A 51278-nucleotide genomic window follows, 5' to 3' on the forward strand; every position below is an offset into this window, starting at 1 on the left:
GGACGAGCCCGCCTTCGCCTTCGACGGCGCCGCCGACAGCACCGCGACCAGCCCGTTCTTCGGGACACGGCGACCGGGCGCGGTCATCCCGGAGTTGCCGAGGAAAGCGCGCTTGCCGACCTTGGCCTCGCCGATGCGCAGCCAGCCGCCGCCGAGTTCGTAACCGGCGATCATGGTGTCGTCGGCCAGGAAAGCCCCGTCGGCGACGGTGGTGAACTTCGGCAGCAGCAGCACCGTGGACGCCTCGACGCTCTTGCCGACCTTGGCGCCGAGCAAGCGCAGCCACAGCGGGGTGAGCAGGCTGGCGTACAGCGGGAACAGGAAGGTGCGCGCGGAGTCCATCAGCCGCTCGGTGGCCCAGGCCTGCCAGCCGACGCGGCTGCGCACCGGGTGGTAGCCCTCGGTCAGGCCGATGCTCAGCAGCCGGACCGCGATGATGGTCGTCGCGGCGTAGACGCCCAGGCTGAGCAGTGTGGCGAGGGGAAGGACGGCGAACGCGCGCACCGCGCCCTCGGCGAGCGTGCCGGTGTCGCGAACGAACCAGGCGAGGAACGCGCCACCGGCGCCGATACCGAGAATCGGCATGGCGGCCAACGCCATCGACGTGATACCGAAGATGCCGACCCAGTGCCGGGCTCGTTGAGGTGTGTGCGGCGGCCAGCGGTGCTGGGCCTTGCCGACCTTCACCGCGGGCGAACCGGCCCACTCCTGCTCCGCCTTCACCTTGCCCGCTACCGCGGAGCCCGGCGCGACCTCGGCGTTCTTGCCGATCTTCGTGCCGGGCAGCAAGATCGAGCGCGAGCCCACCACCGCGCCGGGGCCGATGGTGATCGGGCCGAGATGCACCACGTCGCCGTCGATCCAGTACCCGGACAGGTCGACCTCCGGCTCCACGCTGCAACCGTCGCCGAGTTCGAGCATGCCGGTCACCGGAGGGAGACTGTGCAGATCGACGCCCTCGCCGATCTTCGCGCCGAGCGCGCGGGCGAACGGCACCATCCACGGCGCTCCGGAGAGGTTCTCGGCGCCGCTGGCCTCGGAAAGGCGGACGGCGGCCCACAGGCGTAGATGCACCGAGCCGCCGCGCGGGTAGCGGCCGGGCCCGATGCCGCGCAGCAGCAGCCGCGCGCCGGCCACGCAGATCGCCATGCGGCCGGGCGGGGAGATGAACAGCAGGAACGCGATCAGCGTCCACCACCACGACAGCTGTGGCAGCCAGGGCAGCGAGCCGGACCAGGCGGCGATGTTGCCGACGATCGCCAGCCAGGTGAGCCACTGCAGTCCGGTGAGGGTGGTGAGCGGGATGGTGGCGAGCACCTGCGCCGCCTGCGCGGGCCGTGGGGTCGGGCGCACCGTCCGTTCCGCGACGGCGACGGCGGGCGTGGTCTGCTCCAGCAGGTCGGCCAGCGCGCCGAGGCGGGGATGATCGTAGACATCGGCGACGGCGATCTGTGGATACCGTTCGCGCAGCGCCGTGACCAGCTGCGCCGCCGCGAGCGAGCCGCCGCCGAGATCGAAGAAGTCCGCGTCGAGGTCGCCGACCTGGGCGCCGAGAATGGAATCCCATAGTCCGGCAACCCATTGCGCGGTGCCGGTCAGATCGTTGTCGTCGTCGTCCTCGGCGGCATCGGGCAGCGGCCAGGGCAGCGCGTCGCGGTCGACCTTGCCGGAGGTGCGGGTGGGCAGCTCCCCGACCACCGCGAGCCGGGGCACCAGCGGGGCCGGGAGTCGTTCGGTGAGGATGGCCCGCGCGGCCTTGGCGTCGAACTCCGGCCCCGGGCCGGTCAGGTAGCCGACCAGGATCTTGTTGCCCGCCTTGGTGGTCCGGATGGCCGCCGCGGCGCCGGTGACACCGGGGAGATGCTGTAGGGCGTTGTCGATCTCGCCGAGTTCGATGCGCCGCCCGCCCAGCTTGATCTGGTCGTCGGCGCGGCCGAGGAAGACCAGTCCGGCGCTGTCGTTGCGGACCAGGTCGCCGCTGCGGTACGCGCGCTCCCAGCCGACGGAGGCCAGCGACGCGTATTTCTCGGCGTCCTTGACCGGGTCGAGATAGCGAGCCAGACCGACGCCGCCGATCACCAATTCGCCGGATTCGCCCTCTGCCACCGGGTTACCTGCCTGATCCACCACGACCAGATCCCAGCCGTTGAGCGGGAGTCCGATGCGGATCGGCCACTGGCCGTCCAAACGCGCCGCGCACGCGACGACCGTCGCTTCGGTGGGGCCGTAGGTGTTCCACACCTCGCGCGCCGAATCGCCGTTCCCGGCGAGACGTTCGGCGAGTTCGGGTGGAACCGCCTCGCCGCCGAAGATGAGCAGGCGCACCGCCTCCAGCGCCTCGACCGGCCAGGTCGCCGCCAGCGTCGGCACGGTCGAGACCACGCTGACCTCCCGCCGCACCAGCCAGGGACCGAGATCGGCGCCGGTGCGCACCAGCTCACGCGGGGCGGGCACCAGGCAGGCACCGTTGCGCCAGGCCAGCCACATCTCCTCGCAGGACGCGTCGAAGGCGACCGACAGACCCGCGAGAACCCGGTCGCCGGGCCCGATCGGGGCGTCGGGGAGGAACAGGTCGGCTTCGGCGTCGACGAAGGCGGCGGCGTTGCGGTGCGTGACGGCAACGCCTTTCGGAGTGCCGGTGGAACCGGAGGTGAAGATGATCCAGGCGTCGTCGCCGGGGCTGGGCAGCGTCGACCAGGTTGCCTCGCGCTGCTGCTCCGCCGCGCGGATGCCCGCGGCGGTGGTCTCGATGCCATCGGCGGTCACGATCGCGGTGACCTGCGCCTCGCCGAAGACGAGGTGGGCGCGCTCGTCCGGGTCGTCGGCGTCGACCGGCACGTACGCGGCCCCGGAGTACAAGATGGCGAGGATGGTCACGTAGAGCCCGCGGGTGCCCGACGGCATGCGCACGCCGACCCGGTCGCCCGGCCGCACGCCCGCCGTGGCGAGGCGGGCCATGGTCTTCTCGATCTCGACGACCAGCTCCAGGTAGGACAGCACCACTCGGCCGTCATCGATGGCGGGAGCGTCGGGATGTGCGAGCGCCGTGGCGGTCAGGATGTCCACGAGCGTCCTGGCCTCGGGGGCGCGGTCGCCACGCGACAACGGGCGCGCCGGCGAGTCGACGTCTGTCTCGAGCATGGTGCTCTGCGCACCTCCCATCGGCCTGCCTCACACTTTCCTGTTGTTGTGTCATAGCTGGGTTACCAAAGGGCAAACGCCACGACGGCCAATCGTCCACGGTACCCGGGGTCGCTGTCGTTCGTTGTTCACCGGACGCCGCCCGGGATCGACTGGTGCGGAGAGCGTTGTTGCAGGTGAGATCGATATTTGTCGCATCGCACAGGGCAACCGCTGGTCGGCGGGGCATCCCGTTGGTTCGCCGGGAGATCGCTGGGTGCGGGGGTGTGATTCCGCTCATGGCTGCGCTCGACAGACTCCGCCACGCGGTGGCGTCGATGCCGAGTGCGCAGAGGTTCACGGCGGGCTTTCGCAGCCGGTTGCGGACGTGCCGGTGCAGCAGGCCCACGCAGAGCAGCGTCAGATCGACGCGGCTCGCGCGCTGTCGTGGGGGTGCTTGTAATGGCTCTCGCGTGGTGGTTATGTCCACGCGGTGCTCGTAAAAGCTCGGGTGGAACGTGGTTGACAGCGCCGGGGCGCTTCTGCCACTCTCGGGTCAGGTCACGAGTGCCAGCGTCAAGCCCCGGCTTGCTGGCCGGCAACCCTCCTCCGCGGTGGGGTGCTCCGGGTGACGACCCGGCCGCCGCCCAACTGGGCGCGGCAAGCGCGGACTCGACGAATCATTTCGATTGCGGGTCCCTGAGCCGACGGGATTTCACGTGATGACTACTGCTGTCGACAATGCCTGTGCCGCACTCGCCCGAGTCTCCGGTGACGAACTGCGCGTACCGCTGGTGCAGGGTGGAACGGCGACCTACGCCAACTTCGACTACGCGGCGAGCGCGCCGGCGTTGACCCAGGTGACCGACCGTGTGCAGCAGTTGCTGCCGTACTACGCGAGCGTGCATCGCGGCGCGGGCTACGCCTCCCGGATCTCCACCGAGTGCTACGAGGCCGCCCGCGGGTCGGTCTCCCGGTTCCTCGACGCCGCCGACGACCAGGTGGTGGTCTTCACCCGTAACACCACGGACTCGCTGAATCTGCTCGCCTCCTGCGTTCCCGGCGACACCGTGGTGCTCGACGTCGAGCATCACGCGAACTTCCTGCCGTGGACCAGGCGCGGTCGCCGCGTCGTAGCGGCTGCCGACACGGTCGAGGAGACCGTCGGCAGGTTGGTCGCCGAACTGTGTAGCAGGCCCGCCGCATTGCTCGCGGTGACCGGCGCGTCGAACGTGACGGGGGAGGTGCTTCCGCTGGAGCGGCTGGCCACCATCGCCCACCAGTGCGGCGCCCGGATCCTGGTGGACGCGGCACAGTTGGCGCCGCATCGGCGGATCAGCCTGCGCGACACCGGAATCGACTACGTGGCGTTCTCCGGGCACAAGCTTTACGCGCCGTTCGGCGCGGGTGTGCTGGTGGGCCGGCGGGATTGGCTCGACGCGGCGCGGCCCTATCTCGCGGGCGGCGGGGCAGTGCGCGAGGTGAGTATCGACGGGGCCGAGTGGGCGCCCGCTCCGCAGCGCCACGAAGCCGGGTCGCCGAACGTGCTCGGCGCCGCCGCGCTGGCGGCGGCCTGTGACGCGCTCTGGGCCATCGACGCCGAAACCCTTGCCGCGCACGAACACCGGCTCGCCGACCGCCTGCGCGACGGCTTGGCCGCGATTCCCGGACTTCAGCTGTTGCGCATCTGGATCGACAGCCCCGATTCCGTCGGCATCGTCGCCTTCACGCTCGATGATTTCGCCCCCGGCCACGTCGCCGCCTATCTCTCCGCCGAACACGGCATCGGCGTGCGCGACGGACGTTTCTGCGCCCACCCGCTGCTCACCCGCCTCGGCTTGGACGGCGCACTGCGCGCCAGCATCGGCCTCGGCACCACCTCCGCCGACGTGGACCGCCTGATCGATGCGCTCGCCGCACTCGTGCGAACCGGCCCCACCTGGAACTACGCCCCCACCAACGGCCTCTGGAACCCCACCCCCGAAACCCGTCCCTTCACCTCTACCGCCCCCAGCGGCGCCGCCCCCTGCCTCGTCGGCTGACGAAACGTCCGCCCGATCCGGGCGCTGCCGCCGGATACTATCGCCGTATCCGAACCCGAACCTCGAGGCGGACTTATGAGCACACTGCCGGTGTGGGCCACCGATCCGGGCGCCCTTCTTATTACGGAGGAGGGTTACACGGCGCTTCCAGAGGAAATCCAGCGGCAGATCGAGGTGGTCGACGGCCATGTCATCGTCTGCCGCAGCGGCACCTTCGAGCACAATAACGTGGCCAGGCGGCTGGCCAACGCGTTCGAGCAGGCGAGTCCGGACGAGCCGTGCACCGGCGTGGTGACCGACTTCGAAATGCATTACGTGCGCAGCCGTCCGGGAAGCCCCGGATTCTCGTTTCGCCGTCCGGACGTGGCGTTGTACCGGTGCATCGAGGGTGACCGGAAATTGACCACTGCGGATGTGCTGTTGGTGGTCGAGGTGGTCTCGCCGGGGTCCGAGTACACCGACACCGTGGACAAGTGCGCGGAGTACGCGAACGAAGCAATCCCGATCTACTTGATCGTGCATCTGGCCGCGGATCGCAAAATAAAGATCATCCAGGAATATCGTCTCGACTGGGCGAGCCGCAGTTACCGGTTGGCGGAAACCCACCAGGATGTGCTCCGGCTGACCGGTCCGTTTCCGGTCGACGTCGACTTCGCCGCCCTGGACGGCGCCTGAGATGTCCGCCGAGAGACGGTGCCGAGCTTTGGAGCGGCCGGCCCGCGCGCTCGCCGCGGTGTTGGTGCGGGTGCGGCCTCGGGTGGCGTAGTCGAACTGTGGGTCAGTCGCCCAGTGCGGTCGGGCGGTAGTAGCGCCCGTTGTAGTACAGCAGTGGCGCGGCGGCGGGTTTCTCGTCGGTGTTGTCGTGCACCCGGGTGACCAAGCCGACGACGAAGGTGTGGTCGCCGATGGGGATCAGCTGGTGCACGGTGGCGCGTAGCCAGATGGGGGTGCCGTGCAGGACCGGCTCGCCGGTGTCCAGGGTGGTCCACAAGGCGCGGTCGGTGAAGCGCTTCTCGGCGGTCCGGGAGAACCGATGCGCCAGGTGCTGCTGGTGTTCGCCGAGGAAGTGGATGACGACGGACTCGGCGTCCAGCATGGCGGACAGGCTGGAGGAGGTGTGCGCGATGTTGAACGAGACCAGCGGCGGGTCCAGGGACAGCGAAGCGAAGGAGGTCGCGGTGAAGCCGACCGGCCCCCGCGGCGAATGCAGCGTGACGACGGTGACGCCGGCGGGATAGTGGCGCATGGACGCGCGATACTGCTCCGCGGTGATGCCGCTCAGGTCATCGGGAATCCGCAGTTCCGTCTCGGGGCGTGGTGCGTCGGTCACATGACGAAACTACGCCCGGATTCCCCGCACGCGAGGTGGGTGTGGCGTTCGGCATGATTTCGCGACCCGCGCCGGAGTCAGTCCACGTCGAGCGGGAGACCGGCGGTGATCCGCAGCAATTCCGGGAACGACGTGCGGAAGATCGTGTTCGGGTGCCCGCCCGCCGCCCAGATCTCGCGATGGCGCCCCAGCGCGTTGTCCACCCAGGTAGGCAGGTTGGTCGGGTGGCCGACCGGCGCGACGCCGCCGACGGGCTGGCCGGTCACCGCACGCACCATATCGGCGGGAGCGCGGGTCAGTGTGCCTTCCAGACGCGCGCCGGTCTTCACCAGATCGACCTGGTGCTCGCCCGACACCAGCAGCAGCACCGGGTCGTCGTCGAGCAGGAACACCAGCGATTTCGTGATCGCCCCCACGTCGACGCCGAGTGCGCGCGCGGCGTCCGCCGCGGTGTGCGTCGGTTCCGGTTGGGCGACGATGAGCCCATGATGACCTCGGGAGATGAGGGTGTCCGCGACCCGGCAGGCGACCGGTGGCAATGACGACCTGCGCATCTCACCAGGGTAGAGCGATTGCGGACGGTACGCCGGACAAGTCGAATCGCGGGCTCAGTATTCCGGGTAGCCCTCGCTCGGACCGAGCATCCCGGCGATCCGTTCGCGGGTGATCCGCGCCAGCTCCGGCAGATCGCGCGACGAGACCGGTTCGTGCGCAACCGCTTCGAAGGCGCGGTCGACATCCCGCGGAGACAGCGCGAGCAGTTCCAGATCGGCCTTGGTCAGCAGGGCGTCCCGGTCCGGATACGGTCGGGCGTCGCTCAGTGTGGCGGCCCATGTGACGTTGCAGCAGCACTCGTACAGGGCGTGCACCGCGCGGGCGCGCGGCATTTCGTTGAACCGGTCCAGGCCGATTCCCCGATGCATCAGCATGGTGTCCTCCGAACCCGATGAATGAGGTTTGCTGACTCGACCATGATCCGCCGTCCGGCGAGGCGGGAACCAGTGCGCCGCCGCCATTTTGCACAGGATTTACACGCTGCGGAGTTTCACCGCGAATCCTCGCATACCGGGATCTCCCGGGCCGGGATACCGGCCGCGCGTCACCTCGATACGCTGTACAAATGACAGATTGGCAGGCTTTCACCGTCGAAACCAAGGATCACGTCGCGCAGGTGACGCTGACCGGCCCCGGCAAGGGAAATGCGATGGGTCCCGACTTCTGGCGCGAGCTGCCGGAGGTCTTCCATGCGCTGGACGCCGACCCGGAGGTGCGCGCCATCGTGCTGACCGGCTCGGGAAAGCATTTCTCCTACGGTCTGGACCTGCCCGCGATGAGCGGCACGTTCGGGCCGCTGATGGCCGAGCGCGCCCTGGCCGCGCCGCGTACCGACTTCCTCACCGACCTGCGCAAGATGCAGGCTTCGGTCACGGCGGTGGCGGACTGCCGCAAGCCGGTGATCGCCGCGGTGTCCGGCTGGTGCATCGGCGGCGGGCTGGATCTGATCGCGGCGGTCGACATCCGCTACGCCAGCGCGGACGCCAAGTTCAGCTTGCGTGAGGCCAAGGTCGCGATCGTCGCCGACATCGGTTCGCTGCACCGGCTGCCCGGCATCATCGGCGAGGGTCACCTGCGGGAGCTCGCCTACACCGCCAAGGACATCGACGCCGCGCGAGCGGAGAAGATCGGCCTGGTCAACGACGTCTTCCCGGACCAGGAAGCGGCGCTGGACGCGGCGCACGCCACCGCGCGTGAGATCGCCGCCAACCCGCCGCTGGTGGTGCAGGGCGTCAAGGACGTGCTGGATCAGCGCCGCAAGGACGAGGTCGCCGCGGGCCTGCGCTACGTCTCCGCGTGGAATGCCGCGTTCCTGCCCTCGGAGGATCTCACCGAGGCGATCAAGGCCGTCTTCGAGAAGCGTCCGCCCGAGTTCCGCGGCCGGTGACTCCCACGGCGCGCCCGCACCGCCGTGGGCGCGCCGTGCCCGCACCCAAGGGTGGGTATCGAGGGTGGGCAAGGTGATTCGCCTCAGGGTTGCGTTGCCCTCACCCTAGGGGTGGGTGTGCGAGGCGCCGATCGCCCATATCGTTTGGGACGTCGGAAATTTCGCCTCGCATTCAGGAGCAAAACCAATGCGTATCAAGTCCTTCTTCGCCGCTGGTCTGCTGGCCATCGCCGCCGTCGCCGGGGTGTCGACGGCTGCTTCGGCCTCGGCCGCGCCGGTTTACCAGGATGTCGCCTACGGCGGCACCTACGTGGGCACCTACGCCACGCTGTACGCCTGCCGTGCCGACGGCGAGTCGCCGAGCACCGGCGGCTACTACTGGGAGTGCATCGAGAACTGGGACGGCTGGGACCTTTACATCTACTACTGAGCCACCTGTCACAGAGAAGGGGCATCCGGCATCCGGGTGTCCCTTTTCGCCTTCCGAAATCCGAATTTCAGCTCACACAACAAAAGCGGGGAGTCCGTTGAGAACGGACTCCCCGCTTTTGTTGTGCCCAGCAGACTTTCAGTGCCCGCCCTGGTCCTTCAGGCGCTGAATGGACGCCTCCACTTCGGCCTCGGCTTCGGCGCGACCGACCCACTCCGAGCCCTTGACGTACTTGCCGGGCTCCAGGTCCTTGTAGCGCTCGAAGAAATGCTTGATCGCGGCCAGCTCGAACTCCGGGACGTCCTTCAGATCCTGGATGTGGTCCCAGCGCGGGTCGCCCGCGGGCACGCACAGGACCTTGTCGTCGCCGCCCGCCTCGTCGGTCATCTTGTACATCGCGACCGGACGGGCCTCCACGATCACACCCGGGAACACCGAGTCGGGCAGCAGGACCAGCGCGTCCAGCGGGTCACCGTCCTCGCCGAGGGTGTTCTCGATGAAGCCGTAGTCGGCGGGATAGACCATGGACGTGTACAGGAACCGGTCGAGCCGGACCCGGCCGGTCTCGTGATCGACCTCGTACTTGTTCCGGGAACCCTTGGGGATCTCGATCGTGACGTCGAACTCCACGCCATCTCCTTCGTGCATCGGTGCCGAGCCCGGCGACTCGGCTTCTTTCGGCGACTGCCGACTCGGCCGCTGCGGAGTGCGCCGACTCGCCAGGTTGTTCGGGGGAACGGTTGCGCAACGAGGATAGTGTGGTCGGCGCGGACATGGGTGCGGCAGGCGGCTGCTGCGGGAATCGGTCAGGAGAGCGGCGGCGACGTGTTTGGTGGCAACGAGAACATCGGTGGGCTGGCCGCCCGACGGCGCCGCAACAGATGGATCTGGATATCGACCACGCTGATCGTGCTGCTCGCCGTCGCCGTGGTGGCACTGGTCACGGTGCGGCCGTGGACCGACGAGTTCCGGCACGGCGGCCTGACCATCGTCGCCGCGCCCGCGCCGGTCGAGCCCTCCCCGCGGATCGGTCCGGCCCGGTCGACCGGTTCCGCGCCGAGTGCCGCGGGGATCGCCGCCGCGCTGGCGCCGGTGATCGGCAATCCGGACCTCGGCGCGTTCGCGGGGCAGGTGACCGACGCCGACAGCGCGATCGTGCTGTGGAGCGGTGACGCGAACCGGCCGATGATCCCGTCGTCCACCGCGAAGATCCTCCTCACGGCGGCCGCCCTGCTCACGCTGCCCGCCGAGCACCGGGTGACCACGAAGGTGGTCGCCGGTGCGGCGCCGAACGAGCTGGTGCTGGTCGGCGGCGGTGATCCGACGCTCACCGCGCAGCCGGACGGCAAGGGGTACTACCCGAACGGGCCGCGTCTGTCCGACCTGGTCGACCAGATCGAGACCGCGGGCCGCCCGGTGGACACGATCGTCGTCGACACCTCCGCCTTCGCGGGCTCGACCATGGCGAAGGGCTGGGACCCGATCGACATACCGGAGGGTTCCATCGCCCCGATCGAGTCGGTGATGATCGACGGCGGCCGCTTGCAACCGCTCGTCGAGTATTCGCCGCGTACCGCCACGCCCGCGCTGGACGCCGGCCGGCGACTGGCCGTGGAGCTGGGGCTCGACCCGGCACGGGTCCGGGCGGGCGTCGCGCCCGCGGGCGCGGCCGAAGTCGCCTCCGTGCGGTCGGCGCCGCTGCGTGACCGGCTGCGCGACATGATGGTGTACTCCGACAACGTGCTCGCCGAGACGATCGGGCGGGAGCTCGCCACGGCCACCGGTGGCGAGGCATCCTTCGACGGCGGGGTCGCCGCGGTGCGCGAGGCGCTGAGCACGGCAGGTTTCGATCTGACCGGCCTGGATATGCACGACAGCAGCGGGCTTTCGGTCGACGACCGGATTCCCGCGCGATTGCTCGACCGGGTCGTGGCGACCGCGGCCAAGCCGACCGGCGCCACGGCGGTGCAACCGGCCGGTACCAAGGCCAAGCCCGAGAACGACCGCGTCGCCGCCACCTTGGCCCCGATGCTCGACGCTCTGCCGGTCGCCGGCGCAACGGGGTCGCTGACCGGCCGCTACGTCGCCCGCGACCGCCAGGCCGCGGGCTGGGTTCGGGCCAAGACCGGAACTCTGTCGGTGTCCAGCGCGTTGGTCGGGTATGTGCTGGACGCCGATGGGCGGGTGCTGACCTTCGCTCTGATGTCGAACGACCGACCGCCGGAGGTGAGCAGGCCCGCGTTGGACGCGATCGCAGGCACGCTGCGAAATTGTGGATGCTCGTGACGGGTGGTTGATCATGACCCAGCAAGGTTCCGACACAGCCGGATTCGGCGCCGCGGACGTGGTCGAGCGGCGCAAGGGCCGCTCGGGTCTGTCCGGCGTGGTCGATTGGCGCCTGGCCGCTAGAACCGGCTCGGCACTGGCGCCCGCGGGTCCGCGCACGTCGCGCTATTCGGCCGAACAGGTCGTCGCCGAGCTCGCCGATTCCTCCGTGCGGGCCGAGGGGCCGGTCCGTGAGGTCAGCGGCTTGCTGGACGACCGGCCGGTCCCAGCGGCAAGGATCGTCGACCGGCCGGGGTGGATCGGAGCCGCCGCCGACTCGATGGCCCAGCTCACCGGCACCGGTGGGGCGCCGGTCGAACGCAAGCTGCTGGCGGGCAAACCCGCCGGTGTGCAGGCGGGCGCGATGCTCGCCTTCCTGTCCACCGCGATCCTCGGCCAGTACGACCCGTTCACGGGACCGGACGGCACCCTGCTGCTGGTCGCGCCGAACATCGTGGCGGTCGAGCGCGCGCTCGGGGTGTCGCCGAGCGATTTCCGGCTCTGGGTCTGCCTGCACGAGGTGACCCACCGGGTGCAGTTCTCCTCGGCGCCCTGGCTCGCCGAATACATGCGCGCCAATGTCGAGATACTCGGCGAGGTCGGTGACGAGCCGGTGAGCGACATGCTGTCGCGGCTGGTCGAGGAGGTGCGCGACCGCCGCCGCGGAACGGCCTCCGACGACCCGGCCGCGCGCGGTGTGGTCGGCCTGCTGCGCGCCTCACAGGCGCCGCCGCAGCGTGCGGCGCTGGACCGCCTGCTCATGCTCGGCACTCTGCTGGAGGGGCACGCCGATCACGTCATGGACGCGGTCGGGCCTTCGGTCGTCCCGTCCGTCGAGCAGATCCGCACCGCGTTCGACCAGCGGCGCAAGCGTCCCACCAACCCGGTGCAGCGCATCCTGCGCGCCCTGCTCGGCGTGGACGCGAAGGTCGCCCAGTACGTGCGCGGCAAGAAGTTCGTGGACGAGGTGGTCGCCACGGTCGGGACGACGCGGTTCAACACGGTGTGGACCGATGCCGAGACGCTCCCGCGCACCGACGAGATCGAGCAGCCGCAGCGTTGGATCGAACGGGTGCTGGCCTGAGCTAGCAGGCTGTTTCTGCCCCGGCGGTCAACCGTCGAGCGAGGCAGGCCGGTAGGCTGCGCCCATGGGGCGTGCGCCAGGAACCACACCCGGGCGCTTCGGATCGGAGGCCGGGTCGTCCGGTTCCGTGCCGCCACTCGCGCCCGCTGCCGATCCCACACGGCGCCTGCCCGAGACCGCGGCAGTGCTCGCCGTCCGCAGGGCGGTCCGGGACTGGCTGGCCGATTTCGGACCGCGAGAGACCGAGGAGCAGGCGGTCGCGGTCGCGCTGTCCGGTGGCGCGGATTCGCTGGCTCTCACGGCCGCGGCGGTGGTGGAGACGAACGCCGTCCACGCGCTGGTGGTCGATCACCGGCTGCAACCCGGTTCCGGCGCCGTGGCGGCCGAGGCGGCGGCCCGAGCCCTCGCCCTGGGCTGCCGGTCCGCGCGGGTGCTTCCGGTCGAGGTCGGCACCGAGGGCGGTGTGGAAGCCGCGGCGCGCCGGGCGCGCTACGCCGCGCTGGACGCGGCGCGTGACGGCCTGCCGGTGCTGCTCGGGCACACGCTCGACGACCAGGCCGAAACGGTGCTGCTCGGCCTCGCGCGCGGTTCGGGTGGCCGCTCGATCCAAGGAATGGCCCCCTGCGCCGAGCCGTGGGGGCGGCCGTTGCTCGGCGTGCGACGGGCGACGACCCGGCAGGTGTGCGCCGACCTGGGCATTTCACCACACGACGACCCGCACAACGCCGCCCCGGAGTTCACCCGGGTCCGGCTGCGCACCGAGGCGTTGCCGCTGCTGGAGCAGATCCTCGGCGGCGGGGTGGCCCCGGCGCTGGCGCGCACGGCCGAGCAGTTGCGTGCGGACGGCGCGGTACTGGACGCGCTCGCCGCCGAACTGCGGCACAACGCGAGTGATGGCCCGGCGCTGGTGATCGAGACCCTCGCCACTGCGCCCGCCGCCCTGCGGAAACGGGCAATCCGGGCATGGCTGCTCGACCACGGTGCGAAAGCCCTGACCACGAAGCATTTACAGGCAGTCGACGAACTGGTGACGGCTTGGCGTGGGCAGGGCGGTGTCGCGGTCGGCGGAGGACGGCCGGATAGCAGGTTGGTCGCCGGGCGCGAACATGGCAGGCTGACACTGCGGCTGAGTGAGGATGGGCATCGGAGGCGATGACGCAGACCGAACCGGCCCGACGGGCTCACCACCACGGAAGGAATTCAGCTGACGTGTACGGGGACGACATCGCGTCGGTGCTGATCACCGAGGAGCAGATCGCCGCGAAGACCCAGGAGCTGGCCGAAATCATCGCCAAGCGGTATCCCCCCGACGCACCCGAGGGCGATCTGCTGCTGGTGGGCGTGCTCAAGGGCGCGATCTTCTTCATGACCGACCTGGCCAAGGCGCTGCCGATCCCGACCCAGATGGAGTTCATGGCCGTCTCGTCCTACGGGTCGTCGACCTCCTCCTCCGGCGTGGTGCGCATCATGAAGGACCTGGACAAGGACATCGCGGGCCGCAACGTCCTGATCGTCGAGGACATCATCGACTCCGGGCTCACGCTGTCATGGCTCAAGCGGAACCTCTCCACCCGCAACCCGGCGTCGCTCGAAGTGGTCACCCTCCTACGCAAACCCGACGCGCTACGCACGCCCGTGGAAGTCGCGCACGTCGGCTTCGACATCCCGAACGAATTCGTCGTCGGCTACGGCCTCGACTACGCGGAGCGCTACCGCGACCTGCCCTACATCGGCACCCTGGATCCCAAGGTCTACGGCGGCTGACCGTCAGCCGGGCAGGATGCCGAAAATCGTTGCGGGGGAACCTGAACCACCGCGGTAGAGCGGTCCGCCCACCAGTACCCACGCGCCCGTCGCGGGCAGCGCGGCCAGGTTCGCCAAGCACTCCAGGCTGATCCGGTGCTCGCCGTAGAGCAGCTTCGACACCGCGTACGTCTCGTCGGTACCCAGGTCAGGGCCGAACGTATCGATGCCGAGCGCGCCTCGGCGGCCGAGCCTGCCGGTGCGCAACAGCCACCGCACCGTTTCCACCGCGAAACCCGGTTGGCGACCGGACGATTCGCCCGTGCCGACGAACTCCGGCGTACCCCACTTGGCGTCCCAGCCGGTCCAGGCGATCACCGCGGCGCCGTCCGGGATCCGGCCGTGCTCCGCCTCCCATCCCCGCAGATCGCCGACCGTGACGGCGTAGTCGCGATCCTGCGCGCAGAGCTGCCGGACATCGATCCGCACCGCGGGCAGCAGCAGATCGTCCAGCTCCAGTTCGTCCGCGGCCAGCCCGTCGGCACGGAAATGGATCGGTGCGCCCCAATGGGTTCCGGTGTGTTCGCCCTGCTGGATGTAGCGCAGGTAGTAGCCGTCGTCGGCGATCGTGGCCACGAGGTCGGCGCGGAATTCGGGATCGTCCGGGTACAGCGGCGTGGTGGCCGGATCGTGAACGTGCGACAGATTCACCAACCGTCCCAGCGGGCGCGGTGTGGTCATCGGGTCCGCTGCGGAATCGCTCTGGCCAGCGCGAGCAGATCTGCTTCGAGGAGCCGGAACAGCCGGTAGGTCAGCACGAAGGCCAGGATGCCACCCACACTCAGCACACGCACCGGAACGATCACCAACTCCAGGTCGGCGGCGTTGACGAAGGTCGCGCTCGCCACGCCCAGCAGCGGAACCGACGCCGCGACACCGAGATAGAAATTTCCGCGCTTGGCCAGCGCGCGCAGTTGCTTCTCGTCGCCGGGGCCGATGCCACCGCGCACCAAGAGCTGTGGATAGATCGAGCGCACCGCGTAAACCATGATCGGGAAGAACGGATAGGCCAGCGCGATCGCCGCGCACACCACCTGCGCGGCGAAGAAATGCAAGAAGGTCCCACGCGGCAGGTCGACACCCGAGAAGGCCAGACCCAGCGGCCAGATGATGCCCGCGACCAGCCAGAAGCCGAAGGGTATCCAGACCGCCCAATCACCCATCAGCAGCGTGTCCCGGCGCGCTTTCGCGAGCGTCCGCGCGGAGTACCCCTCGCCGCGGCCGAGGCGGAACGCGATGGTGAGCGGCCGCCGGGTCATGAACAGCAGCAGCAGCGCGGCGACCGGAAACGCGACGAGATTGTTGATCAATCCGACCGCCGCGAATTTCTCCTGATCCGCCGCCGACATCCGGTCGATGATCAGGGCTTGGTTCAGCTGGATGTTGTAGAAGCTGGCCAGCACGTTGGGGACGCCGACGCACAGCGCCGCGACCGGCAGCAGCCAGCCGCGCGCTCGGTACGCGAGGCTGTTCGGCGGCGGATCGACCAGGTCGCGGGCGCGGGTGTCGAGGCACAGGTCCAGTTGTCCGGCGAGTTCCGCGCCGCTGCGCCAGCGGCGCTGCGGGTCCGCGTGCAGGCACTCCAGCAGCACGCGGCGCAGCGCGGCCGGGGTGTCGTCGGGCAGGCGGGACAGCGCCGCGGCCGGGACGCCGTCGCGGCGCACCGCGAGCATTCGCGCGTACGTCTCGGTTACCGAACCCTCCTCGGTGGGCGGAGGATCGTCGAACGGACTCGCGCCCGTCAGCATTTCCCACAGCAGCACCCCGAGGGAGTAGACGTCGCTGGCGTTGCCCGGCGCCGGCGCATCGGGATCCAGATAGTGGGCCAGCTGCTCCGGGGAGCGGTAGACGAGTGCGTCGGTCGCGCCGGGATCGCGCGGCGCGGGGATGCGGGCCGCCGCCTCGCCGAGGGCGAAGTCGGCGAGCTTCGGGATGCCCTCCGCGGTGAACAGGACGTTCGCCGGTTTGATGTCGTGATGCAGTACGCCGTGGTGCTCGGCGTAATCGAGGGCGTCGGCCAGCCGCCTGCCCACCCACGCCACGGTCTCCGGCCAGCTCAGCCGCGCGATTTCGGCGCGCACGCTGGAATCCGAGGGCCGGATCTCGCCCTTGTCCTCCATGGCGGTGTCCACCGCGCGCAGCAGCAGCGCGCCGCCGTCGGTCACCGGGCCGCGACAGCGCTGCTCGAGGACGCCGACCGCGGTGCCGCCGGGGAGGTACTGCATGTAGACCAGGCGCGGCAGGGGGGCCACCGGGGCCACTGGGGCCGGCGGTGGCCTGCCCGTCGAGGCGTCGGCGTATTCCGTCGGGTCTGTGCGGGTGGCGTCGGGATCGATGTCCGTCGGCGTCGCGTCCGGATCATCGAGTACCGCGGTGCCATTGCCGGATTCCGCCGACCGCCCGGCCTCGTGATCGGGAACCGGCGCGCCCGCGCGGTGTGGGCGGCGCGCACGGTACGGGCTGGTGACAGTGGTGTCGTCGCTGTCGTCACGGGTGCGGGCGGCGTGTGTCGCCGCTGCGACCGTCGCGTCGTCCGCGGTGGATCGTCCGCCGGTGGCGATGTCGGCTCGTTCGGTGTCGCGAAGGTGGGCCTGGGCGATGGTGGCGTCGTCGTCTGGGCGGCTCGCGGTCCGGCCGGGCGGTGGGGCCGCGACGGTGTCGTCGGGTTCGAACGGCTCGGCGATCGCGGGGCGCGGCGCGGCGATGGTCGACTCCGCGTCGGCTGTGGGGCTGCCGTTCGCGGGCGCACCGGCGACGGTCAGCGTGCGTGCGGCGTCGGCGCTGAGCACCCGCTGGTCGAAGACGCGCACGATGTGGGCGTGGTCGAGCTGGGCCATCGTGTGCGGCGCACCCGCCCGTCCCGCGGAGAACCGGACGGCGACCAGCCGCTGCATGGAGCGTTGCCTGGCCAGGAAGACCCGGCCGAGCAGGCCCGCGCCCAAGTCGGTGAGCAGGTCGAAGTCATCGATCCGCAGACCGGGCGCGAGGTCGGCGAGTGCGGCCAGGGCGTCGCTCGATTCGCCCGCCTCGTCGGCATCCTCGGCGGCGAAATCGGCGAGGCGTTCGCGGATGGCGTGGGTGAGGTCCGGATATTCGGCGAGGAAGTCCTCCGCCGGCAGCGGTCCGCGTCCGCGGCGCGCCAGGAATTCCTCGCACACCAGATCCAGGAGCTCGGGGCTGCCCGCCACCTCGGGGAATTCCTCGCGATACTCCGCGATCCGTTTGCCGAGCCCTTCGCGCTCCCAGCGCCGCCGCAGATCCACTCGGATCAGATCGACGAGTACGGCCAAGCGCACCTGCGTGCCGTCGGGCACGTAGTCGCGGATCTGTGGCGGCAACCGATCGCTGTGAAGGCTGCGTTGCCAGTCGGCGGCGAACCGGACGACGGCATCGGTGCGCGGAGAGCTCACGTGTCGGTCTCCACGGCGGCCGTTTCCACCCGTGCGGATCGGTCCTCGGGGGGCCCTTGTCCGGCGGCTTCGGGATCGACCACCCGCTCCAGCGCCCGCAGATCCGCTTCGAGCGCACGAAACAGCAGATAGGTACCCACGAACGCGAGTATGCCGCCTACGCACAGCAGCCGGACGGCGAAGATCACCGACGGGATGTCGGACGGGGGCAGGAAGGTAACTCCGGTGACCGCGAGCAGCGGCACCGAGGCGGCGACCGCGAGGTACCCGTTGCAGCGCCGGTCCAGGCCGCGCAGCCACACCGCGTCCTCGGGACTGATGTCCCCGTGCCGCAGGAAAAGCGGATAGATGCACCGCACCATGTACAAGGTCAACAGGAAGAAGGGATAGGCGACCGCGATCGCGCCGCACACCACCAGCGAGGAGAAGAAGTGCACCATGGCGCGTGCCGATATGTCTCCGGTCGACACCTGTAGCGCGAGCGGGAAGATCAGCCCGGCCAGCACCCACAGTGAGAATGCCACGGCTACGGCACGATCGCCCATCAGCAGCGCGTCCCGTCTGGCGCGCTGCAAGGTCTCCGGATCGAATCGTCGTCCTTTGCGCAGACCGCGCGGCACGGTGAGCACGTATCTGGCCATGTACAGCACCAGCGCGATACCGGCCGGGAAGAAGATCGCGTTCACGGTGCCGGTGATGATGAGGAAGGTCTGCTGGGCATTCTCGGTCATCCGGCTGATGATCAGGTGCTGGTTGTGCTGGATGTTGTACAGCGAGGCGAGCACATTGGGCAGTGCCATCGCCACCAGCGCGACCGGCACGATGTACGGGCGCAGCCGCCGCCGCCAGCTGTTCGGCGCGGGATCGACCAACTCCCGCGCACGCGCGTCCTGGCACATCTCCAGCTGCCTGGCCAGCAGCGCGCCGCTGGACCAGCGGTCGGCCCGCTCCGGTGCGAGACAGGTCAGCAGCACGCGGCGCAACGCGGCGGGGCAGTCGGGCGGGACCCGCTCCAGCGCGGCCGCGTCCACGCCGCCGCTGCGCCGCTCCAGCATGGCTTCCAGGGTGGTGTCGTCGCCGTGTCGGCCCGCCCCCGCCGTGCTGTCGTCGAACGGCTTCGCGCCGGTGAGCAGCTCCCACAGCACCACCCCGAGCGAATAGATGTCCGCGCGGGTGTCCAGGTCTGCCGCGTTGCGACCGAAGCTGGGATGACAGGCTTCCAACTGTTCCGGCGACATGTACGCCAGCGAGCCGCCGAAGTAGGCCACCGGGCTGGTGCCTTCTACGTTGCGGCTGAAGCTGATGTTGAAGTCGGCCAGTTTCGGCACGCCCTCGGCGGTGAGCAGGACGTTGGCCGGTTTCACGTCGCGGTGCAGCACACCGTGCGAGGAGGCGTAGTCCAGCGCCTCGGCCAGTCTGCGGCCCAGCCAGGCCACCGTCTCCGGCCAGCTCAGCCGCGCGAGTTCGGCGCGCACGCTGGAATCGGTCGGCCGGATCTCGCCCTTCTCCTCCATCGCCACGTCCACGGCGTCCAGCAGCAGCCGGCCGCTGCGCTCGGCGGGCGGGGTGGCGCGCACCCAGCGCAGCACGCCCAGCAGCGTGCCACCGGGGAGGAATTGCATGTAGAGCAGTCGCAGCCGGCGCGCGGCACCCTCGGCGTCGTCGAGTAGCCGCTGGTCGAAGACCCGCACGATGTAGTCGTGGTCGAGTTGAGCCAGCGTCTGCGGCTCGGTGCCGTGATCGGCGGAGATCTTCACCGCGACCAACCGTTGCAGTGAGCGTTGCCGCGCGAGGAAGACCCGGGCGAACGCGCCGCTGCCCAAACCGGTCAGCAGATCGAAATCATCGATCCGCTGCCCGATCTCGATCCGGTCGAGCGCGGTGTAACGCCCCGGTCCGGTACCGATCGTCGTGGGCACGGCGGTGGCCGTACCCATCGGATCGGCGGCGGTCGTTCTGGTCATCTCAGAATCACGAGAGGACTCGGCGGTTCGGTTCAACGCGGTGTCGGCGAAGTCGGAGCCGGGGTGCGCGAGGGCGGTCCGGGTGGAATCCTCCAGCGTCGCGCGATGCGTGCTCTGGTCGAGCTCGTCGGCGTTCAACAACTCGCGCAGTTCCTCCGCCTGCCGCGGATATTCGCGCAGGCATTCGCGTGGATCTACCCGTTCCCCACTCTGCCGGCGGATGACGAACTCCTCGTACACCAGACCGGCCGGAATATCGTCGGACCCGAGTTCGGGAAATTCGGCGCAGTAATCGGCCAAGCGCATGCGAGCGGCGCGTTCCGGCGCGGCCCCCGGACGGTGCAGCCAGCGATGACGCAAGTCGACACGGATCAGCCCCAGCAGGGCTTCGCGGCGCAAGGTCGTGGCGTCGGGCAGGAATTCGGCGATGGTCGGTGGGCGCCGGGTGGATTCCCACGCCGCGGAGAACGCCGCCACGGCGTCGGATTCGGCACGTAACAGCCCGCCACTCCTCGCACGGGTGGAAACACCCGTGTCGGGATCGAAACTTCTTTCAGAGTTCGCACTCATGTCGGACCTAGTGGCTCGGCGGACGCCGCGGAATCCGCATCGGTCTTTGGTCGGATGAGGCGAAAATTTCCCGCCACACCCGACTCCATCATCCCCCGCGCCGTATTCGAAATGATAACTTGCGGCTCGACAGTGGATCACCCGATTTCGACAACGACGCGACGGGGGATGACCAGCACATGTCTGACGAGGCCGCGGTAGTGGCGAACGGCTCGATGTCGGCGGCGAAGGCCGCGCCGCGAACAACCGTTCCGAATGCGAAGACCACCGAACCGACGCTCACCGCAGTACGAGTGACCGCGGCCGACGGACGGCCGGAGCGCCTCCGGGAGGCCGAATCCGGCTCGGAGCGCGGCCCGGCCGCGACGATCGCGGCCTGCGTGCGCGACGGCTTGCTGCATCCCGGCCAAGTGGCGGCGGACGCCGGCACGCGGATCGCGGCGGCCGACCGGAAGGACAACGCGTTCAGCGTCCTTCGCGCCGAGCAGGCCATGGCCGAGTCGGCCGGCCTGATGGAGCGCGCCGACCTCGACGTGCTGCCGATGGCCGGTGTGCCGGTCGCGGTCGAACACGGAACCCCGATCGCGGGCGAGCCCGCGCCGTGGGGTCCGGCGGCCACCACGGACCATCCGGTGGTGGCCAGGCTGCGCGCGGCGGGCGCGGTAATCCTCGGGCACGTCGCGGCCCCCGAACTCGGCCGTTGGTCGACCAGCGCGGGCACCGAGCGCGTCATCCGCAATCCGTGGAACCCCGCGCGCAACGCGGGAAGCGGGGCCGCCGCCGCGGTCGCGGCCGGGCTGGTCCCGGTGGCACACGGCTACGACGGTTTGGGCGCGGTGCGGATCGCCGCCGCGTGCTGTGGGGTCTTCGGCATCAAAGCTGGGCAGCACACGGTCCCCGACGTGGGCGCGTGGGCGGGCACGGTGGAAAACGGTGTGCTCGCCACGAGCGTGGACGACGCCGCGCTGGCGCTGTCGGTCCTGGCGGGGCGGCCGGACCTGGCCGAGGTGGACCCACCCGGCCGACTACGCATCGGCCTGGCCGTGGATCCGCCCTCTCCGCTACTGCGCGTCGACCGGCACTGGACGGCCGCCGCCCGCAGAGCGGCCTCGGTGGCCGCGGCGGCAGGCCACTCGGTGGAACCGACCGCACTACCGTACGGAAACGCCGTGTTCGCGGCGTTCCTACGCTGGTTGGCCCTCAGCGCACGCGATGTCCCCGCGCTACCGGAGCCGGACCAGCTATCCCGCAGAGCCCGCCGTCGTCTGGCCCTCGGCCGGACGGTGCATCGGTTCCGGCTCGCCCGCCCCGCCCAGATCGACCGGGTGGAAGCACGACTACTGGAGTTCTTCGAGCGCTACGACGTGGTGATCACTCCCACGCTCGCCGCCCCGCCGCCCATGGCGCGGGCCTGGCACTTCCGCGATCGACCGGCCACTCTGCTCGCCGGCGCGCGATTGGCACCTTTCACCCCGCTGTGGAACCTTGTTGGCTGGCCCGCCGCCTCCGTTCCTATGGGCATGCACCCTCGGTCGGACACGCCGGTGGCGGCCCAGTTCGCGGGACCACCCGGCAGCGAATCCACCCTGTTGCGGCTGTCCGCGCAGATGGAAGCCCGCTGTCCGTGGCAGCGCACCGCGCCCTGAACCCGCTGGTTCAGACGCTGACCGGCGACTGCTGCGCCGCGAAACCGCCATCGACGGCCCGGCCGGCGAACTCGAGGATGGTCGGCCGGTTGTCGTCGGCCCGCCAGGCCACGGCGAGTTCGCACGGCGCGAGGCCCGACACGGGGCGTGCGGTCAGACCGGGCCAGCGGTACATCGGCACGTTGTTCTCGGCGAGCAGGAGCACGCCGAGGCCGAGACTCACGGCTTCCAGCTTGTCCTCGGCGGTCGCGGCCTCGGCGCCGATCTTCGGCGCGCGGCCGCCGCGTCCGTCGTTGCCGAGCCAGAAGTCGCGCACCGCACCGGCTTCGGTGGGCAGTGCCACGAACGGCTCGTCGAGCAGATCGGCGAACGCGATGGTCTCCGAGACGGCCAGCGGGTGGTTCTCCGGAAGCAGCACCCAGCGCGGTTCGGTACGCAGTACCTGCCAGCGATAGCGGCTCTGGTCCGGCAGCGGGAGCCAGACGAGCGCCAGGTCGGCCTGACGGCCCGAGAGCCCGCTGGAGGGATCGGTCCACGAGGCCGCGTGCAACGCGAGTCGATGTCCGCTCGCGCTCTCCAGATCGCTGAGCAGGCCGCGGCCGAGCGCGGACTGGATACCGACGCGCAGCACCTCGCCCGCTTCCTGCAGCGAGACGTTGGTGACCTCCCACAGTTCCAGGATCTTGCGGGCGCCTTCGAGCAGCTCCTTGCCCGCGACGGTCAGCGCCACACTGCGCTGGTTGCGGTCGAACAGGACCACGTCGAGCTGACGTTCCAGCTGACGGATCTGACGCGACAGGGTGGGTTGTGCGATGTGCAGCCGCTGAGCGGCGTTGGTGAAGTGCAGTTCCTCAGCGACGGCGACGAAATACCGCAGGTCGCGCAAGTGCGGGTCCATAGCCCCTTGCTATCAGAATCAGTCCGGAATTTCCAGCCTTATCAGGCCGAAAAGTTCGGATACGGGTGCCGAAACAGTCGGCAGGTTTGTTAGAGACAGCATATTGCTTGTGATGGTGCTCCGCACTAGGCAGTTGGCGAATTCTCGGCACTCGCCGACGGTTTCTCGTCGATCTCCCTTACCTGGGCACTTGACCAGTAGCAATGGCACCATAGCGGGAGTGGCGATAGCGGATTGTGGACACCCCTGCGGTTGCCAACCATCGGCTGGGAATTTGCCGCTGACCGGCTACTCAGGGTTGCCGAGCTATCGAGTGATTTTCCTCACAAAATAGTTTCCGAACGCCTCGGCGCCCGCCCTGCGTGTGCTCCAGAAACGCAGCAGGGCGCCACGGCCGAGACGAAGCCCGGCCGTGGCGCCCCGGCTCGGCGCCAGCGCTCACGCGCCGCGGGCGCGCTCCTCGTATGCCTTGCGCTTGTCGGCGTCGACGTCGTCGAGGAACGCGCGGCCGGACCCGAGCGCCCGGCCGATGCCGTCCCCGAGCGCCTCCGGCAGCAATCCGACGAACTGCGAGATGAACCCCGCCACCGCGGTCACCCGGACCTTCGACTTCGGCGCGACGATCAACTTGGCGACGGCGTCGGCGATCTCCTTCGGCTCGGCGGGGCGCAGCAGTTTGGGCGGGGTGACGCCGGAACCGAGTTCGGTGTTGGTGAGCGTGGGCAGCACCGAGGAGAAGCGCACGCCGGTGCCGCGATACTCCTCCCGCAGCGTGTCGGTGAACCCGAGCACCGCGTGTTTGCTGGCGTTGTAGGTGGCCAGGCCGGGGATGTGGGTCTCACCGGCCAGCGAGGCGATATTGATGATGTGCCCGCTGCGGCGCGGCAGCATCCGGCGCAGCGCCAGCTTCGAGCCGAGGATCACGCCGTAGACGTTGATGTCCAGGATGCGCCGGGTCAGCTCCTCCGACTCGTCCACCACCTTGCCGGTCGGCATGATGCCCGCGTTGTTGATCAGCACGTCGATCGGGCCCAGCGTGCGCTCCACCTCGTCCAAGAAGCCGTCGAACGACTCCTGATCGGTGACGTCGAGCTTGCCGTAGTGCTCGAAATTCCGCGCGGTGCCCGACTCCTTGACGGTGGTCTCGTCGATGTCGCCGATCGCGATCTGCGCGCCGAGGGCTTGCAGCGCGGTCGCGGTGGCGAGCCCGATGCCGCGGGCCCCACCGGTGATGACGACGACCTTGCCGCGGATCTGCTTCGTTTCGGTCACTTGCCGTCTCCCTTGAGCTTCAACAGGGCCGGAATGTCGAGGCGGCGCAGGCCGCGCGCGCCCGCCGCGCGCATCGCGCCGAGTGCGACCAGCAGCTTCGGCATCGAATACGGGTACCAGAACAGTTCTTTCTGCTGGGTCGGCAGGATCGGCGTGGTGAGCGCCTGCTGACGGCAGTATTTACGCACGCCGTTCGCGCCGCCCCAGCGGGCGCCGACGCCGGACAGGCCCCAGCCGCCCATCGGCAGCGCGTAGCTGAACAGGTTCGCGAAGACGTCGTTGATGTTGACCGCGCCCGCGTTCAGCTGCCGCGCGATCCGCTCGCCGCGCTCCTTGTCGCCGGTCCACACCGAGGCCGAAAGCCCGTAGACGGAGTCGTTGGCCAGCCGGATCGCCTCGGACTCGTCGGCCACCTTCATCACCGGCAGGGTGGGCCCGAAGGTCTCCTCGCTGACGCAGGACATGGTGTGGTCGACGTCGACCAGCACGGTCGGCTCGAAGGCGGTGCCGAACCCGGCCCGCTTGCCGCCGGTCAGCACCTTCGCGCCGGCCGCGACGGCCTCCTCGACGTGGCGCTGCACGATGGCCACCTGGTTCTCGTTGGCCAGCGCACCCACGTCGTATTTCGACTCGCGCCCGTCCAGCCCTTGGCGCAGCGCCTTGACGTTGGCGGTCAGCTTCGCGACGAACTCGTCGTACACCGGCGCCTCGACATACACCCGCTCCACGGAGATGCAGACCTGGCCGGAGTTGAACATGCCGCCGAAGGCGATGCCGTGCGCGGCGCGATCGAGGTCGGCGTCGGCGAGCACGATGGCCGGGTCCTTGCCGCCGAGTTCGAGGCTGTAGGGCACCATCCGCTCCACGCACGCGGCGGCGATCTTCCGGCCGGTCGCGGTGGAGCCGGTGAACTGGATGTAGTCGGCGTTGCCGACCACGGCCGCTCCGGTCGCGCCCGCTCCGGTGACCACGGCCAAAACGGGCGGCGCACCGATCTTGGCCCAGCCCTTCGCCAGTTCGAGCGCCGAGAGCGGCGTCACCTCGGACGGCTTGAGGATGACGGCCGCCCCGGCGGCGAGCGCGGGGAACACGTCCATCACCGGCATGGCCAGCGGGAAGTTCCACGGCGTGATGACCCCGACCACCGGATAGGGCCGGTAAACCGTGGTCAATCGTTTGACCCGGGCCAGCGGACTATGCGGCGACGGGTGATCGTCGGCCAGGAATTTCGCCGCGCGGCGCGCGTAGTAGCCGATCAGGTCGGTGGCGAAGCCCGGGTCGATCAGCGCGTCCACCCGGGGCTTGGCGGTTTCGGACTGCAGCACGGTGGCCAGGCGGTCGGTGTTGTCGATCAGCCAGTCCTGGAACTTCAGCAGCCAGACTTTGCGGCCCTCGGGCCCGATCGCCTCCCACTCCGGCTGGTACAGCCGCAGTTCGCGCACCTTGGCCGCGACGGCCTCGGCGGTCTCGTCCGGCACCGTGCCGACGACCTCGCCGGTGCCGGGATTGCGCACCTGGATGACGGCGGGACCGTCCTTCTTCGCGGTCGTCTCGCGTGCCTGCGCCTTCTCGGTCGCGGGCGCTGGTTCCGTGTTGGTCACTGCTGTTCTCCCACTGACGTTGTGTTGAACCGCGGTCAGCTGACTGCTGTGAGTCAGGCCACTGAACTATGATCGTGACACAATCCGAAGAGACTTTCTTGGCCCATATTGTCAAGGAAGAAGGGCAAATTTGTCCCTGGGTAACAAACACTGTCGGCCTGAGGAGATGGCGATGACCGTGCGGCGCACGCCGCGCGCCGCGGACCGGCCGAGCCCGGCACCCGACGAGGTGCGCGACTGGCTGGCCGACTACGTCTACGAGACGATGCGCGCCGAGACACTGGAGCGGATCGTCACCCGGCTCGACGACGTCATCATCGCGCGAATCCCCGAACTCGCCGATCGCGATATGCGCCGCGACCTCGCGGCCAGCACCCGGGCGCACGCCAGGATCGTGCTCAGCCGCCTGCCCAGCGACGCCTTCGAGTTCTCGCTGCCGGAGGAGGCGCACGCGTTCGCGCGCAGCGTGGCCCGGCGCGGCTTCGAGCTGCGGTTGCTGCTGCGGGTCTATCACGTGGGTATGGAGGCGGTGCTGGACTACATGACCGAGGTCGTCGAGCACCGGCGGACCACGCCGGAACTCGAGCGCGTGGTGCTGCTGCGGTTGTTCGAGCGGGCCACCAAATGGATGAGCACCTCGGTCGAGTTGCTCACCGACACCTACATGGAGGAGCGCGAACAAGTCCTGCGCGCCGCCATCAACCGGCGGGCCGAGACCGTCCGCGCCCTGCTGGACGGCGACGACGTGGACGTCGAGCAGGCGTCGGTGCGGCTGGGCTACCGGCTCTCCCGGCAACACCTGGCCTTCGTGCTGTGGACCGACGAGCCGACCGGCGAGCCCGCGGACGCGGAGGCGACCGGATTGCTGGACCGGGTCGCGGCCCGGCTGGCCGCGTCGTTCGGCAGCGCACGGGTGCTCACCGTTCCGTCCGGCGCCAGCGCCATGTGGGCGTGGGCCGGTTCGGACGACGTGGAACGCGCCGCCGAACTCGCGGCGCCGGGACAGCTGGAGCGGCTGGCCGAGGCGCAGGTCGAGGCGCCGGTGCGGGTCGCGTTCGGTGTGCCCGCCGCAGGAATCGCCGGCTTCCGCCGCAGTCATCGCGAGGCGGTCGCCGCGCGGCAGGTCGCCGAGCGCGCACCTGCGGGCGGCCCGCGGGTCACCGGGTATCGAGCGGTGGAGATCGCCTACCTGGCCGGCGCGGACGAAGCGGCCATGCGCGGGCTGGTCGAGCGTGAGCTGGGCGCGCTCGCGAGCCGGGATGCGAACGCCGCGCGGCTGCGCGAGACGCTGCACGCCTATCTGCGCGGGCACCGCAGCCCGGAGGCCACGGCGAAAGCGCTCGGTGTGCACAAGAACACGGTTCGCTACCGCGTGCAGCGGATCGAACAGCTGCTGGGATATCCGATCGAAGAGCGGGGCTTGCCGCTGGAGATCGCGCTGGTGTGCGTCGACGTCTACGGCGCGGACGCCCTGCCCTGAACCGCGGCTACTCTCCCGCCACCGCCTCGCGCGCCGCGATGCGGCGCAGTGGCGGCTCGGTGGGCGGCGCCACCCTGCGGTCGGGTAACTCGGCGAGCAACGTGGTGGTCGCCTCTGCGATGGCCGCGACGGCCTTGTCGACGGCCGATTTGGTGGTCGAGCTCAGGCCGGACACGCCACCGACCTTGCGCACGTACTGCAGTGCGGCGGCATAGATTTCCTGCTCGGTTGCGGCAGGTTCCAGACCACGCAGGACGGTGATGTTTCTACACATGCGAGCACACTAGCCCCAGATCACGACATGCGTCAGGGCAAGAAGTCACCGAGGCCGAAAACTATTCGCCCAGCGGACGCGCACTCGACCCGCCGCGGCGACGAACATGCGCGGCCATCCGCGAATAGCGAGCGTCCGCCGGGACGGATGGGGAACAATCGGGGGCATGTCTGCGCGCGGTGTACCGACCTTGACGACGTTTCCGTACGCGGAGCTGGACGAGCGGGAGGAAGACCATTGGTCCGGCGCCGCGGTATCCGACGACGAACTGCGGGCGTTGGCCCTCGGCGCCTTCTACTCGGCGCGCTGGGACGCCTTCCACGACGCGCTGCTGCTCGGTCCCGAACGCGCGCATCCCCTCGGTGACCGGCGCGAGCTGGCCATCGACACGCTCACCGGAGCGTGGGGCATCACCGACGGCACCGAGGCGCGGGCCTCGATGGAGCAGTTGCTCGAGGGCATGCACGCCCCGCTCTACGCACTGGTGCACCCGCTGGTGGCGGCCTCGATCAACGCCAGCGAGCGCGATCGGTTCGGCGAGCGGGCCGACCGGCACCGGGCGTTCCTGCGGCAGGTCGGCGCGTTCCGCGGCATGGACAATCCGGAGGCGCTGGTCCGCGACTACGACATCTGGTCGCAGGCGATCAAGATCGGATTCACCGACCATCTGGCCCGGCCGCTGCCCAGCGACATCCACGCCTGGGATCTGGCCAGGGTGGTCGCGGTGGCCAGGATGGCCTACACGGCCGGCTACCTCGACGCCGACGTGGCCTGGGGCTATCTGGCGCGCGCCCTGCCGCTGGCCCAGAGCAAGTACCGCAACTGGCGTCAGTTCGGCGACGCCTACCTCACCGGCTGGACCTATTGGCAGGCCTGCGAGGACCTGGCCGAGCTGAAGAACGGCGGTGTCGATCGCCGCAAGGAACTGCTGCGGCTGTGGCTGCGCCCGACCAGCCCGTGGCGGCGGGTCGCGCTGAACTCAGCTCCCGTCGGGGAGTGAGCGCAGGATGCCGCGGCCGTAACGCTGGAACTGCGCGTCGTCGACCATGCCGAGGGAGTGCCGCTCGACCAGCAGCTCCCACTCCGAATACAGCTGGGCCACACCGGGATCCGCGGAGCCCGCGGCCCCGTCGGCGGATTCCCTGCGCACCGCGAAGTTCACCGCGCAGGTGACCCGCTCGGTGTCTGCGCGGTCGACGCCGGTGAAATGCAGCGTCCGGCTGCCGTCGTGCACCTCGATGCCGGTGGCGCCGCGCCCGGGACCGATCTCGCCGCGGCCCGCGGTGGGGGTGTCGGTGACGCGCGCCCACAAGACCACGGGGATCGGGAGTTCGTGCGCGTACCGGCTGTCGCCGATCGAGACGAACAGCAGGCGCGCCGTCGTCGCGGCGAGCACGCCGGAGCCGTTGCCCGCGGGTGGTTGCGCGATCGCGACGGCGGTCTCCAGGACGTACTCGTCCGGCGTCACGTAACGATGCAGAGCCGCTATCGCCTGTTTCGTCTCGCGGCGCGGCGACATCCTTCGGGTGGCCCGCTCCACGTCCGCGCGAACGGGACCGCCGCGGCCCCAGGTGGGCGCCGGCGGGCGCAGATCCGGCGCCGCCACGTCGATGCGCTGGGTGGCCAGGATGTGCGCGTTGAGCCGGTCGATGATCTCGATGGCCGCCGGGACGTCGTGCTCGGCGATCAGGACCGGCAACGGGGTGCGGTCCGCGGGCACGCCGGTGAGTACGGGCGTGGGATAACGCAGATAGATCTCGATGACGACCGCGTCGTCCGCGCGCCGGTTCAGCCGGACCTTGAGCAGGTCCGAGACCGGGACATCGAGGACGCGCTCGCCGTCGGACCCGGGCCGCAGGACGATCAGCCGGCCGCGGCCGTGACGCAGTATCGCTGTGGGTGTCCGTAGCTCGACTATGTCCATACCCCCTGCGCTCGTGTCTGGTGCGGCGCTCCCGGGGTTTTCGTGGTTTGCGAGCTACCGCCTACGTGCCCGTCGCTCGCGCCGCGAGGTTGTGTCGTCGCTCACGATAGGCCGAACATGCCATGATTGTTGCCACTTGGAGGAAGCCGGACCGGAGACATCGGGAACCACCGTCGATCCCCGGCCGTTTACCTCATTAGCTGCACCTGCAGTCGAACTGTGCGATGTATCGACTAGACCGTACGCGGTAACGTGGCATGTCCGCATCCGAACCCCCGCGGAACCGGACGCGCCAGACGCATCGCTAGGCAAGAACCGGAGACACCGGAAAGGACTGGCCGCCCCGGCCGACGCTCTATGAACCGCAAGACAGTGTTTCGCACCCTGGCCATAGTCTCGGGCATTTTGCTCGTGATCTATGCGTTCAGCTATTTCGGCAACGACACGCGGGGCTGGAAGAGCGTCGATACATCGGTTGCCCTGAGCCAGCTCGAGAACAAGAGCAACGTTCAGAACATTCAAATCGATGATCGTGAGCAGCAGCTGCGCATCGAACTGAAGGACGGCAACGACGCCACCGGCGGACAGAACAAGATCATCGCGAAGTATCCGGGCGGAAGCGAGACCTCCGCCCAGATCTTCGACGCGGTGAAGACCTCCGGCGCGCCCTACAACACCGTGGTCAAACAGGAGAGCTGGTTCACCCAGATCCTGCTGTTCGTGCTGCCGATGGTCATCCTGCTCGGGTTGTTCATCTTCGTGATGGCCCGCATGCAGGGCGGCGGCCGCGGCGGCATGATGGGCTTCGGCAAATCGAAGGCCAAGCAGCTGTCCAAGGACATGCCCAAGACCACGTTCTCCGACGTGGCCGGAGCCGACGAAGCGGTCGAGGAACTCTACGAGATCAAGGACTTCCTGCAGAACCCGGTTCGCTACCAGGCTCTCGGCGCCAAGATCCCCAAGGGCGTCCTGCTCTACGGCCCGCCCGGCACCGGTAAGACCCTGCTGGCCCGTGCCGTCGCCGGTGAGGCGGGCGTGCCGTTCTTCACCATTTCCGGCTCGGACTTCGTGGAGATGTTCGTCGGTGTCGGCGCCTCCCGGGTGCGCGACCTGTTCGAGCAGGCCAAGCAGAACAGCCCCTGCATCATCTTCGTCGACGAGATCGACGCGGTCGGCCGCCAGCGCGGCGCCGGCCTCGGCGGCGGTCACGACGAGCGCGAGCAGACCCTCAACCAGTTGCTGGTCGAGATGGACGGCTTCGGCGACCGCACCGGCATCATTCTGATCGCCGCGACCAACCGCCCCGACATCCTCGATCCGGCGCTGCTGCGTCCGGGCCGGTTCGACCGGCAGATCCCGGTCGGCAATCCGGACCTCGCCGGTCGCCGCGCGATCCTGCGGGTGCACTCGCAGGGTAAGCCGATCTCTCCGGACGCCGACCTGGACGGCTTGGCCAAGCGCACCGTCGGCATGTCCGGCGCCGACCTGGCCAACGTGATCAACGAGGCCGCGCTGCTCACCGCCCGCGAGCACGGCGCGGTGATCACCGGCGAATCGCTGGAGGAGTCGGTAGACCGCGTGATCGGCGGCCCGCGCCGCAAGAGCCGGATCATCAGCGAGCACGAGAAGAAGATCACCGCCTACCACGAGGGCGGCCACACCCTGGCCGCCTGGGCGATGCCGGACATCGAGCCGGTGTACAAGGTCACCATCCTGGCGCGCGGACGTACCGGCGGGCACGCCATGACGGTGCCCGAGGACGACAAGGGCCTGATGACCCGCTCGGAGATGATCGCCCGCCTGGTCATGGCGATGGGCGGCCGCGCGGCCGAGGAACTGGTGTTCCACGAGCCGACCACCGGCGCGTCCTCCGATATCGACCAGGCCACCAAGATCGCCCGCGCGATGGTCACCGAGTACGGCATGAGTTCCCGGCTCGGCGCGGTCCGCTACGGCCAGGAGCAGGGCGACCCGTTCCTCGGCCGCTCGATGGGCATGGGTTCGGAGTACTCGCACGAGGTGGCGGGCGCGATCGACGTGGAGGTGCGCAACCTGATCGAGGCAGCGCACACCGAGGCGTGGGCCATCCTCAACGACTACCGCGACGTGCTCGACGACCTGGCCACCGCGCTGCTGGAGCGGGAGACGTTGCACCGCAAGGATCTCGAGCAGATTCTCGCGTCGGTGCAGAAGCGCCCGCGGATCACCGCGTTCAACGATTTCGGCGACCGCGTCCCCTCGGACAAGCCGCCGGTGAAGACCCCGGGCGAGCTGGCCGCCGAGCGCGGCGAGTCGTGGCCGCCGGAACCGGCGGTGGCCGCGTCCGCGCAGCGTGACCCGCAGGCCTCCAACGGCTACCCGCCGCACGAAAGCGGTTACGGAGCTCCGCCGCAGTACGCCCGCCCGTCGGCACCCGGCTACCCGCTGCCGCAGGCGCCCGCCCCGGCCTATCCGCGCCAGGGCACCCACGGTTCGCGGCCGGACTACGGCGCTCCCGCGGGATGGTCGGCTCCCGGCTGGCCGCCCCGGGACGAGCCGCAGCAGCAGGGTCAGCCCGGCTGGGGTGACTCGCAGCAGCCGCGGCACGGCTACCAGCAGTGGGGTCCGCAGGGGACCGCGGAAGGCGGCTACGACCGGGACGGTTACGGTGACCGCGGCGGCTACGACGAGCCGCGCCGCGCCACCCCGAACGGCGAGGGCGACAACGGTGATTGGGATGGACCGAACGGTCGTCACTGAACAGTGACGATTAGGCTCGACCATCGTGGGGTGCCGAGAAATTGCCGGCGCCCTGGGAGTTTGGAGGTGTCCTCGATTGTCGGCCAACGATCACGGCGGTGGCTACACCCTCGCCGAAGCGGATAGTGCTGAACACGATGGTTTCGACATCGGCCTGGCGGAGCCTGGACCGGTCGCCCTGGAGAGCGGTAGATCGTTCGACCAGGCACGGGCCGAAGCGGCGGTGCGGGAATTGCTGCTCGCCGTCGGTGAGGACCCGGATCGGCCGGGGCTGCGGGAGACGCCCGCCCGGGTCGCACGCGCCTATCGGGAAACCTTCGCGGGGCTCTACGTGGAACCGGATTCGGTGCTCAACACCACGTTCGACGAGGGCCACCAGGAACTCGTGCTGGTGCGGGATATCCCGATGTACTCCACCTGTGAGCATCACCTCGTGTCGTTCCACGGCGTCGCCCACGTCGGTTACATCCCCGGCCCGCACGGGCGGGTCACCGGTCTGTCGAAGCTCGCCCGGCTGGTCGACCTGTACGCCAAGCGCCCGCAGGTGCAGGAGCGGCTGACCAGCCAGATCGCCGACGCGGTGATGCGCAAGCTGGATCCGCGCGGCACCATCGTGGTGATCGAGGCCGAGCACCTGTGCATGGCGATGCGCGGTATCCGCAAGCCGGGCGCGAGTACCACCACCTCCGCCGTGCGCGGGCTGTTGCAGTCCAACGCCGCCTCGCGGGCCGAGGCGCTCGATCTGATACTTCGGAAGTGAGCGGGCCCGCGGTGTCGGAACCGAGCAGCGGAGGGCGCGCGGCGACCGGGGACGACACCGCCACCGCACGCCCGGACGGTCGATCGGCGACCGGAGCGCGGGCGGGTGGGCTCGAGAGCGTCGGCGCCCGCGCCGGGCGATCCTGCGTGGTGATGGGCGTGGTCAATGTCACCAGCGATTCGTTCTCCGACGGTGGGCGATACCTCGATCCCGAGCTGGCCATCGCGCACGGCGTGCGGCTGTACGCCGCCGGCGCGGACATCATCGACGTGGGCGGCGAGTCGACCAGGCCGGGCGCGGTGCGCATCGATGCGGCGACCGAGGCCGCCCGGGTGACACCGGTCATCCGCGGCCTGGTCGCGGCGGGCGTGCCGACCAGCGTGGACACCATGCGCGCCGCGGTGGCCGCCGCGGCGATCGAGGCGGGGGTGTCGGTGGTGAACGACGTCTCCGGCGGTCGCGCCGACGCCGACATGGTGCGAGTGGTCGCCGCCGCGCGGGTCCCGTGGATCCTCATGCACTGGCGGGCGGGCGCCGACTACCGGCACACCGGACCGGCGGACCACTACGACGACGTGGTCGCCGAGGTGCTCGCCGAGCTGACCGCGCAGGTGGACCTGGCCGTCGCCGCCGGCGTAGACCCGTCCCGGCTGATCCTCGACCCGGGGTTGGGCTTCGCGAAGAACGCCGAGCACAACTGGGCTCTGCTGGGAGCGCTGCCCGAACTGGTCGCGCACGGGCTGCCGGTCCTGATCGGCGCGTCGCGCAAGCGTTTCCTCGGCTCCCTCCTCGCCGACGAGGCGGGGCCGCGTCCACCGGACGGCCGCGAGACGGCCACCGCGACCATCTCGGCACTGGCCGCACTGCACGGCGCGTGGGGTGTGCGGGTGCACGACGTGCGCGCCTCGCTGGACGCCATCGCGGTCACCGACGCGTGGCAGAATGCCGCACGGCACGACACCGTCCGACCCAGTGCGCAAGGAGCTCGATGATGAGCCGGTCCCCGGTCCACGCCGAACACGATGCGCCGACGCGCGATTCGGCGACCAAGCGCGGCGCCGACCGGATCGAGTTGCGCGGCCTGCGCGCCTTCGGACATCACGGTGTCTTCGAGCACGAGCGTCGTGACGGTCAGGAATTCCTGGTCGACCTGACGGTGTGGGTGGATTTCGCCTCGGCCGCGGCGTCCGACGACCTGGCCGCCACCGTGGACTACGGCGCGTTGGCCGAGCGTGCGGTGCGCATCGTCCAGGGCCAGGCGCGCAACCTCATCGAGACGGTGGTGTCGGAGATCGCCGACGACGTGATGACCGATCCGCGGATCACGTCGGTCGAGGTGGTGCTGCACAAGCCGTCCGCGCCGATCCCGCACACGTTCGCCGACGTGCGGGTGATCACCTCCCGGCACCGGGAGCCCGCCGAATGACCGAGCGCAATCGCGGCGCGGCCATTTTCCGGACCGCGCCGGGCGCCGCGGAGGCGCGCCGATGACCCGTGCCGTGCTGTCCATCGGTTCGAACCTGGGAGACCGGCTCGCCCATCTGCGCAGTGTGCTGGACGGGTTCGGGCATCGGGTGCTGGCCGCCTCCGCCGTGTATTCGACCGCGCCGTGGGGCGGCGTGCAGCAGGAGGATTACCTCAATGCCGCTGTGCTGGTAGAGGATCCGGTCTTCGGCTGCGCGGACTGGCTGCGCCGGGGCCAAGATCTGGAGCAGGCCGCTGGACGCGTGCGCGAAGTGCGCTGGGGCGCGCGCACACTCGACGTGGACGTGGTGTGGTGTGCCGAACTGCGCGATGGAGAACCGGTCGCGTGCCGCAGTGCCGACCCGGATCTGCTTCTGCCGCACCCCCAGGCGCACCGGCGCGCTTTCGTGCTGGTGCCGTGGCTGGACGTCGTGCCGGACGCGGTGCTCGAGGTCGACGGCGTACCGCACGCCGTGGCGGATCTGCTGGCGCGGCTGGATCCGGCCGAGCGCGCCGGGGTGCGCCGCACCGAATTCTCGTTGACGGGCCTGCCCTCGTGAAACTGAAGCCGACTCGCGTCCTCGACCTCGTGGCGACCGTGCTGATCGCCGCGATCCTCGCGTGGATCGCCACCAGGGTGGCCTACGACAACTTCCCGCCGATCTCGGTGTTCGCGGGAGCCTCGCTGTACCCGGTGGCCGCCATCGAGGCGGTGCTCGCTTTCGTGATCCGAGCCAGGGTCAACGACCACGAGATCGGCGACGGCCGCCACCAGTTGCATCCGATCACCGCGGCCCGCGCCGTCGCCCTGGCCAAGGCGTCGGTGCAGGTGGGTGCGATCTCCGCCGGCATCTGGCTCGGTTTTCTGTGCTGGGTTTTCCCGCAGCGCGGCACGCTGCGCGCGGCGGCCGCCGACAGCCCGGGTGCGATCGTCGGGATGCTGGCGGGGGTGGCTTTGGTTGCTGCGGCCCTCTGGTTGGAGTATTGCTGCCGGGCGCCGGACGATCCGACCGACGATGCGGCAACTACCTAGCTAGCTTTACGAACGGAATCACCAAACGTTGTGTGGGCGCGGCTCCACCTATTGGCTACCCTGGCTGGCATGGTTTCACCCTCCCGTAGCAGCACTTCCCGTCGACGGCGGGACGACGCGGGAAAATTGTTCGTCGGCATCTTGATCTTGCTCGGCCTGGTTGCCAGCGTTTTCCTGATCTTCAGTAACAGCGTGCAGTTCGTACGGGTAGGTCTGATTGCGGCGCTGTGGGCGGCGGCGATCGGCGCTCTGGCTGCGACGAAGTACCGCAAGGAAGCGGATATCGACAAGGCGAAGGTCCGTGATCTACAGACCGTCTACGAGTTGCAGTTGGAGCGGGAGGTCACCGCGCGACGCGAGTACGAGCTCGGCGTAGAGGCGCGAGTGCGGGAGGAAGTGGGCGCCGACGCGGCCGAACTCGCGGCCTTGCGCGCGGAACTCACCGTGCTGCGGCAGAGCCTGCAGCGGCTGTTCGACGGGGATCTGCCGATGGATCGCCCGGCGCTGCGCGCCGACGCGACCCGGATTCAGGAGCTGACCAGCTCGGGAGCGGAATCCGGGAACAATAGCTCCGCGAATGCCGGGATGTGGTCGGTGTTCGCCGACCAGCAACCGCATAGCAGTATGACGCCGATCTTCGAGCCCGATCATCCCGAGCCGCCTGCCTTCGCCAGCCCCTTCGACGATCCGGTCACCGCCGAGACCGCGGTGGTCTCCATCGACGATGACGACGACGAGCAGGCCGACGCGGAGCATGCGCGCTACGCCGAGCCGCGTGGCTGGGCCGACGCCTTCACCGAGACTGTGGACGAGCCGGTCGACGAGCCGCCGACCCAGCCCGCCGCGCGGCCGTGGCCGACCCGGGAGCCTGCCCCGCGGCCGGCGTCCGCGCCGACCATGGGCACGCCGAGCGCGCGCAGGCGGCGCAGGGCCGAGAGCGACGACGAGACGCCGTCGCGTCGTCTTTCGGTCGCGGAGATCATGGCCAACCTGCAGTCCGAGGAGCGCGAACGCCGGTGACCCGCGGCCGGCGCTGCCCCGGCACTGCGGCATAGATCACGCGGGCACCCCGTGGCGGCAGAGAACCGCCTGCCGATATTCTCTTGGCGTACCGTCCGGTACCCGCATGGCGGGACTGGAACGACATCGAGAGGACAACGTTGACCTCGAGAAGCGTGAATTCAGACAACGCTGCTTCGGGCTTCGACCCCGCGCCCGCACGCCTGACGGTGGGAATCGTCTCGGCGGGACGTGTGGGCTCGGCATTGGGCGCCGCACTCGAGCGGGCCGGACACATCGTGTTCGGCGTCTGCGCGATCTCCGACGCCTCGGTGCGCCGTGCCGAGACCCGGCTGCCCGAATCGGAGATCCTGCCGGTCGAACAGGTGGCCGCCCGTAGCGAGCTGCTGCTGCTCGCCGTACCCGACACCGAACTCCCCGGCCTGGTTCGTGGCCTGGCCGGTGCGGGAGTCGTCCGGCCGGGCACCCTCGTCGCGCACACCTCCGGCGCCAACGGCGTCGGCGTGCTCGCGCCCCTCGCCGAGATCGGCGCCGTTCCGCTGGCCATCCATCCCGCCATGACCTTCACCGGACACGACGAAGACGTGCCCCGGCTGGGCAACGCCTGCTTCGGCATCACCGCGGCCGACGAGGTCGGTTACGCCATCGCGCAGTCGCTGGTGATCGAAATGGGCGGTGAGCCGGTCCGGGTGCGCGAGGCCGAACGCTCGCTGTACCACGCCGCTCTCGCACACGGCAGCAATCACCTGGTCACAGTGATCGTCGACGCGGTCGCCGCGCTGCGGGCAGCCCTGGACGGGCCGGGCCTGATCGGCCAGCAGCTCGTCGACGACCAGCCGGGCGGCTTGGCCGAGCGCCTGCTCGCCCCGCTGGCATCGGCGGCGCTGGACAACGCACTGCGCCGCGGCCAGTCCGCGCTGACCGGCCCGGTGGCCCGCGGCGACGCGGACGCGGTGGCCGCGCATCTGGACGCGCTGTCGTCGGTCGATCCCCGGCTGGCCGCGGCGTACCGCGCGCTGTCGCTGCGCACCGCGGAACGGGCCGGCACCGCCCCGGCCGTCATCGAGCTGCTGGAAGGACACTGATGTTCGATCCGAAATTGGGCGGTGCCTACCGGCCCGGTGAGCTGACCGTGCACCACGATCCCGCCGTACTCGGCGCGGTGTCCGCCGCTCTGCGCGGTGTCGGCCGCACCGTCGCGCTGGTGCCGACCATGGGCGCGCTGCACGAAGGCCACTTGGAGATCGTGCGGCTGGCCAAACGCACCAACCAGGTCGTCGTCGTCTCGATCTTCGTCAATCCCTTGCAGTTCGGGGCGAACGAGGATCTGGACAAGTATCCCCGCACGCTGGACGCCGACGTCGAGCTGCTGCGCGCGGAGGGCGTCGAGCTGGTGTTCGCGCCGAGCGTGGCCGACATGTACCCCGACGGTCCGCGCACCACGGTGCACCCCGGTCCGCTCGGCGCGGAGCTGGAGGGCGCCAGCCGCCCGACCCACTTCGCGGGCATGCTCACCGTGGTCGCCAAATTGCTGCAGATCGCGCGGCCGACCGAGGCGTTCTTCGGCGAGAAGGACTATCAGCAGCTCACATTGATCCGGCAGATGGTCCGCGACCTGAATTTCGACGTCAAGATCACTCCGGTGGTCACCGTGCGCGAGGCCGACGGCTTGGCGCTGTCCTCACGCAACCGCTATCTCGACCCGGTGCGGCGCGAGGCGGCGCTCGCCCTGTCGGCGTCCCTGTCGGCGGGCAAGCACGCAGGCGGCCTCGGCGGTGACGCGGTACTCGCGGCCGCCCGCCAGGTGCTCGATGCCGCGACCGGCGTGGACGTCGACTACCTGGAGCTGCGCTCGGCCACTCTGGGGCCCGCCCCGGCGACCGGCAACGCCAGGCTGCTGATCGCGGCCAGGGTCGGCGCGACCCGGCTCATCGACAACGTCGCCGTCACGCTCGGCGCTCCGATCGACGGCCATCCCAACGTCTCCGGTTCGCGGCCCGCCGTGGACTCCTCCCAGCATGCCCCGGCGGTGTCCGAGCCCGCCCCGATCTTCCCCGCGAACTAGAAAGGGCGACGCAATGCTGCGCACCATGATGAAGTCGAAGATCCACCGCGCCACCGTGACGCACGCCGACCTGCACTACGTCGGCTCGGTCACCGTGGACCAAGACCTGCTCGATGCCGCCGACCTGCTGGAAGGCGAACAGGTCTGCATCGTGGACATCGACAACGGCGCCCGGCTGGAGACCTACGTCATCGCCGGTGAGCGGGGGTCCGGTGTGATCGGGATCAACGGCGCCGCGGCGCACCTGGTGCATCCGGGTGACCTCGTCATCCTGATCGCCTACGGTCAGCTGAACGAGCAGGAGATCGCGGACTACGACCCTAAGGTCGTGTTCGTCGACGAGCGCAATCGTCCGGTCGAGCTCGGCTCGGACCCGGCGCACGCTCCGGAGGGCTCGGGCCTGACCTCGCCGCGCTCCCTGTCGTTCGTCTGAGGACCGGCGACCGGGACATGCTGCTGACCATCGATGTCCGCAACACCAGTATCGAACTCGGTCTGTTCTCCGGTTCCGGGGCGCATTCGAAACTGGTGCGGCACTGGCGAATGCACACCAATCCGTTGCTGACCGCCGACGAATTCGCCATGCAGGTGCGCGGGTTGGTCGGCGCGCAGCTGGACGAGGTGATCGGCGTCTCCGCGCTTTCGACGGTGCCGCCCGTGCTGCGTGAACTGCGCGCCATGCTCGGTCAGTACTGGGCTCACGTTCCGCATGTATTGGTGGAACCCGGTGTGCGCACGGGGATTCCGTTGCTGGTGGACAATCCGAAAGAAGTCGGCGCGGACCGTATCGTCAATTGTCTGGCCGCCTACCAGCGGTATTCCGCACCCGCGATCGTCGTCGATTTCGGCACGGCGATCTGTGTCGATCTGGTGTCGAAGAAGGGCGAGTTCCTGGGCGGCATCATCGCGCCCGGTGTGGAGATCTCCACCGAGGCGCTGGTGGAACGCAGCGCGCTGCGGCGGGCGGAGCTGACCAGGCCGCGGTCGGTGCTGGGGAAGAACAGCATGGAGTGCATGCAGTCCGGAGCGGTTTTCGGTTTCGCCGGACTGGTGGACGGTCTGATCGATCGGATTCGCGACGAGTTCGACGCCTTCGCGGGCGACGATGTCGCGATCGTGGCGACCGGCGCGACCGCACCGCTGATCGTCCCGGAATCCGAAACGATCGACGATCACGATCCGCACCTCACGCTGACCGGGCTCCGGCTCGTATACGAACGCAACCAGCGGCGCAAGGGAAGTGTCTGAAATGCGCGGTGTCGGCTTTGTCGCAGGCCGGGTACTTGTCGATACCGCGCCGGATGCTGTTAAACTCACTTTCGTGACTTCCCGCGTGAGCACCCAGGAGTGTTGTCGAGGCTGACTTGCCTCGACCGATCGAGGCTGCCTTCCCGCCCTCGACCGATACCTTCCTCCTGGAGATTCGCTCATGCGTTCTTCTGTTCTTTCCCTTTCTTCCGCGCGCACCGCGTTTTCGGCTACCCCTCCGGTGGAGCGCTCGGTGTCGCCCGCGCTTCCCACCCGGTTGCGTCCGGCCGATCTGCTCCGGCTGACCGACGAAGGCGCCGAGGATGTGCTGGCCGGGCGGTACGACCACCTGCTTCCCGCGGACGGGACGTGGCCGGTGGACGAGCGCTGGGCGACCAGATTGCTCGCCGACGACGAGGTCGATGTCTGGCTGATCAGCTGGACTCCGGGTAAATCGACCGAATTGCACGACCACGCCGGGTCGCTCGGCGCACTCACCGTGCTCAGCGGCGCGCTGTCGGAATACCGTTGGAACGGAACGGAATTGCGCTGCCGCACGCTCGCGGCGGGTGACCAGGCTTCGTTCCCGATCGGCTGGGTGCACGACGTCATGCGCGCGCCCGCCGCCGTGCCCGGCGCTGCCGACTCCGCGGGTCCGCTCGACCCGACGCTGAGCGTGCACGCCTATTCCCCGCCGCTCACCGCCATGTCCTATTACGAGGTGACCGGTCACGGCACCCTCCGGCGCACTCGAACCGTTCTCACCGACCAGCCCGAAGGTGATATGTGATGACCCGTTTGACCATCGATCAGATGCTCGAGAACGCACGGGCCCAACTCGAGCGGATCTACGCCTTCGAATTGCCGCAAGCTATCGAGCGCGGCGCCATTCTGGTGGATATCCGGCCCCAGGCGCAGCGCGGGCGCGAGGGCACCTTGCCCGGCGCGCTGGTGATCGAGCGCAATGTCCTGGAATGGCGGCTCGACCCCACCAGCTCCGCCCGCTTGGCGCTGGCCGCCGATCACGACGTGGAATGGATCGTCGTCTGCTCCGAGGGCTATACCTCCAGCCTGGCGGCCGCCGCTCTCCAGCAACTCGGGCTGCACCGGGCCACCGACCTGGTGGGCGGCTACCAGGCATTGAAGGCGGCCGGCCTGCTGAACGTCGCCATGGGGGCGCCGCACTTCGCACGTGAGCTCGACGCGCTCGCGTCCCTGTAAAATCACCCGCGAACACTTCCATCTCGAAATAGCCGGTCGCACAGGTGTTTCCGGACACCGCTCGATGCGCACCGGCTATTTCGCGTATCCGGAGCCTCGGCCCGGCGGTCCGGATCGGGGCAGAGCATCGATACCGTTTCGTTACTCCGAGTCAGAGTCCGGGCGGCTCGCAAAACGATTTCCGGTGCACGCTAGGGTTGTTCGATGTGAGCACCCCGAACTCTGCATCCTCCAGCGCATCGACATCGGATTCGCGGCCTGCCGTGGCGCCCGACGCCGACGACGCCCCGGAGCAGATACGGATTCGGCGGGAGAAGCGGGAGCGGCTGCTAGCGGCCGGTGGCGATGCCTATCCCGTGGTCGTGCCGCGCACGCATACCCTCGCGGAAATTCGGGCCGCATATCCGGACCTGGCCGCCGACACCGCCACCGGACAACAGGTGGGCGTCGCCGGACGCGTCATATTCCTGCGTAATACCGGCAAGCTGTGTTTCGCGACACTGCAGGAGGGTGACGGCACCAAGCTGCAGGCGATGATCAGCCTGAACGGGGTCGGCGCGGACGCCCTCGCCGCCTGGAAGGCCGATGTCGATCTCGGCGACTTCGTTTTCGTGCACGGTGAGGTCATCTCCTCCCGCACCGGGGAACTGAGCGTCATGGCCGATTCCTGGTCCATGGCGGCGAAGGCCCTGCGGCCGCTGCCGGTGGCGCACAAAGAGATGAACGAGGAGTCGCGGGTCCGGCAGCGCTATGTCGATCTGATCGTGCGCCCCGAAGCCAGGGAAATGGCCCGCACCCGCATCGCCGTGGTGCGTGCGCTGCGCAACGCGCTCGAGCGCAGGGGATTCCTCGAGGTGGAGACGCCGATGCTGCAAACGCTGCACGGCGGCGCCGCGGCCCGGCCGTTCGTCACCCGTTCCAATGCCCTCGATATGGACCTCTACCTGCGCATCGCGCCGGAGCTGTTCCTGAAGCGCTGCGTGGTCGGCGGCTTGGAGCGGGTCTTCGAGATCAACCGGAACTTCCGGAACGAGGGAGCGGACTCCACGCATTCCCCCGAGTTCGCGATGCTCGAGACATACCAGGCATACGGCACCTATGACGACTCGGCGGTGATGACCCGGGAATTGGTGCAGGAAGTGGCCCAGGAGGCGTTCGGCACCCAGGTGGTGACCCTGGCCGACGGTACCGAATACGATCTACGCGGCGAGTGGGCGACCGTGGAGATGTACCCCTCGCTGTCGGACGCGCTGGGAGTGCAGGTCACCCCGGAAACTTCGGTCGCCGAATTGCGGGCACTGGCGGATCGGGTCGGTCTGGAAATTCCGGAGGGCAAGGGCTACGGCCACGGGAAACTCGTCGAGGAACTCTGGGAACACCAGTATGGCGACAAGCTCTACGCGCCGACTTTCGTGCGCGACTTCCCGGTGGAGACATCCCCGCTGACCAGGCAGCATAGGAGTGCGGCAGGCGTCACGGAGAAGTGGGACCTCTATGTGCGCGGCTTCGAGTTGGCCACGGGCTATTCGGAGTTGGTCGACCCGGTGATCCAGCGCGAGCGGTTCGTCGACCAGGCTCGGCTGGCCGCACAGGGCGACGACGAGGCGATGGTGCTCGACGAGGACTTCCTCGCGGCGATGGAGCACGGCATGCCGCCGACCACCGGAACCGGTATGGGAATCGATCGCTTGTTGATGGCGCTCACGGGATTGGGAATCCGCGAAACGATACTGTTCCCAATTGTGCGTCCGGTCACCAGGTGACCACTGGATTGCAAAGCAGCGGCTCCGTCTTGGAATTTCCGGAATTCGGGGTATTCTTGCCTCGGGTAATCGGCCTAGTATGCGGGTCGCACGATTTCGAGAGGACGTTCATCTCATGGCAAAGAAGGTCACCGTTAGCCTGATCGACGATGTCGACGGTGAGTCCATCGCGGACGAGACCATCGAGTTTGCGATCGACGGTGTGTCGTACGAGATCGACCTGTCGTCGGCAAATGCGGCGAAGCTGCGCGACGGTTTGGAAGAGTGGGTTTCGAATGCGCGCCGGGTCAGCGGCCGGCGCCGGGTCAAGGCCGCCGCGGCCACCGCGGGGACGCCCAAGAGCCGGGTCTCGATCGACCGGGAACAAAGCGCCGCAATTCGTGAGTGGGCGCGTCGGAATGGACACAAGGTGTCCGCCAGGGGCCGCATCTCCGCCGACATCACCGACGCGTACAACAAGGCCGCGAAGGGATAGTTCTATTTTCGGCCGCCGTCCCGGCGAATCGTGCGACGTCGGGGCGGCGGTCTTGTTTGTGATAGACCTTCGATATAGCAGCGAGACCGGATCCCACGGTGGCCCGTCACGGGCGGATGAATCGATCTTGCTCGTGGTACCCGAACGCGGCACCATGGAAACGTGCGACGGTCACTGGCGGTATGGAGAGGCGAGGTATCGGCGCAGTGACAGGATTCGTCGGATCATTCTTGCGGTTCACCGATGACGCCGGTCGGCAGCAGGAGCTCACGCTCACCCCCGACCGCGGGCGCGTCACGATCGGCCGCTCCCCGCATGCCGATCTCGCGCTGAGCTGGGACGCGGAGGTCTCCCGCCTGCACGCGGCGGTCGAGTACCTGGGTGCGCACTGGACCATCGTGGACGACGGTCTGTCCCGCAACGGCACATTCGTCAACGGGGACCGGCTGGTCGGCCGCCGCAGGCTGATGGCGGGCGACGTCATCCGGGTCGGCACCTCGCGGGTGTCCTTTCACGACTTCGGCGGCGTGCCCGACGACATCACTCGCACCTCCACCGGCTCGATGCCCACCGCGCGCTCGCTCACCGAAACGCAGCGCTCGGTGCTGATCGCGCTGTGCCGCCCGTACAAGCACGGCGCGGGCTTCGCCACTCCGGCCTCCAATCAGCAGATCGCCGAGGAACTGTTCCTCAGCGTCGACGCGATCAAGACCCACCTGCGCGCGCTGTTCGCCAAGTTCGGCGTGGAGGATCTGCCGCAGAACCAGAAGCGCGTTCGGCTGGCTGGATTGGCCATGCAGAGTGGGCTCATTTCCGATCGGGACCTGTGAGACCTTCACGGTAGACGCTCGCTTAGGCGGGCGAGCTTCTCGGCCATGGAGAGTCGTGACGACAGCGGCTTGACTTGGACTCAGCAGCCGGATCGAGAACGAGTCCGGCCGAGTTTCCCAGCAGGAGGAAGTCATGACCGCCACACGTCTCGCCGCACTGGTGTTCGCCACGCTGGCGACAGGCCTGATCGCGGGCCTGTTCTACGCGTACGCCAATTCGGTGATGCCCGCGCTCGCCCGCACCGACGACCGGGCGATGATCGACGTGATGCAGAAGATCAACGTGGTGATCATCAATCCGTGGTTCATGATCGCGTTCCTCGGCACCGTCGGCGGCACCGTCCTGGCGGCCGCGCTGCACCTGGGCCGGGAGCACCGCGGCACGCTGATCTGGATCGTGCTGGCGCTGGTGCTCAACGTCATCGCGTTCGCGGTGACCTCGGGCCTGAACGTGCCGCTCAACGACCAGCTGGCGGCGGCGGGCGACCCGGCCTCGATCGCCGACCTCGCCGCGGTGCGCGCCGATTTCGAATCCGCCTGGGTCCGTTGGAACCTCGTGCGGGGCGTCGTCCACACGCTGGCCTTCCTGGCGCTGTGCGGCGCGCTGTTCGCCGCAGGCATTCAGCAGGGGAAGGCCACCGCCGCGGCCAGCACGCCGGGCCATCCGGTCGCCGGCCAGTACGCGGCGGACCGGTCCGGCGCGCCCGCCTTCGGTCAGAGCTAGTTTCCGCAACGACCCGCCGGAATCTACTCCGTCTGGGCCACTCCGTGCGGTAGCTTCCCGGGAAGACGAGACCGGACCGGGAGGCTATTGTGCGGCGTGTCCCAGGCTTTTCGTTGCTGATCGTTCTGCTCGCCGCGGTGTGCGGCACCGCGGGCTCGGCGCACGCGCGGCCGACGCAGGAGCGATATCCGGTCGACTACAACTTCTTCGCCGGGATTCCCGCCGAGCTGGCGAATCCCGGCGGTTCGCTGCCCGGAACCAACGACTGGTCCTGCCGGCCCGGCTCGGAGCACCCGAACCCCGTGGTTCTCGTGCACGGCACGGGTGGTGGCGCACAGACGAACTGGGGCGTGTATGCGCCGCTGCTGGCCAACGAGGGCTACTGCGTGTACTCGAGCACGTTCGGCGCCTACAACCTGCCGTGGCCCGCTTCGGCCGTCGGCGGCATGCTCCCGATCGAGCAGAGCGCGGCCCAGCTCGGTGCTTTCGTAGACCGGGTACGCGCCGCGACCGGCGCGGCCGAGGTCGACCTCATCGGCCATTCCCAGGGCAATTTCATCGGCAACTACTTCGTCAAGCGGCTCGCGGGCGCGAGCAAGGTGGACAAGATGGTCGGGCTGGCTCCGCCCTGGCTCGGCTCGAACGCCGGCGGCATGGCGGACCTGAACGAGTTCGGCACGCGCCTGGGCCTCGGCCCGTTCTTCGACGCCGTGGCCGGGTCGCCGTGCATGGCGTGCCGCCAGGTGCTGCAGGGGTCGGAGTTCGTACGCGCCCTCAACTCGGACGGCGTCTACCACCCGGACGTGACCTACACCAACATCGCGACCGTGCTGGACGAGCTCGTGGTGCCCTACACCGCCGGATTGGTCACCGGGCCGCGAGTGACGAATATCGTGGTTCAGGACGGCTGCGCGACGGACTACTCTGGACATACCGGCATAGCGGGCAGTCGGAGGGCCGCGACCTACGTGCTCAACGCGCTCGATCCCGCGCATCAACGCCCGGTGCCCTGCGGTTAGGTCCACCCGTACACCGGGTAGGCAGCCCAGGTCGAACGTGTTCGGCAGTGATCCGGTCGGCGAGCAGTCTGTTCGCTGAGGGCAAAACCCGGCTGGAAACGAATCCCGCGCCGCCCACGTTATGAGTGAATGACCGTGCTGTCGCCGGTCGGCAATAGGGTGGACTGGCGGCGGCGGCATCTCCCGCCAACTAGAGTGGAGGCGGGGGCCGCAACCCCCGGGCTTCATGGCAGGCTGACGCCCACGGTTGTTGTACACAGCACACTGCGGCGTCTGTTGCCAGAATGTCGGAGCAGGAGAGTGAGGGAGCGATGTTCGAGAGGTTCACCGACCGCGCGAGGCGTGTCGTCGTCCTGGCCCAGGAAGAGGCCCGGATGCTCAACCACAACTACATCGGCACCGAGCACATCCTGCTGGGGCTGATTCACGAGGGTGAGGGCGTCGCGGCCAAGTCGCTGGAGTCGCTCGGCATTTCGCTGGAAGGCGTGCGCAGCCAGGTGGAGGAGATCATCGGCCAGGGCCAGCAGGCCCCGTCCGGTCACATCCCGTTCACCCCGCGCGCCAAGAAGGTGCTGGAGCTGAGCCTTCGCGAGGCGCTGCAGCTCGGTCACAACTACATCGGCACCGAGCACATCCTGCTCGGCCTCATCCGTGAGGGCGAGGGCGTGGCGGCGCAGGTGCTGGTGAAGCTGGGCGCCGATCTCAACCGTGTGCGCCAGCAGGTCATCCAGCTGCTGTCCGGGTACCAGGGCAAGGAGCCGGTGGAGTCCGGTTCGCGCGGCGAGGCGGGCACCCCGTCCACCTCGCTGGTGCTCGACCAGTTCGGCCGCAACCTGACCCAGGCCGCGCTGGAGGGCAAGCTCGACCCGGTCATCGGCCGCTCGAAGGAAATCGAGCGCGTCATGCAGGTGCTCAGCCGCCGCACCAAGAACAACCCGGTGCTGATCGGCGAGCCCGGCGTCGGCAAGACCGCCGTCGTCGAGGGTCTCGCGCAGGCCATCGTCAACGGCGAGGTCCCGGAGACGCTGAAGGACAAGCAGCTCTACACCCTCGACCTGGGTTCCCTGGTCGCGGGCAGCCGCTACCGCGGTGACTTCGAAGAGCGCCTGAAGAAGGTGCTCAAGGAGATCAACACCCGCGGCGACATCATCCTGTTCATCGACGAGCTGCACACGCTCGTCGGTGCGGGCGCCGCCGAGGGAGCCATCGACGCGGCCTCGATCCTGAAGCCGAAGCTGGCCCGCGGCGAGCTGCAGACCATCGGCGCGACCACCCTCGACGAGTACCGCAAGTACATCGAGAAGGACGCCGCGCTCGAGCGCCGGTTCCAGCCGGTGCAGGTGGGCGAGCCCACCGTCGAGCACACCATCAACATCCTCAAGGGTCTGCGCGACCGCTACGAGGCGCACCACCGGGTCTCCATCACCGACGGCGCGCTGGTGGCGGCCGCCACCCTGGCCGACCGCTACATCAACGACCGGTTCCTGCCGGACAAGGCGATCGACCTGATCGACGAGGCCGGCGCCCGGATGCGCATCCGTCGCATGACCGCTCCGCCGGACCTGCGCGAGTTCGACGACAAGATCGCCGAGGCGCGCCGGGAGAAGGAGTCCGCGATCGACGCGCAGGACTTCGAGAAGGCCGCGCGGCTGCGCGACAAGGAGAAGCAGCTCGTCGCCAAGCGGGCCGAGCGGGAGAAGCAGTGGCGCTCGGGTGACCTGGACGTCGTGGCCGAGGTCGACGACGAGCAGATCGCCGAGGTGCTGGCGAACTGGACCGGTATCCCCGTGTTCAAGCTCACCGAGGAGGAGACCACCCGTCTGCTCCGCATGGAGGACGAGCTGCACAAGCGGATCATCGGCCAGGAGGACGCGGTCAGGGCCGTCTCCAAGGCCATCCGCCGCACCCGTGCCGGCTTGAAGGACCCGAAGCGTCCGTCCGGCTCGTTCATCTTCGCCGGCCCGTCCGGCGTGGGTAAGACCGAGCTGTCCAAGGCGCTGGCGAACTTCCTGTTCGGCGACGACGACGCGCTCATCCAGATCGACATGGGCGAGTTCCACGACCGCTTCACCGCCTCGCGGCTGTTCGGTGCCCCTCCGGGCTACGTCGGCTACGAGGAGGGCGGCCAGCTCACCGAGAAGGTGCGCCGCAAGCCGTTCTCGGTCGTGCTGTTCGACGAGATCGAGAAGGCCCACCAGGAGATCTACAACACCCTGTTGCAGGTGCTCGAGGACGGCCGTCTCACCGACGGCCAGGGCCGGACCGTGGACTTCAAGAACACGGTGCTGATCTTCACCTCGAACCTCGGTACCTCGGACATCTCGAAGGCCGTCGGCCTCGGCTTCACGCAGAGCAATGCCGAGGGCTCGAATTACGAGCGCATGAAGTTGAAGGTCAACGACGAGCTGAAGAAGCACTTCCGCCCCGAGTTCCTCAACCGCATCGACGACGTGATCGTCTTCCACCAGCTCACCACCGACCAGATCGTCCAGATGGTGGATCTGATGATCAACCGCGTCGCCACGCAGCTGAAGAACAAGGACATGGCGATCGAGCTCACTCAGAACGCCAAGAACCTGCTGGCCAAGCGTGGTTTCGACCCCGTGCTCGGTGCTCGGCCGCTGCGCCGCACCATCCAGCGCGAGATCGAGGACCAGCTGTCGGAGAAGATCCTCTTCGGCGAGATCGGCCCCGGTCAGACCATCGACGTCGACGTCGAGGGCTGGGACGGCGAAGGCTCCGGCGAGGATGCCAAGTTCACCTTCACCGGTAAGGCGAAGCTGACCAAGGCACAGACCGAGGAGAAGCCGGAAGTCGTGCTGACCGGCGCGACGGAAAGTTCCACCGAGGCCGCCTCGGGCGAGTAAGTCGCAACGCGAAAGCCCGTGCCCACCGGATGCCGGTGGGCACGGGCTTTTGTGCTTCTGCGGTGCTCCCGGACGCCGCCGTCGTAATGATCGGCCAGGAAACTCACGGCCTCGGGTCGAGTGAAAATGTTCATGCCGAAGGACTGCGCTGTGGACATACCGGAGCCATCGTCGCGCGTCGTCACTTTGCGATATGCCTGGACACGAACGCGCGAAGCTGCCGCTCAGGAATTAACCAGATAATTGCCAAGTGCCGTCGGGGTGGGAAATCAAATGATTGCTGAAGAATTGCTATTGCCGTGATATCGGGCCGGGCGAACGACGTCTCGCCATGCCGTCGCGAGTGGTGGCGCCAGCCTTGGTTACTGCCAGCCCGGGCGGACGAGCCCGGATTCGTAGGCCATGACCACCAATTGGGTGCGGTCTCTGGCGTTCAGTTTGGTGAGAATGCGACTGACGTGCGTGCGGGCGGTGGCCGGGCTCATATAGAGGCGTTCGCCGATCTCGGCGTTGGTGAGGCCCTCGGCGACCAAGGTCATCACTTCGCGCTCGCGGTCGGTGAGCTCGGTGAGGCTGGCCGGAGGCGGAATTTTCGCGCGCGCGGAGAATTCCGCGATCAATGTCCGCGTCACGCCGGGCGACAGCAGGGCATCACCTGCGGCGACCACGCGGACGGCACGCACCAGATCGGCCGGTTCGGTGTGCTTGACCAGAAATCCCGTCGCGCCGGAGCGCAGGGCCTCGAAGACGTACTCGTCGAGCTCGAACGTGGTCAGCACGACCACGCGGACACCGGCCAGCTGCGGGTCCTCGGCGATCATGCGGGTAGCGGCCAAACCGTCCAGGATCGGCATGCGGATGTCCATGAGCACCACGTCGGGGCGGATTGCGCGGGTCATGCGCACCGCCCGCTCGCCGTTGTCCGCCTCGCCGACCACCTCGATGCCGTCCTGGGCATCCAGCAACGCGACGAAGCCGCCACGCACCAGCGCCTGGTCGTCGGCCACGAGAACCCGGATGTCACCGGGCGGCCCGGGCGCCGCGTCCGTCCCGGCGGAGTCGTCGTGCATCGGGTCTCCTCTGCCGTCGGCCGGGTCGCGTGGTGCCGTCATCGCCGTGCGCGACCCGCCCGGGTGCTCGTCCGCTCGTCCGCGTCGGTGGGGCGGCGCTGCGGTCCGGCCGCCGCCGTACGCGGCTCGTCGGGGCTCGCATCCGCGTTGCCCGAGGAGGTCGTACGCGGTGCCTTGCCGTCCGCTGATGACATACCGGCCGCCGCGTCGGCAGATGCCGGTGTTCCGGGTGCCAAGGCGTCAGGGCTTGGTTTCGGCGTTACCGGTGTGGCGGGGCCATGGGTCAGCGCACTGGCCGCGCCCTGCGGATCCGTCTGCGATGCCGTGTTCGCTGAAGGCGTCCCCGTCGGCGTGGTTGCGCCTGGTTCGGGTGTCCGCGTGGGCAGCCGAGCGGCGACCCGGAACCCGCCGCTGGGGCGCGGACCCGCGGTGAGCGCGCCGCCGAGCGCGTGGGTGCGCTCGCGCATGCCGATGATGCCGTTGCCGCCGCCGGCGCCGGAGCGCGAGGTGGCACTGGTCGGCCGGGTGTTGTCGACGGTGATGTCGACCGAATCCACGGTGTAGCGCACGGTCACCGTGGCATCCGCGCCGGGTGCGTGCCGCAGCACGTTGGTCAGCGACTCCTGGACGATCCGGGCCGCCGCCACGTCGATGACGCTGGGCAGCTGCTGCGGAGTGCCGAGTATCCGGGTGTTGACCGTCAATCCGGTGGCGCGGGGACGCTGCAAAAGGTCGTCCAAGTCGCCGATGCTCGGTGCGGGGGCGCGTGGTGCGGGTGGCGGCTCGGCCACTGCCTCGGCCGCCTCCTCATGGCGGTCGCCGTCGCTCGAAGTACGCTCGGCTGCAGCCGAATTTCGGTTGCGTGCGGAACGGCGGGTCCGGCGCAGGCCGGTCTCCTCCGCGTCGGCGTCGTCCGTGGCCGGTTGCTCGTCGGCCGCGGCGGCCGCGGTGCCGGAGCGGAGCGTGTGCAGCAGCGTATGCACCTCGGCGAGCGCGTCGCGGCTGGCGTTCTTGATCGCGGTGAGTGCCGTCTCGGCCTGTTCCGGGCGCTTGTCGAGCAGTTCCAGCGCGACCGAGGACTGCACGTTGATCATCGAGAGACTGTGTGCCAGCACGTCGTGCAGTTCACGCGCGATGGCGAGGCGCTCTTCGCCGGCCCGCCGCTCGCGCTGCGCTTCCTCGTCCCGGCGCGCGGCCTCGGCACGCTGCTTGCGCGCGACGAGCACCGCCTTGCGCTGCCGGATTCCTTCGGCCGCCAGCAGCAGCACGGCCAGCCACGCCATCAACGCGAAGATCTGCCACAGGTTGGCGGGGCGGCCGAGCAGCGCGGGCAGCGGCCAGACCAGCGCCAGGTACCCGAGCGGGACGAGAGGGTAGGTCCACCAGCGTGATCCGGCGCTCGCGGCGGTGAGGAAGGCGACGACCAGTGCGACGAAGATGGGCCCGTATCCGTAGCCGCGCACGAAATACGCCAGGCACACGGCGAGCACCACGATCAGCACGGGCACCGGCTGTACGCGCCGCCAGATCAGCGCCACCGGCCCGGCCAGCAGCAGCAGATAACCGAGGACGTCGAGGGAGTGCACCCCCGTCTGCCGCATATTCGCGAAGGTGCCACCGACCAACTGCACTGCGGCCACGACGAGCGCGACCCCCCAGTCCCAGCCGACCGAACTTCGATCCGTCATCCCTGCCACCCGCACCCACGTAGCCTATGCGGCTCGGTCGTGATTCGACGTCCGCCTGGGAACGTATTTCGCGGGAATCGCACCGATTCGGCTATTTGCCGGACGCCGAGCCTGGGACAGAGCAGCCCGCCGCGCCTGCTTCCAGTGATCCGCGGTGGCAGCTTCCCTGTGATCCGC

At 69.2% G+C, this 51278-nt stretch carries 45 protein-coding genes and 1 riboswitch; of the genes, 30 read left to right on the forward strand and 15 right to left on the reverse strand.

Annotated features, from left to right (window positions below; genetic code table 11):
* Positions 1-3141, reverse strand: a 3141-nt coding sequence (locus tag ON19_RS02240; RefSeq protein ID WP_043685835.1) for a Pls/PosA family non-ribosomal peptide synthetase, incomplete at its 3' end; no start/stop codon positions are given.
* A gap of 538 nt (positions 3142-3679) precedes the next feature.
* A riboswitch (SAM riboswitch) is annotated at positions 3680-3793 on the forward strand.
* Between the two features lie 49 nt (positions 3794-3842).
* Between ON19_RS02240 and ON19_RS02245 the strand changes: the two genes are divergently transcribed.
* Together ON19_RS02245 and ON19_RS02250 are read left to right on the forward strand one after the other, a co-directional pair.
* Positions 3843-5162 (forward strand): aminotransferase class V-fold PLP-dependent enzyme, encoded by a 1320-nt coding sequence (locus ON19_RS02245; protein ID WP_043685836.1) that lies wholly within the window; start codon positions 3843-3845, stop codon positions 5160-5162.
* Positions 5163-5237: 75 nt separating this feature from the next.
* Positions 5238-5837, forward strand: coding sequence for a Uma2 family endonuclease (locus ON19_RS02250; RefSeq protein WP_043685838.1), 600 nt, complete (start codon positions 5238-5240; stop codon positions 5835-5837).
* Positions 5838-5940: 103 nt separating this feature from the next.
* Here ON19_RS02250 and ON19_RS02255 read toward each other — a convergent pair whose 3' ends face one another.
* From ON19_RS02255 to ON19_RS02265, 3 genes are all read right to left on the reverse strand, one after another.
* Positions 5941-6492, reverse strand: coding sequence for a flavin reductase (locus tag ON19_RS02255; protein WP_043685840.1), 552 nt, complete (start codon positions 6490-6492; stop codon positions 5941-5943).
* A 77-nt stretch (positions 6493-6569) separates the two neighbouring features.
* Entirely contained in the window at positions 6570-7046 is a 477-nt protein-coding gene (locus tag ON19_RS02260) for a YbaK/EbsC family protein (RefSeq protein ID WP_043685842.1), read from the reverse strand.
* 54 nt (positions 7047-7100) lie between these two features.
* The gene (locus tag ON19_RS02265) at positions 7101-7421 is read right to left on the reverse strand and encodes a 2-oxo-4-hydroxy-4-carboxy-5-ureidoimidazoline decarboxylase (RefSeq protein ID WP_043685845.1); all 321 of its coding nucleotides are present in this window, start codon (positions 7419-7421) and stop codon (positions 7101-7103) included.
* Positions 7422-7612: 191 nt separating this feature from the next.
* On the opposite strand from ON19_RS02265, the gene ON19_RS02270 reads away from it, so the two are divergent.
* Positions 7613-8434, forward strand: coding sequence for a crotonase/enoyl-CoA hydratase family protein (locus tag ON19_RS02270; RefSeq protein WP_043685847.1), 822 nt, complete (start codon positions 7613-7615; stop codon positions 8432-8434).
* A 187-nt stretch (positions 8435-8621) separates the two neighbouring features.
* Complete coding sequence (locus ON19_RS02275) at positions 8622-8864, forward strand: hypothetical protein (protein ID WP_043685850.1); 243 nt, start codon at positions 8622-8624, stop codon at positions 8862-8864.
* A 138-nt stretch (positions 8865-9002) separates the two neighbouring features.
* On the opposite strand, the gene ON19_RS02280 is transcribed toward ON19_RS02275, so the two are convergent.
* The gene (locus ON19_RS02280; RefSeq protein ID WP_043685919.1) at positions 9003-9494 is read right to left on the reverse strand and encodes an inorganic diphosphatase; all 492 of its coding nucleotides are present in this window, start codon (positions 9492-9494) and stop codon (positions 9003-9005) included.
* Positions 9495-9710: 216 nt separating this feature from the next.
* On the opposite strand from ON19_RS02280, the gene dacB reads away from it, so the two are divergent.
* The 4 genes from dacB (at position 9711) to hpt (ending at position 14037) form a co-directional block, all read left to right on the forward strand.
* On the forward strand, positions 9711-11150 hold the full coding sequence (dacB, locus tag ON19_RS02285) for a D-alanyl-D-alanine carboxypeptidase/D-alanyl-D-alanine endopeptidase (RefSeq protein ID WP_043685922.1): 1440 nt from the start codon (positions 9711-9713) through the stop codon (positions 11148-11150).
* 13 nt (positions 11151-11163) lie between these two features.
* Positions 11164-12273, forward strand: coding sequence for a zinc-dependent metalloprotease (locus ON19_RS02290; RefSeq protein WP_083899103.1), 1110 nt, complete (start codon positions 11164-11166; stop codon positions 12271-12273).
* A gap of 64 nt (positions 12274-12337) precedes the next feature.
* Positions 12338-13429 (forward strand): tRNA lysidine(34) synthetase TilS, encoded by a 1092-nt coding sequence (gene tilS / locus ON19_RS02295; protein ID WP_083899097.1) that lies wholly within the window; start codon positions 12338-12340, stop codon positions 13427-13429.
* Between the two features lie 53 nt (positions 13430-13482).
* Positions 13483-14037: a hypoxanthine phosphoribosyltransferase gene (gene hpt / locus ON19_RS02300; RefSeq protein WP_043685854.1), complete on the forward strand. Its 555-nt coding sequence runs from the start codon at positions 13483-13485 to the stop codon at positions 14035-14037.
* Between the two features lie 3 nt (positions 14038-14040).
* On the opposite strand, the gene ON19_RS02305 is transcribed toward hpt, so the two are convergent.
* From ON19_RS02305 to ON19_RS02315, 3 genes are read right to left on the reverse strand one after another with little or no spacing between them, the layout of a single operon-like run.
* Positions 14041-14757, reverse strand: a complete 717-nt coding sequence (locus ON19_RS02305) for a cyclase family protein (protein ID WP_043685857.1) — start codon at positions 14755-14757, stop codon at positions 14041-14043.
* Complete coding sequence (locus tag ON19_RS38630; protein ID WP_051168454.1) at positions 14754-17486, reverse strand: protein kinase domain-containing protein; 2733 nt, start codon at positions 17484-17486, stop codon at positions 14754-14756. Before ON19_RS38630 ends, ON19_RS02305 begins: the two co-directional genes overlap by 4 nt.
* On the reverse strand, positions 17483-20020 hold the full coding sequence (locus ON19_RS02315) for a serine/threonine-protein kinase (RefSeq protein WP_083899098.1): 2538 nt from the start codon (positions 20018-20020) through the stop codon (positions 17483-17485). The genes ON19_RS38630 and ON19_RS02315 overlap by 4 nt, the downstream gene beginning before the upstream one ends.
* 179 nt (positions 20021-20199) lie before the next feature.
* Here ON19_RS02315 and ON19_RS02320 point away from each other — a divergent pair, with 179 nt between their 5' ends.
* Positions 20200-21666, forward strand: coding sequence for an amidase family protein (locus ON19_RS02320; protein WP_051168459.1), 1467 nt, complete (start codon positions 20200-20202; stop codon positions 21664-21666).
* A 10-nt stretch (positions 21667-21676) separates the two neighbouring features.
* Here the strand turns inward: ON19_RS02320 and ON19_RS02325 are convergent, their stop codons facing one another.
* The 3 genes from ON19_RS02325 to ON19_RS02335 all read right to left on the reverse strand — a co-directional run bounded on the left by ON19_RS02325 (position 21677) and on the right by ON19_RS02335 (position 25437).
* Positions 21677-22564, reverse strand: a complete 888-nt coding sequence (locus ON19_RS02325) for a LysR family transcriptional regulator (RefSeq protein WP_043685860.1) — start codon at positions 22562-22564, stop codon at positions 21677-21679.
* A 438-nt stretch (positions 22565-23002) separates the two neighbouring features.
* Positions 23003-23836, reverse strand: coding sequence for an SDR family oxidoreductase (locus ON19_RS02330; protein WP_043685863.1), 834 nt, complete (start codon positions 23834-23836; stop codon positions 23003-23005).
* On the reverse strand, positions 23833-25437 hold the full coding sequence (locus tag ON19_RS02335) for an aldehyde dehydrogenase family protein (RefSeq protein WP_043685866.1): 1605 nt from the start codon (positions 25435-25437) through the stop codon (positions 23833-23835). The genes ON19_RS02330 and ON19_RS02335 overlap by 4 nt, the downstream gene beginning before the upstream one ends.
* Positions 25438-25609: 172 nt before the next feature.
* Between ON19_RS02335 and ON19_RS02340 the strand changes: the two genes are divergently transcribed.
* Positions 25610-26917, forward strand: coding sequence for a PucR family transcriptional regulator (locus ON19_RS02340; protein WP_051168460.1), 1308 nt, complete (start codon positions 25610-25612; stop codon positions 26915-26917).
* Between the two features lie 7 nt (positions 26918-26924).
* On the opposite strand, the gene ON19_RS02345 is transcribed toward ON19_RS02340, so the two are convergent.
* Complete coding sequence (locus tag ON19_RS02345) at positions 26925-27191, reverse strand: DUF2277 domain-containing protein (protein ID WP_043685870.1); 267 nt, start codon at positions 27189-27191, stop codon at positions 26925-26927.
* A gap of 166 nt (positions 27192-27357) precedes the next feature.
* On the opposite strand from ON19_RS02345, the gene ON19_RS02350 reads away from it, so the two are divergent.
* Positions 27358-28191, forward strand: coding sequence for a DUF1266 domain-containing protein (locus ON19_RS02350; protein ID WP_043685873.1), 834 nt, complete (start codon positions 27358-27360; stop codon positions 28189-28191).
* On the opposite strand, the gene ON19_RS02355 is transcribed toward ON19_RS02350, so the two are convergent.
* A complete protein-coding gene (locus tag ON19_RS02355; RefSeq protein ID WP_051168455.1) occupies positions 28171-29115 on the reverse strand; it encodes a hypothetical protein in 945 nt (314 codons plus the stop codon). The two genes, ON19_RS02350 and ON19_RS02355, sit on opposite strands and share 21 nt — an antisense overlap.
* Before the next feature lie 357 nt (positions 29116-29472).
* Between ON19_RS02355 and ftsH the strand changes: the two genes are divergently transcribed.
* The 19 genes from ftsH (at position 29473) to ON19_RS02450 (ending at position 48343) form a co-directional block, all read left to right on the forward strand.
* Positions 29473-31854, forward strand: coding sequence for an ATP-dependent zinc metalloprotease FtsH (gene ftsH / locus ON19_RS02360; RefSeq protein ID WP_043685876.1), 2382 nt, complete (start codon positions 29473-29475; stop codon positions 31852-31854).
* Positions 31855-32002: 148 nt separating this feature from the next.
* Positions 32003-32614: a GTP cyclohydrolase I FolE gene (folE, locus tag ON19_RS02365; protein ID WP_227954967.1), complete on the forward strand. Its 612-nt coding sequence runs from the start codon at positions 32003-32005 to the stop codon at positions 32612-32614.
* Between the two features lie 152 nt (positions 32615-32766).
* Positions 32767-33606, forward strand: coding sequence for a dihydropteroate synthase (folP, locus tag ON19_RS02370; RefSeq protein ID WP_051168461.1), 840 nt, complete (start codon positions 32767-32769; stop codon positions 33604-33606).
* Positions 33606-34040 (forward strand): dihydroneopterin aldolase, encoded by a 435-nt coding sequence (gene folB, locus ON19_RS02375; RefSeq protein ID WP_083899099.1) that lies wholly within the window; start codon positions 33606-33608, stop codon positions 34038-34040. Before folP ends, folB begins: the two co-directional genes overlap by 1 nt.
* Positions 34041-34101: 61 nt before the next feature.
* Positions 34102-34638 carry a 2-amino-4-hydroxy-6-hydroxymethyldihydropteridine diphosphokinase gene (gene folK, locus ON19_RS02380; RefSeq protein WP_043685880.1) on the forward strand — a complete coding sequence of 179 codons (537 nt, stop codon included), beginning with the start codon at positions 34102-34104 and terminating at the stop codon, positions 34636-34638.
* 2 nt (positions 34639-34640) lie between these two features.
* Complete coding sequence (locus ON19_RS02385; RefSeq protein WP_043685955.1) at positions 34641-35111, forward strand: DUF3180 domain-containing protein; 471 nt, start codon at positions 34641-34643, stop codon at positions 35109-35111.
* 69 nt (positions 35112-35180) lie between these two features.
* Entirely contained in the window at positions 35181-36131 is a 951-nt protein-coding gene (locus ON19_RS02390; RefSeq protein ID WP_051168456.1) for a DUF6779 domain-containing protein, read from the forward strand.
* A gap of 155 nt (positions 36132-36286) precedes the next feature.
* Positions 36287-37216, forward strand: a complete 930-nt coding sequence (locus ON19_RS02395; protein WP_043685883.1) for a Rossmann-like and DUF2520 domain-containing protein — start codon at positions 36287-36289, stop codon at positions 37214-37216.
* Entirely contained in the window at positions 37216-38196 is a 981-nt protein-coding gene (panC, locus tag ON19_RS02400) for a pantoate--beta-alanine ligase (protein WP_043685887.1), read from the forward strand. Before ON19_RS02395 ends, panC begins: the two co-directional genes overlap by 1 nt.
* Before the next feature lie 13 nt (positions 38197-38209).
* Positions 38210-38629, forward strand: coding sequence for an aspartate 1-decarboxylase (gene panD / locus ON19_RS02405; RefSeq protein ID WP_043685890.1), 420 nt, complete (start codon positions 38210-38212; stop codon positions 38627-38629).
* Between the two features lie 17 nt (positions 38630-38646).
* The gene (locus ON19_RS02410; RefSeq protein ID WP_043685894.1) at positions 38647-39444 is read left to right on the forward strand and encodes a type III pantothenate kinase; all 798 of its coding nucleotides are present in this window, start codon (positions 38647-38649) and stop codon (positions 39442-39444) included.
* A 181-nt stretch (positions 39445-39625) separates the two neighbouring features.
* Positions 39626-40234, forward strand: a complete 609-nt coding sequence (locus tag ON19_RS02415) for a cysteine dioxygenase (RefSeq protein WP_083899100.1) — start codon at positions 39626-39628, stop codon at positions 40232-40234.
* 8 nt (positions 40235-40242) lie between these two features.
* On the forward strand, positions 40243-40665 hold the full coding sequence (locus tag ON19_RS02420; RefSeq protein ID WP_043685961.1) for a rhodanese-like domain-containing protein: 423 nt from the start codon (positions 40243-40245) through the stop codon (positions 40663-40665).
* Positions 40666-40928: 263 nt separating this feature from the next.
* Positions 40929-42428, forward strand: coding sequence for a lysine--tRNA ligase (gene lysS, locus ON19_RS02425; protein ID WP_043685900.1), 1500 nt, complete (start codon positions 40929-40931; stop codon positions 42426-42428).
* 115 nt (positions 42429-42543) lie between these two features.
* Positions 42544-42903, forward strand: a complete 360-nt coding sequence (locus ON19_RS02430; protein ID WP_043685903.1) for a histone-like nucleoid-structuring protein Lsr2 — start codon at positions 42544-42546, stop codon at positions 42901-42903.
* Positions 42904-43085: 182 nt separating this feature from the next.
* Positions 43086-43733: an FHA domain-containing protein gene (locus ON19_RS02435; protein ID WP_051168457.1), complete on the forward strand. Its 648-nt coding sequence runs from the start codon at positions 43086-43088 to the stop codon at positions 43731-43733.
* Between the two features lie 133 nt (positions 43734-43866).
* Positions 43867-44457, forward strand: coding sequence for an anthrone oxygenase family protein (locus tag ON19_RS02440; protein WP_043685909.1), 591 nt, complete (start codon positions 43867-43869; stop codon positions 44455-44457).
* Positions 44458-44570: 113 nt separating this feature from the next.
* The gene (locus ON19_RS02445; protein ID WP_438803610.1) at positions 44571-45476 is read left to right on the forward strand and encodes an esterase/lipase family protein; all 906 of its coding nucleotides are present in this window, start codon (positions 44571-44573) and stop codon (positions 45474-45476) included.
* A gap of 311 nt (positions 45477-45787) precedes the next feature.
* Positions 45788-48343, forward strand: coding sequence for an ATP-dependent Clp protease ATP-binding subunit (locus ON19_RS02450; RefSeq protein WP_043685916.1), 2556 nt, complete (start codon positions 45788-45790; stop codon positions 48341-48343).
* A 362-nt stretch (positions 48344-48705) separates the two neighbouring features.
* Here ON19_RS02450 and ON19_RS02455 read toward each other — a convergent pair whose 3' ends face one another.
* Positions 48706-49413, reverse strand: a complete 708-nt coding sequence (locus tag ON19_RS02455; RefSeq protein WP_051168458.1) for a response regulator transcription factor — start codon at positions 49411-49413, stop codon at positions 48706-48708.
* A 38-nt stretch (positions 49414-49451) separates the two neighbouring features.
* On the reverse strand, positions 49452-51101 hold the full coding sequence (locus tag ON19_RS38635; RefSeq protein WP_083899101.1) for a sensor histidine kinase: 1650 nt from the start codon (positions 51099-51101) through the stop codon (positions 49452-49454).
* Positions 51102-51278: the final 177 nt, after the last annotated feature.

Source organism: Nocardia abscessus NBRC 100374 (assembly GCF_000308455.1).
Classification (GTDB): domain Bacteria; phylum Actinomycetota; class Actinomycetes; order Mycobacteriales; family Mycobacteriaceae; genus Nocardia; species Nocardia abscessus.

Bases quoted from the DNA above. Each gene is read 5' to 3' on its own strand.
- ON19_RS02455 (WP_051168458.1), bottom strand. From the start codon at position 49,413: ATGCACGACGACTCCGCCGGGACGGACGCGGCGCCCGGGCCGCCCGGT.
- ON19_RS02435 (WP_051168457.1), top strand. From the start codon at position 43,086: ATGGAGAGGCGAGGTATCGGCGCAGTGACAGGATTCGTCGGATCATTC.
- folK (WP_043685880.1), top strand. From the start codon at position 34,102: ATGACCCGTGCCGTGCTGTCCATCGGTTCGAACCTGGGAGACCGGCTC.
- panC (WP_043685887.1), top strand. From the start codon at position 37,216: ATGTTCGATCCGAAATTGGGCGGTGCCTACCGGCCCGGTGAGCTGACC.
- panD (WP_043685890.1), top strand. From the start codon at position 38,210: ATGCTGCGCACCATGATGAAGTCGAAGATCCACCGCGCCACCGTGACG.
- ON19_RS02290 (WP_083899103.1), top strand. From the start codon at position 11,164: ATGACCCAGCAAGGTTCCGACACAGCCGGATTCGGCGCCGCGGACGTG.
- folP (WP_051168461.1), top strand. From the start codon at position 32,767: ATGGGCGTGGTCAATGTCACCAGCGATTCGTTCTCCGACGGTGGGCGA.
- ON19_RS02320 (WP_051168459.1), top strand. From the start codon at position 20,200: ATGTCTGACGAGGCCGCGGTAGTGGCGAACGGCTCGATGTCGGCGGCG.
- ON19_RS02450 (WP_043685916.1), top strand. From the start codon at position 45,788: ATGTTCGAGAGGTTCACCGACCGCGCGAGGCGTGTCGTCGTCCTGGCC.
- ON19_RS02410 (WP_043685894.1), top strand. From the start codon at position 38,647: ATGCTGCTGACCATCGATGTCCGCAACACCAGTATCGAACTCGGTCTG.
- folB (WP_083899099.1), top strand. From the start codon at position 33,606: ATGAGCCGGTCCCCGGTCCACGCCGAACACGATGCGCCGACGCGCGAT.
- ON19_RS02345 (WP_043685870.1), bottom strand. From the start codon at position 27,191: ATGTGTAGAAACATCACCGTCCTGCGTGGTCTGGAACCTGCCGCAACC.
- ON19_RS02430 (WP_043685903.1), top strand. From the start codon at position 42,544: ATGGCAAAGAAGGTCACCGTTAGCCTGATCGACGATGTCGACGGTGAG.
- ON19_RS02270 (WP_043685847.1), top strand. From the start codon at position 7,613: ATGACAGATTGGCAGGCTTTCACCGTCGAAACCAAGGATCACGTCGCG.
- tilS (WP_083899097.1), top strand. From the start codon at position 12,338: ATGGGGCGTGCGCCAGGAACCACACCCGGGCGCTTCGGATCGGAGGCC.
- ON19_RS02260 (WP_043685842.1), bottom strand. From the start codon at position 7,046: ATGCGCAGGTCGTCATTGCCACCGGTCGCCTGCCGGGTCGCGGACACC.
- ON19_RS02440 (WP_043685909.1), top strand. From the start codon at position 43,867: ATGACCGCCACACGTCTCGCCGCACTGGTGTTCGCCACGCTGGCGACA.
- ON19_RS02250 (WP_043685838.1), top strand. From the start codon at position 5,238: ATGAGCACACTGCCGGTGTGGGCCACCGATCCGGGCGCCCTTCTTATT.
- ON19_RS02265 (WP_043685845.1), bottom strand. From the start codon at position 7,421: ATGCTGATGCATCGGGGAATCGGCCTGGACCGGTTCAACGAAATGCCG.
- ON19_RS02275 (WP_043685850.1), top strand. From the start codon at position 8,622: ATGCGTATCAAGTCCTTCTTCGCCGCTGGTCTGCTGGCCATCGCCGCC.
- ON19_RS02415 (WP_083899100.1), top strand. From the start codon at position 39,626: ATGCGTTCTTCTGTTCTTTCCCTTTCTTCCGCGCGCACCGCGTTTTCG.
- ON19_RS02350 (WP_043685873.1), top strand. From the start codon at position 27,358: ATGTCTGCGCGCGGTGTACCGACCTTGACGACGTTTCCGTACGCGGAG.
- ON19_RS02315 (WP_083899098.1), bottom strand. From the start codon at position 20,020: ATGAGTGCGAACTCTGAAAGAAGTTTCGATCCCGACACGGGTGTTTCC.
- ftsH (WP_043685876.1), top strand. From the start codon at position 29,473: ATGAACCGCAAGACAGTGTTTCGCACCCTGGCCATAGTCTCGGGCATT.
- ON19_RS02355 (WP_051168455.1), bottom strand. From the start codon at position 29,115: ATGGACATAGTCGAGCTACGGACACCCACAGCGATACTGCGTCACGGC.
- ON19_RS02390 (WP_051168456.1), top strand. From the start codon at position 35,181: ATGGTTTCACCCTCCCGTAGCAGCACTTCCCGTCGACGGCGGGACGAC.
- ON19_RS02340 (WP_051168460.1), top strand. From the start codon at position 25,610: ATGACCGTGCGGCGCACGCCGCGCGCCGCGGACCGGCCGAGCCCGGCA.
- ON19_RS38635 (WP_083899101.1), bottom strand. From the start codon at position 51,101: ATGACGGATCGAAGTTCGGTCGGCTGGGACTGGGGGGTCGCGCTCGTC.
- ON19_RS02325 (WP_043685860.1), bottom strand. From the start codon at position 22,564: ATGGACCCGCACTTGCGCGACCTGCGGTATTTCGTCGCCGTCGCTGAG.
- ON19_RS02305 (WP_043685857.1), bottom strand. From the start codon at position 14,757: ATGACCACACCGCGCCCGCTGGGACGGTTGGTGAATCTGTCGCACGTT.
- ON19_RS02245 (WP_043685836.1), top strand. From the start codon at position 3,843: ATGACTACTGCTGTCGACAATGCCTGTGCCGCACTCGCCCGAGTCTCC.